The sequence below is a fragment of the Flagellimonas spongiicola genome (genome assembly GCF_023502425.1).
GTDB lineage: Bacteria > Bacteroidota > Bacteroidia > Flavobacteriales > Flavobacteriaceae > Flagellimonas > Flagellimonas spongiicola.
In genome coordinates this window covers 230,686-288,356 of the sequence record NZ_JAMFMA010000004.1, presented here as the reverse complement: position 1 = coordinate 288,356, position 57,671 = coordinate 230,686, and the positions used below count along the sequence as shown (strand labels likewise).

At 38.8% G+C, this 57,671-nt stretch carries 47 protein-coding genes (2 of these 47 only partly in view); 25 read left to right on the top strand and 22 right to left on the bottom strand.

All coding sequences use genetic code 11. From position 1 onward, the window contains the following. The 3 genes in view from wecB to M3P19_RS16095 are tightly spaced (at most 33 nt apart) and all read left to right on the top strand, a layout consistent with a single transcriptional unit that may run on beyond the window. Positions 1–680, top strand: partial view of a non-hydrolyzing UDP-N-acetylglucosamine 2-epimerase gene (gene wecB, locus M3P19_RS16105; protein ID WP_249658721.1) — the 3' portion only. It extends 457 nt beyond the left edge of the window; 680 of the gene's 1,137 nt are visible here — the last part of the coding sequence; the start codon falls outside the window, past its left edge; its stop codon occupies positions 678–680. Positions 681–689: 9 nt separating this feature from the next. Continuing rightward, entirely contained in the window at positions 690–1,901 is a 1,212-nt protein-coding gene (locus M3P19_RS16100; RefSeq protein WP_249658720.1) for a glycosyltransferase family 4 protein, read from the top strand. Positions 1,902–1,934: 33 nt separating this feature from the next. Continuing rightward, the gene (locus M3P19_RS16095; protein WP_249658719.1) at positions 1,935–3,140 is read left to right on the top strand and encodes a glycosyltransferase family 4 protein; all 1,206 of its coding nucleotides are present in this window, start codon (positions 1,935–1,937) and stop codon (positions 3,138–3,140) included. Between the two features lie 48 nt (positions 3,141–3,188). Here M3P19_RS16095 and M3P19_RS16090 read toward each other — a convergent pair whose 3' ends face one another. Further along, on the bottom strand, positions 3,189–3,797 hold the full coding sequence (locus M3P19_RS16090) for a sugar transferase (protein WP_249658718.1): 609 nt from the start codon (positions 3,795–3,797) through the stop codon (positions 3,189–3,191). 365 nt (positions 3,798–4,162) lie between these two features. On the opposite strand from M3P19_RS16090, the gene M3P19_RS16085 reads away from it, so the two are divergent. The 10 genes from M3P19_RS16085 to M3P19_RS16040 all read left to right on the top strand — a co-directional run bounded on the left by M3P19_RS16085 (position 4,163) and on the right by M3P19_RS16040 (position 15,479). Beyond that, positions 4,163–4,909, top strand: a complete 747-nt coding sequence (locus tag M3P19_RS16085) for an SDR family NAD(P)-dependent oxidoreductase (RefSeq protein ID WP_249658717.1) — start codon at positions 4,163–4,165, stop codon at positions 4,907–4,909. Positions 4,910–4,918: 9 nt separating this feature from the next. Then, complete coding sequence (locus M3P19_RS16080) at positions 4,919–5,749, top strand: SMP-30/gluconolactonase/LRE family protein (RefSeq protein ID WP_249658716.1); 831 nt, start codon at positions 4,919–4,921, stop codon at positions 5,747–5,749. Then, positions 5,742–6,983 (top strand): glycosyltransferase family 2 protein, encoded by a 1,242-nt coding sequence (locus M3P19_RS16075; protein ID WP_249658715.1) that lies wholly within the window; start codon positions 5,742–5,744, stop codon positions 6,981–6,983. The genes M3P19_RS16080 and M3P19_RS16075 overlap by 8 nt, the downstream gene beginning before the upstream one ends. A gap of 38 nt (positions 6,984–7,021) precedes the next feature. Continuing rightward, positions 7,022–8,293, top strand: coding sequence for an ATP-grasp domain-containing protein (locus tag M3P19_RS16070; protein WP_249658714.1), 1,272 nt, complete (start codon positions 7,022–7,024; stop codon positions 8,291–8,293). A 190-nt stretch (positions 8,294–8,483) separates the two neighbouring features. Further along, positions 8,484–9,506, top strand: a complete 1,023-nt coding sequence (locus tag M3P19_RS16065) for a glycosyltransferase (protein ID WP_249658713.1) — start codon at positions 8,484–8,486, stop codon at positions 9,504–9,506. Positions 9,507–9,768: 262 nt separating this feature from the next. Then, a complete protein-coding gene (locus M3P19_RS16060) occupies positions 9,769–10,812 on the top strand; it encodes a GNAT family N-acetyltransferase (RefSeq protein WP_249658712.1) in 1,044 nt (347 codons plus the stop codon). Between the two features lie 11 nt (positions 10,813–10,823). Next, positions 10,824–12,080: a GNAT family N-acetyltransferase gene (locus tag M3P19_RS16055; protein ID WP_249658711.1), complete on the top strand. Its 1,257-nt coding sequence runs from the start codon at positions 10,824–10,826 to the stop codon at positions 12,078–12,080. Between the two features lie 18 nt (positions 12,081–12,098). Next, positions 12,099–13,079, top strand: a complete 981-nt coding sequence (locus M3P19_RS16050) for a GNAT family N-acetyltransferase (protein ID WP_249658710.1) — start codon at positions 12,099–12,101, stop codon at positions 13,077–13,079. 5 nt (positions 13,080–13,084) lie between these two features. Beyond that, entirely contained in the window at positions 13,085–14,299 is a 1,215-nt protein-coding gene (locus M3P19_RS16045; RefSeq protein WP_249658709.1) for a GNAT family N-acetyltransferase, read from the top strand. A gap of 7 nt (positions 14,300–14,306) precedes the next feature. Continuing rightward, a complete protein-coding gene (locus M3P19_RS16040; RefSeq protein WP_249658708.1) occupies positions 14,307–15,479 on the top strand; it encodes a GNAT family N-acetyltransferase in 1,173 nt (390 codons plus the stop codon). 77 nt (positions 15,480–15,556) lie between these two features. Here the strand turns inward: M3P19_RS16040 and M3P19_RS16035 are convergent, their stop codons facing one another. The 9 genes from M3P19_RS16035 to M3P19_RS15995 all read right to left on the bottom strand — a co-directional run bounded on the left by M3P19_RS16035 (position 15,557) and on the right by M3P19_RS15995 (position 26,322). After that, a complete protein-coding gene (locus M3P19_RS16035; RefSeq protein ID WP_249658707.1) occupies positions 15,557–16,738 on the bottom strand; it encodes an OmpA family protein in 1,182 nt (393 codons plus the stop codon). Between the two features lie 119 nt (positions 16,739–16,857). Further along, positions 16,858–17,301: a hypothetical protein gene (locus M3P19_RS16030; protein WP_249658706.1), complete on the bottom strand. Its 444-nt coding sequence runs from the start codon at positions 17,299–17,301 to the stop codon at positions 16,858–16,860. A gap of 3 nt (positions 17,302–17,304) precedes the next feature. Further along, a complete protein-coding gene (gene bshA, locus M3P19_RS16025; RefSeq protein ID WP_249658705.1) occupies positions 17,305–18,447 on the bottom strand; it encodes an N-acetyl-alpha-D-glucosaminyl L-malate synthase BshA in 1,143 nt (380 codons plus the stop codon). Between the two features lie 29 nt (positions 18,448–18,476). Next, on the bottom strand, positions 18,477–21,392 hold the full coding sequence (locus M3P19_RS16020; RefSeq protein ID WP_249658704.1) for a glycoside hydrolase family 3 N-terminal domain-containing protein: 2,916 nt from the start codon (positions 21,390–21,392) through the stop codon (positions 18,477–18,479). Positions 21,393–21,484: 92 nt separating this feature from the next. Continuing rightward, the gene (locus tag M3P19_RS16015; RefSeq protein WP_249658703.1) at positions 21,485–21,967 is read right to left on the bottom strand and encodes an ABC transporter ATPase; all 483 of its coding nucleotides are present in this window, start codon (positions 21,965–21,967) and stop codon (positions 21,485–21,487) included. 1 nt (position 21,968) lies between these two features. Beyond that, entirely contained in the window at positions 21,969–22,754 is a 786-nt protein-coding gene (locus M3P19_RS16010; RefSeq protein ID WP_249658702.1) for a (Fe-S)-binding protein, read from the bottom strand. Positions 22,755–22,764: 10 nt separating this feature from the next. Continuing rightward, the gene (locus M3P19_RS16005; RefSeq protein WP_249658701.1) at positions 22,765–24,087 is read right to left on the bottom strand and encodes a 4Fe-4S dicluster domain-containing protein; all 1,323 of its coding nucleotides are present in this window, start codon (positions 24,085–24,087) and stop codon (positions 22,765–22,767) included. A 2-nt stretch (positions 24,088–24,089) separates the two neighbouring features. Then, entirely contained in the window at positions 24,090–25,055 is a 966-nt protein-coding gene (locus M3P19_RS16000) for an MlaD family protein (protein ID WP_249658700.1), read from the bottom strand. A 67-nt stretch (positions 25,056–25,122) separates the two neighbouring features. Further along, a complete protein-coding gene (locus M3P19_RS15995) occupies positions 25,123–26,322 on the bottom strand; it encodes an N-acetylmuramoyl-L-alanine amidase family protein (protein WP_249658699.1) in 1,200 nt (399 codons plus the stop codon). Between the two features lie 130 nt (positions 26,323–26,452). On the opposite strand from M3P19_RS15995, the gene M3P19_RS15990 reads away from it, so the two are divergent. Both M3P19_RS15990 and M3P19_RS15985 read left to right on the top strand, forming a co-directional pair. Beyond that, positions 26,453–29,134, top strand: a complete 2,682-nt coding sequence (locus tag M3P19_RS15990) for a putative LPS assembly protein LptD (protein WP_249658698.1) — start codon at positions 26,453–26,455, stop codon at positions 29,132–29,134. Between the two features lie 39 nt (positions 29,135–29,173). After that, positions 29,174–29,554, top strand: coding sequence for a RidA family protein (locus M3P19_RS15985; RefSeq protein ID WP_249658697.1), 381 nt, complete (start codon positions 29,174–29,176; stop codon positions 29,552–29,554). Here the strand turns inward: M3P19_RS15985 and M3P19_RS15980 are convergent. From M3P19_RS15980 to M3P19_RS15965, 4 genes are all read right to left on the bottom strand, one after another. Further along, the gene (locus M3P19_RS15980; protein ID WP_249658696.1) at positions 29,547–30,398 is read right to left on the bottom strand and encodes an N-acetylglucosamine kinase; all 852 of its coding nucleotides are present in this window, start codon (positions 30,396–30,398) and stop codon (positions 29,547–29,549) included. The two genes, M3P19_RS15985 and M3P19_RS15980, sit on opposite strands and share 8 nt — an antisense overlap. Before the next feature lie 71 nt (positions 30,399–30,469). Beyond that, positions 30,470–31,471, bottom strand: coding sequence for a type I glyceraldehyde-3-phosphate dehydrogenase (gene gap, locus M3P19_RS15975; protein ID WP_249658695.1), 1,002 nt, complete (start codon positions 31,469–31,471; stop codon positions 30,470–30,472). Between the two features lie 22 nt (positions 31,472–31,493). Next, on the bottom strand, positions 31,494–32,480 hold the full coding sequence (gene pfkA, locus M3P19_RS15970) for a 6-phosphofructokinase (RefSeq protein WP_249658694.1): 987 nt from the start codon (positions 32,478–32,480) through the stop codon (positions 31,494–31,496). A 129-nt stretch (positions 32,481–32,609) separates the two neighbouring features. Continuing rightward, positions 32,610–37,043 carry a translocation/assembly module TamB domain-containing protein gene (locus M3P19_RS15965; protein WP_249658749.1) on the bottom strand — a complete coding sequence of 1,478 codons (4,434 nt, stop codon included), beginning with the start codon at positions 37,041–37,043 and terminating at the stop codon, positions 32,610–32,612. Between the two features lie 62 nt (positions 37,044–37,105). Between M3P19_RS15965 and tsaD the strand changes: the two genes are divergently transcribed. From tsaD to M3P19_RS15950, 3 genes are all read left to right on the top strand, one after another. Beyond that, complete coding sequence (gene tsaD / locus M3P19_RS15960; protein WP_283777965.1) at positions 37,106–38,173, top strand: tRNA (adenosine(37)-N6)-threonylcarbamoyltransferase complex transferase subunit TsaD; 1,068 nt, start codon at positions 37,106–37,108, stop codon at positions 38,171–38,173. Positions 38,174–38,263: 90 nt separating this feature from the next. Further along, positions 38,264–38,593 carry a TfoX/Sxy family protein gene (locus M3P19_RS15955; RefSeq protein ID WP_249658692.1) on the top strand — a complete coding sequence of 110 codons (330 nt, stop codon included), beginning with the start codon at positions 38,264–38,266 and terminating at the stop codon, positions 38,591–38,593. Then, complete coding sequence (locus M3P19_RS15950) at positions 38,593–39,297, top strand: 16S rRNA (uracil(1498)-N(3))-methyltransferase (protein WP_249658691.1); 705 nt, start codon at positions 38,593–38,595, stop codon at positions 39,295–39,297. The genes M3P19_RS15955 and M3P19_RS15950 overlap by 1 nt, the downstream gene beginning before the upstream one ends. Here M3P19_RS15950 and M3P19_RS15945 read toward each other — a convergent pair. Beyond that, positions 39,294–40,076: a DUF1223 domain-containing protein gene (locus tag M3P19_RS15945; RefSeq protein ID WP_249658690.1), complete on the bottom strand. Its 783-nt coding sequence runs from the start codon at positions 40,074–40,076 to the stop codon at positions 39,294–39,296. The two genes, M3P19_RS15950 and M3P19_RS15945, sit on opposite strands and share 4 nt — an antisense overlap. A gap of 39 nt (positions 40,077–40,115) precedes the next feature. Between M3P19_RS15945 and M3P19_RS15940 the strand changes: the two genes are divergently transcribed. Genes M3P19_RS15940 through M3P19_RS15930 form a run of 3 tightly spaced genes read left to right on the top strand, consistent with a single transcriptional unit; the run spans position 40,116 to position 43,065 of the window. Beyond that, positions 40,116–40,766 carry a DUF4159 domain-containing protein gene (locus M3P19_RS15940; RefSeq protein WP_249658689.1) on the top strand — a complete coding sequence of 217 codons (651 nt, stop codon included), beginning with the start codon at positions 40,116–40,118 and terminating at the stop codon, positions 40,764–40,766. A gap of 3 nt (positions 40,767–40,769) precedes the next feature. After that, a complete protein-coding gene (locus M3P19_RS15935; protein WP_249658688.1) occupies positions 40,770–41,870 on the top strand; it encodes an AI-2E family transporter in 1,101 nt (366 codons plus the stop codon). A 7-nt stretch (positions 41,871–41,877) separates the two neighbouring features. Then, positions 41,878–43,065: a class I SAM-dependent methyltransferase gene (locus M3P19_RS15930; protein WP_249658687.1), complete on the top strand. Its 1,188-nt coding sequence runs from the start codon at positions 41,878–41,880 to the stop codon at positions 43,063–43,065. A 38-nt stretch (positions 43,066–43,103) separates the two neighbouring features. On the opposite strand, the gene M3P19_RS15925 is transcribed toward M3P19_RS15930, so the two are convergent. From M3P19_RS15925 to M3P19_RS15895, 7 genes are all read right to left on the bottom strand, one after another. Beyond that, entirely contained in the window at positions 43,104–43,988 is an 885-nt protein-coding gene (locus M3P19_RS15925) for a PorP/SprF family type IX secretion system membrane protein (protein ID WP_249658686.1), read from the bottom strand. 11 nt (positions 43,989–43,999) lie between these two features. Then, entirely contained in the window at positions 44,000–49,045 is a 5,046-nt protein-coding gene (locus M3P19_RS15920; protein ID WP_249658685.1) for a T9SS type B sorting domain-containing protein, read from the bottom strand. Positions 49,046–49,052: 7 nt separating this feature from the next. Continuing rightward, complete coding sequence (locus M3P19_RS15915) at positions 49,053–49,598, bottom strand: DUF4347 domain-containing protein (RefSeq protein ID WP_249658684.1); 546 nt, start codon at positions 49,596–49,598, stop codon at positions 49,053–49,055. A gap of 124 nt (positions 49,599–49,722) precedes the next feature. After that, positions 49,723–50,601 (bottom strand): alpha/beta hydrolase, encoded by an 879-nt coding sequence (locus tag M3P19_RS15910; protein WP_249658683.1) that lies wholly within the window; start codon positions 50,599–50,601, stop codon positions 49,723–49,725. Between the two features lie 25 nt (positions 50,602–50,626). Next, positions 50,627–51,370 (bottom strand): M15 family metallopeptidase, encoded by a 744-nt coding sequence (locus tag M3P19_RS15905; RefSeq protein WP_249658682.1) that lies wholly within the window; start codon positions 51,368–51,370, stop codon positions 50,627–50,629. Further along, positions 51,367–52,086 (bottom strand): carboxylesterase family protein, encoded by a 720-nt coding sequence (locus M3P19_RS15900; protein ID WP_249658681.1) that lies wholly within the window; start codon positions 52,084–52,086, stop codon positions 51,367–51,369. The genes M3P19_RS15905 and M3P19_RS15900 overlap by 4 nt, the downstream gene beginning before the upstream one ends. Positions 52,087–52,159: 73 nt before the next feature. Continuing rightward, a complete protein-coding gene (locus tag M3P19_RS15895; protein WP_249658680.1) occupies positions 52,160–53,698 on the bottom strand; it encodes a sulfatase family protein in 1,539 nt (512 codons plus the stop codon). Between the two features lie 279 nt (positions 53,699–53,977). On the opposite strand from M3P19_RS15895, the gene M3P19_RS15890 reads away from it, so the two are divergent. The 4 genes from M3P19_RS15890 to M3P19_RS15875 all read left to right on the top strand — a co-directional run. Continuing rightward, positions 53,978–55,000: an AraC family transcriptional regulator gene (locus M3P19_RS15890; protein WP_249658679.1), complete on the top strand. Its 1,023-nt coding sequence runs from the start codon at positions 53,978–53,980 to the stop codon at positions 54,998–55,000. Positions 55,001–55,105: 105 nt separating this feature from the next. Then, the gene (locus M3P19_RS15885) at positions 55,106–56,032 is read left to right on the top strand and encodes a Vgb family protein (protein WP_249658678.1); all 927 of its coding nucleotides are present in this window, start codon (positions 55,106–55,108) and stop codon (positions 56,030–56,032) included. A gap of 41 nt (positions 56,033–56,073) precedes the next feature. Next, positions 56,074–57,294: a hypothetical protein gene (locus tag M3P19_RS15880; protein ID WP_249658677.1), complete on the top strand. Its 1,221-nt coding sequence runs from the start codon at positions 56,074–56,076 to the stop codon at positions 57,292–57,294. Positions 57,295–57,403: 109 nt separating this feature from the next. Continuing rightward, a protein-coding gene (locus M3P19_RS15875; RefSeq protein WP_249658676.1) for a TRAP transporter substrate-binding protein crosses the window boundary here: on the top strand, positions 57,404–57,671 show its start. It continues 734 nt past the right edge of the window; 268 of the gene's 1,002 nt are visible here — the first part of the coding sequence; its start codon is at positions 57,404–57,406; its stop codon lies off the right edge, out of view.

The window sequence follows — 57,671 nt, the reverse complement described above, 5'->3', positions numbered from 1 at the left end:
CAAGAGAGTATTTGCTTCGAGAAGGACTTTCCCCAGATAGGGTCATTAAAACCGGAAGTCCAATGTTCGAAGTACTGGGACAATTCAAATCTAAAATTGAAGCGTCCAACGTTTTAGAAAAATTAAATCTGGAAAAAGAAAAATATTTCGTTGTCTCTTCACATAGGGAAGAAAATATCAATAATCCGAAGAATTTTGAAGGTCTGATTGATTCTTTGAATCAGATTGCGGAAAAATACGATTATCCAGTAATTGTTTCTACCCATCCGCGAACAAGAAACATGCTTGAAGCTAAGAAAGTTAAGGCCCACAAAAACATACAGTTCCTTAAGCCACTAGGGTTTTCAGATTACAATGCCCTACAATTACATTCGTTCGCGGTTCTTTCAGACAGTGGAACAATCTCTGAGGAATCATCTATTCTTAACTTTAGGGCATTAAATATTCGTGAAGCACATGAACGTCCTGAAGCCATGGAGGAAGCTTCTGTAATGATGGTAGGACTTAGACCCGAAAGAATCCTTCAGGCTTTGGAAGCGCTGGAAGTTCAACAAAGGAATCCTGAACGGAATTTCAGACAGGTTGGTGACTATTCAATGCCGAATGTCAGTGAAAAGGTGGTGCGCATCATCATCTCTTATGTAGATTATGTAAATCGCGTGGTTTGGTCTAAATATTAATTTATTTACATGAGAATTGCTTTTCTAGGACTTGGTATTCCCAATTTATACGAGAATAGCACCATGTATACTGAATTAATGTTGGAATTCCATAAAGATGGCCATGAAGTCACATTAGTTGGTCCTGCTTTTGAAGATGACGTTAAAGGGCTTCAAACTGAAAAAGGTGTTCAGGTACTTAGGGTCCCTACCTTGAATCTTTTTCAAGTAGGCAAATTTGAAAAAGGAATATCAAACCTCTTACTTCCTTATCAGTATAAAAAAGCGCTTAAAAACAGTAAGATTGACCTAAAGTTTGACCTCATTTTCATGCCTACGCCACCAATAACACTATTTGATCTAGCGGTTTGGTTCAAAAAAAAATATAAATCTAAAATCTACCTAATCTTAAGGGATATTTTCCCTCAAAACGCCGTGGATTTGAAAATGATTACCCAAGGTGGAATAATACATCGATATTTTCGTGAAAAAGAGCGTAAAATGTACCGCCTAAGCGACACTATTGGGTGTATGTCCCAAGGAAATATTGATTATGTGAGAGCACATAACCCATCAGTCAGCAAAAAAAAGTTTCATTTACTGCCAAATTGGGACACCCCCCTACCCCTATCCCAGGAGAACGAAATTGTTGAACGTAAAAACAAAATGGGATTAAATGGCAAGTTTTTAGTGGTGTTCGGCGGTAACATAGGGCTTCCACAGAAAATGGAAAACATAGCGGACCTGGCTAAATCTTGTCTAGAAATTGAGAATCTGCTTTTTTTGATTGTAGGCGATGGTTATGAAAGAGACCCCTTTGAAGATCTTGTAATTGCAAACAATCTAACTAATGTTAAGATTATGGATTATATGGAGCGGGAAGAATTTTTTAAGCTAATGGAAGTCGCGGATGTTGGACTTATTTCCCTGAGTGAAGATTTCACTATTCCCAATATCCCCAGCAAGGCAGTCATTTACCACAACGCAAAAAAACCAATTTTAGCCTCGGTAGATACCCAAACGGATTTACCACAAATACTTGAAAAATCTGGGTCTGGTGTTTTTGCGCGAGCAGGAAATACAGAGGAACTCAAATCCAAATTACTATACTTGTATAACAATCCTGAAGTTCGCAAAACAATGGGTAATAGCGGATATCGGTATATGTACGAATCGCTTACGGTTGATAAGGCCTACTCGCGTGCTCAAATTGCTTTAAAAAATCTTAACGAAAAAACCTAACAAACTAATTGTTTGGACTCTAGAAAAATACCGATGAAAAAAATTGTATTCTTAGCACTAAACTACTCAAGCGCCACTTCAGAACCCGGTATGTACCCAGATTTAATGAGTAAGTTCTTAGCTAAAGGGCATGAGGTTTTTGTTGTAGCTCCAGCTTTGAATGACACTGATAAAATTTCTCTGAACAAAGAAGCCGGAATTAATGTTTTGCGTGTACCAACCTTAAAGTTGTTTGGAGGAGGATTAATTCAGAAAGGCATATCAAATATATTATTGCCTATTCAGTTTAAAAGGGCAATTAAAAAATCAAACATCAAACTTGATTTTGATTTGATAATTATTCCTACTCCCCCAATTACAATGATTTCCGTAGCCGTTTGGTTAAAAAAACGTTCTAAGGGAAAATTGTATCTGATATTACGCGACATATTCCCACAAAACGGTGTGGATTTAAAATTAATGTCGAATAAAGGACCGGCATACAGGTATTTCCGAAACCTCGAAAAAAAGTTATATAAGCACTCGGATAGCATCGGTTGTATGTCACCGGCAAATGTGGACTACGTATTGGAACATAACAAAGAGGTAAATCCAGATAAATTACATCTACTTCCAAATTGGGAACCCTTAAAAGAAGCAAAGGAAATAGTTGAAGGTGAAGAAGAACTGCGTAAACGCTACGGTCTACAAAACAAATCTGTTGCTATTTATGGAGGTAATATTGGCTTACCACAGCAGTTGGAAAATATAATAGACTTGGCTGAGTCGGTGCAAGATATTGATGATTTGGTATTTCTTATTATCGGTTGGGGAACTGAAAAGGAAAAAATAATGGGATTGGCCAATGATAAAAAGCTTACGAATGTGATATTTATGGATAGCGTCAATAGGAATGAACTCGGGAAAATCCTGAAAATATCCGACATTGGTTTAATCTCTTTGAATAAGGACTTCACTATTCCAAATTATCCATCAAAAGTCAACTCCTATTATCGTTACAAAATTCCAGTGCTATCGTCTCTTGATGCCAACACAGATTTCGGAATTATTCAAGACGAAATAGGTTGTGGGTTCTGGTCGTTAGCAGGTGACACCAAAGCAATGAAAGATAATTTGCTTAAACTTTATAATAGTGAATCACTGCGAGAAGAAATGGGCTTAAAAGGTTATAACCATATGAAAGACAATCTAACCCCAAAACATGCCTATGAAACAATCACCAAACAATTTCCATCCTAAATTATTGAATCGCTAAATCCATAGCTTGCATAAGGGGAAAAAAACAAATCAATTTGAATTGCCCGTAAAAGCAGCCATTGTATCTGTTTCGCTATTATTGACACCCTCAGATTTAAATACTTTGGCAATGGTCATGAATATTATTTTAACATCCAGTACAAAGGAAATGTTATCCACATAATATACATCCAACTTAAACTTTTCTTGCCAACTGATACTATTTCTACCATTAACTTGTGCCCAACCGGTAACACCAGGTTTTACATCATGCCTCCTCGCCTGCTCTTTAGAATATAGAGGCAAATATCTTTCCAATAAAGGTCTTGGGCCAATAAGGCTCATATCTCCTATTAATACACTTATCAATTGCGGAATTTCATCCAATGAATATTTTCTTACAAAACTCCCAATACGGGTCATGCGTTCAAAATCAGGTAACAATTCACCTTTGGCATCTACTTCATCAGTCATGGTTTTGAACTTGATTATGGTAAAAATTTTACCATGTTTGCCAGGCCTTTTTTGAAAAAAGAAAGGAGCTCCCTTATTTACAACTGATAACGAAAGCATTAGTATCAGAAATAAAGGCAGAAATAGCATAAGACCCAGTAAGGATAAAATCAAATCCAATAATCGTTTGAAAAAAATGCGATACACTTAACTTAGTTTAGGTTATAAATAATTTCCAATGTATAACAATTTATTGTTGTCTTTGGTTTTGCGATAAGTTTCAAACACGAAGAAAGAGAATTTTTTCTTGATTAATACAAAACACTTTCAAGTAACTGTATTGATCGTTGAAAACACATTACAAACAATAGCGGTTTTCAAGAAATTAGCCGCAGTTTACATACAATTTTATGACATAAACAAGGTTATAAATGCTGTTAGTTCTTAGTAATGTGGGCACAATTGTCCATTAACCGAATTATGTTCCATTATACAGATGAAAATCCAATTACACCGAAATTATAACTAGATTTGACCAGCTTTAGTTGACAATTCCATCAGCAGAAAAACTTATGAAAACCGTAATGATTTTAGGCGGCGCGAAAGGCGTTGGCAAAGAAATATTAAAAGCATGTCTAGATAAGGACTACAATGTGGCTTTTAGTGGTAGAAACTTGGAACAAGGCAATCAACTAATTACAAGTTTAAATGCTGAAAAAAAGCTTTATTTCCATCAACTGGATTTAAACAATATTGAAGAAATTGAGAATTTTCACAATACCACAATAGCGAAATTCGGAAGAATTGATGCCCTAGTACTATACGCAGGTATTACCCCTGTATCTTCTATAATTGAAACTGATGAAAGTACCTATGATAGTGTTTTCAATGTGAATTTAAAAGCACCCTATTTTTTATTGAAACATGTTTTAAGGACAATGATGCAGCAACAATCTGGAAGTGTAATCTTCTTTGGTTCTGCACACATGGATTATGGCCAGGCTGATCGCACTGCATATGCACTTACTAAAAGTACATTATATACACTATCCACCCATATAGCGCACCACTATGCCAAGTATGGTATTAGGTCTAACTACCTTGTGATGGGCTGGACAAATACAGAAGGAGAATTGGCCTTACGTGCACAGGAAGGTATTAGTGAGAATGAGTTAAAGGATAAGGCGTCTAAAGTTCTGCCCATGGGTAGAATGCTGAATACCTCTGACCCGGTTCCCGCAGTTATGTACTTTATATCAGACGATTCCGCAATGGCTACTGGTTCAATTTTAAGAGTTACGGGTGGCGAATACATTTAATCCAATATTATGATTCCAAAATTGGTTTTTCATACCTGTACCGAATTGTTGGAAGGCCCGGTGTTTGATCATCAGAATAACTTATTATATTTTGTTTCCATCCTTGATCGCTTAGCGTATTGCTATAATCCCGAGACAAAGGAAATATTAAGTTTAAAGTTCAACTCTCCAACAAGTTGCATATATATAATTGGATTCAAAAAAGTATTGATTGCAAGTAAAGAAGGTTTTTATTCTGTGGATTTCAATACGCTGACGGCAACGTTTAAGTTTCAAATTGAAATCGAAGATGATATGCGATTCAACGATGGTATTCAAGATTCCAGCGGACGAATAATTATAGGTACCATGGGATATCCTAAGATTATAAATAATAAAGGCAAGGTTTTTTCGTATTATAAGGGTAAGTATAGCACCATTATCACGGAAACAACCATATCAAACGGATTAGCATTTACTTCGGATGAACGCGTTTTGTATTTTATAGACACCCCAACACGGAAAGTTGCCAAGTATAATTACAATACGGAAAATGGTACAGTGGAATTCGATTCGTATGCAATTACTTTTGCGGGCGATAGCAGTCCAGATGGTATGTGCATTGATGAAAAAGGGATGCTTTGGATTGCCGAATGGGGTGGTGGATGTGTTTCAAAATGGGATCCGAATAGCGGAATTCAACTTGATTTAATTGATCTACCTTGTTCCAACATTACCTCATGCTGTTTTGACAACCTTGGTAATTTATACGTCACTACGGCAAAATCTGAATCAGAAACTGACAATTTTGGCGGTGGGCTATTTTACATTGAATTAGATAAACTTAGAACCAATGAATGATGTAAAAATCAGTGTAATTGTACCAATCTATAAGATTGAGGACTATTTGGCCCAATGTATAGAAAGCATCATTAACCAGTCCTTCCAACACTTTGAACTAGTTTTGGTCAATGACGGTAGTCCGGATAGTTGCCCTCAGATTTGTGATACGTATGCCGCAAAAGATTCACGTATAAAGGTTGTCCATAAAGAAAATGGCGGTTTGCTGAGTGCAAGAAAAGCTGGATTACAAAATGCTACGGGAAAATACATAGCGTTTGTGGATGGAGATGATTGGGTGGACAAGTATTATTTGGATGTGCTCTATAAACTTGCCGTAGCCAATGAAGCAGATTTGGTTGTAACAGGTCATTTTCGGGAGTTTGATGGAAAAATAGAGACCTTTAAGCCAAGAAATACCGGTATCTACAATGCCCAAACAATTAAAGGGTCAATTTTACCCAATGCTATCTACAATGGGCGATTTTGTGAGCACGATATCTCTACATATGTTTGGAACAAACTTTTTAGAAAAGAACTGTTGGCTAACGTACTTTATGATGTACCCAACGACATAATAATGGGTGAAGATGCTGCTATTACCTATGCATATCTTGCTATTTCAAAAAAATTGATAATAAGTAGTATTCCTGTATACTATTATCGACAAAGACATGATTCTATCGTAAAATCCATAGAAAACCCTAAAATGGAGTATTACCGATTGGGTCTTTTAATGCATTTTTTAAAAACGAGATTAAGTGGTATCCTGGATGACAATAATCTAAAGAAGCAAATTACATATTACCTCTATTCACAGATTTTGGTACGATCTGGTGGACTCATATATGATGAAAATGATGAACTTTTGTTTAATCCATTTCTAAATGTTGGCCCCGAATCCAAAGTAATTGTATACAGTTCAGGGTCGTTTGGTCAACATATACTTTCTACCAATACCAAACATCATTTTTTCAATGTTAAGGAATGGATAGACATAGATTACCATGAACTCAGTATCGGTGGTAATCGAGTCAAACCAATTAGTTCTTTCAATAATGATGAGTTTGATGCCTTGATTATTGCAACAATAAATCCAACTAATTTCCATAACATATCCAAGGAATTGTTCCTTATGGGAATTGACAAGGAGAAAATTGTAAATATCAATACCGATTTCAATAAGGTAAGTAAGTTGCTGGAAAAGCTAGGATTCGACAAAGATTTTAAATACCTGGACAACGTTAAACAATAACACAAGCAGTAAAAACAAGAATTAACGAGGTTTTACTTATGAAAAAACTGATGATATTAGGGGGTAATCCCGAAACTGCGGTACTAGTTGAAACCGCAATATCCATGGGCGTTTACACAATAGTTGTGGATATGAGCCACGGCTCTCCTGCTAAAAAGAATGCCCACGAAAGTTACGATATCAATGTCTTTGAAGTAGACAGAATCGTTCAACTTGCCAAAGAACGGGAAGTGGATGCGGTTTTGGTAGGTGTTGCTGACATTTTGGTTAAACCCTACCGGGAAATCTGCGAAAAACTGAACATCCATTGTTACGCCACCAAGGAAGCCATTGAAGCATTCAGCAGTAAAGATGGTTTTAAACGATATTGCCATGAATACAATATCCAAGATATCCCTGGAATATATTTAGATGAAAATACCGGAATAGACAAACCTGAAAACATAGACTATCCGTTAATGATCAAACCCGTGGACAATGGTGGCGGCGTAGGAATGAAAATCTGCAGGGATGATGAGGATTATCAAGAATCTGTTAAAACTGCCCTTAAGTTTTCCAAAAAAGGTGTGGTTTTGGTTGAAAAATACATGGATTGTGATGATATGGCTGCCTATTACACCTTTAAGGATGGAGTAGCATATATTTCGGCAGTTTCAGACCGAATCACCACAAAAAAACAAGGTGATTCCAGTCCTGTCTGTATTGGCGCAGTCTACCCTTCCAAATACACCGATTTATTTGTTAGGGACGTACATCCCAAATTGGTTGAGCTGTTTAAAGGGCTAAAAATCCAAAATGGGATATTGAACATCCAGTTTTTTGTGGAAAACGGCATTGTATATGCTTATGATCCTGGATTTAGGTTGCAAGGAGAAGCTCCACATATACACGTTGCGCATTACAACGGCTTTGATCACCGAAATATGTTAGTTGACTACGCCTTTACCGGGGTATTAGGAGATGATGACTTCCATTTAAAAAATGATTATCTATTTAAAGGTAAGAACGCTTGTACCATATGGGTACTCCTAACAGGTGGAACTATTGGATCAATTGAAGGGATTGATATAATAAAAGAAAATGAAAATGTAGTATTTGCATTGGAGCGTTTCAATCTTGGTGATGAAGTTAAACAAGAATGGTTAGGCACGGAAAGACAGGTTTATTCCAGAATTTATGTAGTTGCGGATAACATTATCGATATAAACAAAAAAATAAAGGAATTTGAGGATATACTTAAAATAAAGGATACCAACGGGGACAATATGATTCTTGAATGGCTAAACCCCTTTAACGAAAATGACTATTAGCGCAGGACCAACCAGTAATTCTATGCAGAACAACAAATAATCCCGTAGTAAAACCATTAAATTTTAATCCATTTAAACGGATATTACTTTTGATTAGACTGTTTGACTCACAATGTTAGTCTTTAACAATAGAATAAACTAGTACGAACCAGTCCCGCAACACTAACCAATCAACCCAATACCAGTACTCATGAGATTTAGTATTTTGATTCCTCTATATAACAAAGAAAAATATATTGACCGGTGCTTAAAAAGTCTCCTTGATCAAAACCTTTCTGAGGATACCTACGAAATAGTTATTGTAGATGATGGCTCTAAGGATTCCGGACCTAAAATAGCTCAGGAGTTTGCTGAAAAACATACAAACATCCATCTTATAAGTCAAAAAAACCAAGGACCAAGTGCAGCTAGAAACAGAGCACTTGAAGCTGCTAAAGGCGAATACCTATACTTTTTGGATGCGGATGATTATTTGGCCAAGAACATATTGGAGCCTCTTTTGAACATAGCAACCGATAATAATCTTGATATTCTTGAATTCAATACCATTCAAATAGAAAATGGAAAAGTTCCGGAAATTCGATCCCAAAATATTGAAGCTTTGGAAATCAATATTAAAGATGGAATTACATATGTGGCCGATCACGGTTTTAGAAATGAAGCATGGCGCTATATCGTAAAGCGGGAATTCCTTGAAACTTCTGGAATTAAATTCATCGAAGGTACATTATACGAGGATGCCATATTTACGGCTAGTTTGTTTTTAAAGGCAGAGGCGGCAGCTAAAATAGATTTGGATGTACATAGATATGTCGTTGTTGAAAATTCCATAGTAACTAGCACGGACAAAGCCCATAATCTAAAATTTATCAAGGGAATGGTCTATGCCATAGAGATTTTCCGTGACTTGATGGGCAAAATGGATAGCGCACATCCTGGTTATGGCAAGGCAGTAAAAAGACTTAAGGCAAGACAGCAATCTTTTGTTTTTGCATTAATTATCAGGACCCTAAAATTCAGGTTGATGAGCTTCAAGGAACTAAAGGAAATCCTAACTAAATTAAATTCTTTGGAAGCCTATCCTATTGACCCTAAGGTTGGTGGTATTGGAAATAGTAAAAATCGAAAGTTGTACAATGCTACTGTAGTACCCATTTTCAATAACAAAACCTTGCTCTTTTTGGGTATTGGAATAATGCGACTAAAGCCTTAGAATTTATTGCTTTACAATAATCAACAGCTCGTTTGAGGCTAATTTCAAATTCAGAATTCCGGCTAACTAAGCTTGGAATACGGCTTTAATATTGAATTCAGATTGCCCCTTAAAATTCCTTTCTGATTCAGATGATTCAGTTATCGAGATTTTACGTCATTAATCCGTTAAATTAACGTTAGGTAGGGCTTGAATATATCTTTGTATTAGAATTCTTCAAACCAGTCTAATTGACAAATTTACCAACCACGCCTTACCAGGGATGATATCCGTTATAGAAAATAAAGAAGAGTGGAACGCTGTTCTACAAAAGGTGGATACATATGATATCTATCACACCTACGAATACCATCAGATTTCTAAAAAGAATGGGGAAAAACCTATTCTTATAACCTATGAAAAACAAGATTGCCTGGTGGCCATACCATTAATCGTAAAGGCAATAAGAGATACAGCCCATAACGATGCTACCTCGGCCTATGGCTACAGTGGTCCTATTTCCAAAAATATTTCTGAAGATTTTGATCATGATAAATTTTCATTAGAATTAAAGGAGTTCCTTAAACAAAGAGCAGTTGCCTCTGTATTCTCTAGATTAAACCCCTATATCCCGAATCAATCTACGGTTTTGCAAAATTCTGGTAATATCGAGAAATTGGGCAATCTAATCAACATTGATCTAACACTGGATTTGGAATCCCAGCGCCGTGCTTATAATCCGAGACTCCGCACCTATATCAATAAGTGTAGAAAAAAGTACATAATCAAGGAAGCAGAAAACGAGGAGCAAATCAAAAAATTGGTCTCTATTTATTATGAGAACATGCTCCGCGTAAATGCCAATGACCGTTATTTCTTTCCAGGCAGTTATTTTCTAAGTCTTTGGAAAAGTACTGACTTTAAAACAAAATTCTTGTTGGCCTATGACGCGGCAAGTCAAGAATTAGCAGGAGGTGCCATTTTCACTATTGTGAATGATATTATCCATTATCATCTATCTGGCGTTAAAAAAGAATATTTAAAACTAAACCCTATCAAACTATTAATAGATGACATGCGTGTTTCAGGAACCCATGGTGATTTTAAATATTTTAATCTAGGTGGGGGTGTTGGCAATAACTGTGACAGCCTATTTCGTTTTAAATCCGGTTTTTCAAAAAACTTCAAAAACTTCAAGGTTTGGAAATTCATTGTAGATCAAAATGTCTATGCAGATTTGGTTTCCAGTAGAAATATTCAGTGTGGCTTTGAAAGTATGAGTTGTCAAAAATTCTTTCCGTGCTATCGTTGCAACATTTTATCCTAATGTAGATAGAAATGAGCGACAACCCCTTCATATCAGATACTTTCATAAATGTTTGGACACGTCATTTTAATAATGGAAACGCTCCATTATCCTTTGATGGCCTAAAGGGAGTCAAACTTGTTAAAAATGTTGGTAAGCCAATAATGATAAATACCGGTAAAAATCTTACCAAAGGGTTAGGTTATACCGTCGATACAAAAAAACTTGCTGCATTGGGTTCCGGTGTTATCCTAATACAAGACGTAATGAGCAATAGTGGTGTTTATAAGACAGGTAACACCTCCAAGATTGGGTTGAAAAAAATCCCTCAATATCCAGGTTTTCTGATTAACATGGATAACGTTGAGTCCTTGGATTCATTCATGAAATCCAAATTCAAAAAAAGTAGTAGGTATAAATTCAAAAAGTACCGAAAGCGCTTGGAAAGCAGTTTCAACATAAGCTATGAGATTCTCAAAGGGTCAATTTCCAAGGAATATCATGATTTGGTTTTTGATGACTTCAAGACACTATTGGAACGTAGATTCCATCAAAAAAAAGAATACAACAATAACCTTGATCCAGAAGAATGGCGCTTTTATAAAGAAGTTGCTTATCCAATGATTCAAGAAGAAAAGGCCGCCTTGTTTATCATTCGAAATGATAACGAATTAGTAGCTGCTAACCTGCTCTTTTTAGATAATCAAAGAATTATTGATGCCATTAGGGTATTTGATATCGATTTTGCGAAGTTTCGGTTAGGTACGGTCAGTATTATGGCATTAATAGAATGGGCTTTGGAAAATGGATATACTTCTATTGATTTTTCAAAGGGACATTACGATTATAAGGAAAGGTGGAGTACACAAACATATACATTTGAGTATCATGTATTGTACAACCCTAAATCGATGGTTTCAAGAGCAATTGCATCCTATATTAGTTCAAAGCTCCATTTAAAAACATTTCTTCGCAAAAAAGGCTTGAATGTCTTATTCCATAAAATAAGGTATCGAATTAAGGAAAGAAATTCAGGGACTATAAAGGATAAGGGTTCTTATCAACTTGTGGATGAGTTGGTAAATCATCCGGAGTCCGAATGGCAGGAAGTCGCGCTTAACAACTTAAAGCCAAAAGTTAAATCCTTGGTATTTGATTTTCTCTATCTGACCATGGAAAAATCATCACTCACGAAATTGTACCAAGCATTAGGTCCCATGCCAGTGTTCAAAATAAATGGGGAAAAACATGTCAAATATATTGTGGTTTCCAATGAAAACTTGAATTAGTAAAGTAGATAATCTGTTATGGCCGATCAGTTTAATACGCAAAATCAATCTATTGTTAAGGGAATTCCTCTTCGCAGTAAATTTGTGTTTGAACTATTTAAGCATCAGCAGCTTCACCCCTTTTACCGGAACACTGTACAGAATTCCATTACTGGAAAACAATACTTGATTGCACATAATTTTGCGGATGACCCAAAAGCGCTTACCTACCTAGTATCAGATATTCCCAGTTACCTGATCCTTGCTAATTCCGATAGCCATAAACAATTTAAATCCAAAAAAGTAAAACAATATCCCGGCTTTTTAATAGATCTAAAAAACACCTCTTCGGCAGATACATACATCAATTCTAAATTAAGTCGTAGAAACATTAAACGAATACAGAAGAACCATGATGCATTAATATCGAATCATAACTGTTCATTCCGGGCAATTATCGGTCATATTTCTAAAGAGGAATGCAATTCCTTAATGGATACTTTAAGCGAATATTTAAAAAATCGTTTCAATGAAAAGAGAATTAGAAACAGGTATTTGGGCACATGGAATACTTATAGGGAGGAAATATTTGAAAAAATAAACAAAGGCAGTGCAAGTCTTTTTGTAATTACAGACCGCAAAAAACCCATATGTATAACTTTGAACTATCATTTGGAAGATGTACTATTTAGTGAATTGGAAGGACATCATCCAGCCTTTGGTAAATACAGTTTAGGAGATATCAGTATGAAATATCATTTGGATTGGTGTACCAGGAATAACGTCCAGTTAATGGATTTATCTATCGGGAAAACGGCCTTTAAACTCAAATGGTGCAATCATCAATATGATTTTTGTTCACATGTACATTACAGAAAAAATAACTTGTTTGCGCAAGCTAAATCGCAATGTTTGTCCTTGATATTGAATCTTAAGCAAAGATTAAGGAATAGCGGAGTTGCTGGAGGTATTATAAATCTAGATCGCATATTGTTTATACTTAAAGGACAAAATAAATAACACCAATGGCTGAACAAGAAAAAGAAGAGAACAAAAAACCCATTAGTTTTCTACAGACTTTTTTTGAAGATCGTAACACACCTCTAGTATATGATAAAGTACAAGAGACCGTAACAGGAAATGTCCTATTTGAAAGAGCTGATTCAGAAGTACCAAATGAACTGAAAAAAGTATATTCAATTACGGATATACCGGGTTTTTTGGAGCTCAAGGTTAATCATCACTTGGAAGTTTATAAATCAAAAAGTTGCGATCTATTTGATGGTTTTTTGGTCAATCTAAAAAAGTACAATGGTGTAGAAGATTATCTAAAAGATAATTTCGGCAAAAACGGAAGATCGAAAATAAGAAGATACATTAAGCGATTGGAGTTATGCATTGAACCAACATACAAAATGTATTATGGCGAGATTGAAGAAGCCGAATACAACAAGCTATTTGACCGTCTAAGGGAACTTATGATGCGCCGATTCTCCCAAAAGCAAGAGGAAAATATTGAGTTGCCCGTATTGGAAGAATATAGAGGGCTTATGCGTAAAATGATAATTAATAAACAAGCTAGCCTGTTTGTAATCTATCACGGGGAAAAACCAATCGATATTTGCATGAATATCATTTATGACAATATAGTAACCTCCTACAACAGTAGTTATGATATAGATTATGAAGTTTTCAGTCTTGGTACCATTGATGTAATGAAACATGTCGAATGGTGTTTTGATCAGGGCTTTGATATCTTTGATATGGGAAGGGGCGATTACCTTTACAAACGAAGATGGACCAACCATAAGTATCAATACCGACGAGAATTGGTTTATGACACTTCTTCCGTATACCATAGCACTTTATCTAACTTAAAAATGTCGTACAATCAGTATAAGTACGATTTTATCCAGTTCTTAAAGAAATTTGGAGTTCAGCATTTATATGGTAAATACTATCAGTTGCATTACCTCATATTCAAAAAAAATCTTCATGTAGAGCTACACGAAAAGTATGATGTCACTATGGAATTTGATATGCCAGAAGCGCAAAGTCTGTTATCCGTGGATATTACCCAAGAACAAAATACCTGGCTCATTAAACCTATAAATGACTTTATTTACCGAGCTCATGAAAAGTACCACCAAGTAAAGGTAGTTCAGGATAGAAAAAACAAACAATTGTATTATCTGTTAGGTGAAAAAAAGAACCTATTGGTCAAAGTTAAAAATCAGTAGTAAGTTAATGGGGTTTCCTAAAAAAACACATATAGAATTCTTTACAAGTCTGATGGAGGAGAATAGCGTTCCCTCACTTTTTGAGAGCACTTCATATTTTAACAATATATTACGCAATGATGCTTCCAATTACTCAGATGATTCTAGTTCATCCATCTATTCACTCCGGTTAGTCCCTGAGTATATTAACTTGAAGATGGGTAATCCCAATAATTGGAGTAGAAAGGTAATTAAGCATTTCAATTGGGGATATGCTATCCATTTAGATGGATTCGAATCCATTGATGCCTACCTACAAGCCCAGTTTAAATCCAAGTATAGAAGCATCATTAGAAGGTATGTGAATAGACTTGAACATTGCTTTCCCATTTCCTACAAGCTTTATTTTGGTGAGATGGAACGTAAGCAATATGAATTTATAATGTCTGCCTTACATGGAATGATCGTTGATCGATTTGGGCAGCGACAAGAAACCCATAAGGATTTTTATCGATGGGAAGACTTGAGTACAGAAATGTACCAGCGGATACTACATAAAAAAGCTTCACTGTTTGTGATATATGATGGAGACAAACCCATACAGATTTCCTTAAATTATCATTTCGATAAAATTCTTTTCAGTGCCATATCCTCTTACGATATAGACTATGCAAAGTTTGGACTGGGCCACGTGGAAATCTACAAACAATTGGAATGGTGTATCTCCAATAAGTTCTGTATTTACGAAATGGGTGTTGGAGGTATGGACTACAAGAGAAGATGGAGTAACAACATTTATCAATACGAACACCATATTGTATTTAAAAATGAATCCATATTCAACCAACTAGTTGCAAGGGTTGAATTAAGTCGTGTTAAGCTAAAGGAATACCTAAAAAGAAAAAAAATCAATGAATTGATTTATGGACTAAAATCCAAAGCCTCACGTAATCGTATATCTGATAATTCTATTGAGAAAGATGTGCAACTAACCAGTGTAGAAAATCATTTGGAAGCTAGCGAATACAAATTATACGATATAGCAAGTTCCGAATGCAAGAATCTACGGAAATATATCTATGATTTTGCATATACCAACGTGGATAAAGTTTCTGAAATCCAACTGTGGCAAAGTAATTCCTCCACTAACGAATATTTGATTAAGGGAAGTTCCAAACAAACCCTATTGGTGTTTAAATAAAAATGGCGGTAATCAGCTTAAAAGCTTCATACCACCATTTTAACCATACTTAATTTATATTCCTAGAATTCTGTAATTTAATACTGTACGATTTCAAAGGCAGATCTACGGTTCTTTGCGTGCTTGGCTTCTGAACACGACACACCATCTGCACATTCATTGGTTAGTTGTGTTTCACCAAATCCTTCCACACTAATACGATCCTCTGGAATACCTTTGGCTAGCACATAATCCAATGTGCGCTTTGCTCGTCGCTCCGACAGCCATTGATTGTATTTGCTACTTCCTCTTGAGTCCGTATGCCCTCCAATTTTAATAATCAAGGTTGGATTGGAGTTAAGTATATCTACCAATTTGTCTAAATTTTGTTTATCCGCAACAGATAGATAAGAAGAGTTAAGTCTAAAATATACTTTGCCTAATCCATCAATTTCACTTGAGATTTTTGCTCTACGAGCTTCTTCTGCATCACGCCTAGCCTTTTCTGCCGCGGCTAATTCAGCTGCTTCCTTTTCCCGTTGCAAACGTTCTGCTAGCAATCTTGCTTCCTCGTCAGCTTTCTCCTTTGCAGCTATCGAATCTTGAATACGTTGCTGTTCTTTGGCAAGCTCATCCAATAAGGCCTTTTTCTCTTCTCCTTTCTTAGATAGTCCTTTTTCAATTCCAAAACGGTAAGCCAATCCCAATCCATGTTGAATGTGGTTAGAAGAGTTATCTGTATTCATGGTCCATTTACCGGTCGAATTGAAATCCAACCCCCAACGGTCAGAGAACCAAGTTCTAAAACCAACTACAGCATTGTATGTTCCTCTGCCTTGATTGTTAGCATCAGTGTAACCAACCCCTATTCCAACATATGGGTCAAAAAATCCCGTTTCACCAAGAATCATGTTTAAATCATAGCTGACCCTAAAGTCAAGTCCCATATATGAAACATCTTCAGTAATTGGAACATTATCAATAATATTCCCTTCCTTGTATCTGTTATAACTTGCAATTGCTTCAAGTCCTAGGCCACTTTCAAAATAATGGCCTATACTCAATCTTGAAGGGTAAGGAACTGCATTCCAGCCATCTTGTATATCAAAAAGGTTACCAAATTCATCACCAGAATCATCAACGAAATTGGTTCCTAAAGTGACAATCCATGATTTTTTTACAATACTGTCTTTTGCAGTAAGCTCTGGTGTTTCCTGTCCATATGCCCAACTAAGCAAAAGGCAGAATACAAGCGGTAGGATAGGTCTTGAAGTATTCATTATTCAGAATTTGAGGTTTCAATGGACAAAGTTAAGTCAACTTATAACAAATACCTTCTTTGTACTGTAAAGAGTCTTAATTTTCGATAATAAGATGAAGTGTAGAAATCTCCGACAACCTACCAGCCTTCCTTGTTAACGCTAACCTTCTTTGCGGTCAACGCAGTTTTATAAAGATAAAATGGACTGGTTATAACCGTAGTCGTGACATCACTTTTTGGAAAAGGTTCCAACTGCAACGCCACATTCATTTCGCTATCTGATTCTTCAGTGATGGCTAGTTTTGGATCACCAAACCTCCCGCCCATACATACAACAATTAGCATTTCTTTTGAAAAATCAACGATAGGTACCGGTAGACCTGGTTTTCGTGTTTTATTTACACGGGAATAGAATTTATTGAGTGATTTTTGATCCCTGATGATCCCAATTTCATATTCCTGTATTCCGCTATAGTCATCTTTGGCCAATAACACAAAATCTGATGATTCCTGTGCCTTGTTTTCCTTCTGGGCCTTACAAGAAACCATTGTTACGATAACCAAAAGGAAAATATATTTCATGAATCAATAGGTGTTTTTAAATCGGTATTTAAAAGCCTTTTCATAAATTTCCTCATACATGGGTAAAATATTTAAAATATCATATTTTGAAGCCATTTTGAAGGCATTTTCCTTGAATTTCTCTAAAATTTCATCCTTTTTAAGGATTTCCAAGGCCTTTTCCGCCATTTCATCAACATCACCTACATCTGCTAGGTAACCTGAAACACCTTGCTTATTTACCTCAGGTATACCGCCCGTATTACTGGATATAACTGCTACTTTATTAATCATAGCTTCCAAAGCGGCTAAACCAAAGCTTTCAGATTCTGATGGTAAAAGGAATAAATCTGAAAAACATAAAATGCGGTCAATTTCGGTACTATTTCCTAAAAATACCACCTTTTCCTTTATGCCTAAATCATCACACTGTTGTTCTGCAAATTCCTTTTCCGGCCCCTCGCCTACCATTATCAGCTTTGCTGGAATTTCTTTCTGAATTTTATGAAAAACACTGATTACATCCGGTATACGTTTAACTTTTCTAAAATTACTGATGTGGGTAATTATCCGTTCATCATCGTTGGCCATTAACGAACGTTGACAATCGGTATAATCCTGCTTGTATTTTGAAGTATCGATAAAGTTAGGAATCACTTCAATTTCCTTTTCAATGGCAAAGGTTTCCAAGGTGCTCTTTTTCAACGCATCGGATACCGAGGTCACCACATCGGATTTATTGATACTGAAGGTAACTGCCGGTTTATAAAATGGATGCTTTCCTACCAAGGTAATGTCCGTTCCATGTAATGTGGTTATCATTGGAATGAAAATCCCTTCTTCCTGTAGCATTTTCTTGGCCATATAACCTGCATATGCATGAGGAATTGCATAATGAACATGCAGCAATTCTATGCCATAAAACTTGACGGTATCCACTAGTTTACTGGATAAGGCCAATTCGTAAGGCTGATAGTGAAAAAGCGCATATTCTGGCACATGCACCTCGTGAAAATGGATATTGTTGCCCAAAAGTTCTAAACGAACGGGCTGTTTATAAGTGATAAAATGGATTTCGTGTCCACGCTCGGCCAATGCTATGCCCAACTCCGTAGCCACTACGCCACTTCCACCAAATGTGGGGTAACATACAATTGCAATCTTCATAGTAACAAAACTAAGGCAATATTTACATTCTAATTTATAATGGAATCATAAATAGCTTGCTGGATTCGTGTCCGTAAACCAGATTTCACCAACAAAGTATTGGAGGCACTTGGATACGTACGGTTGGATAAAAAGACATATACCAACTCTTCATCAGGGTCCGCCCATGTATAAGTCCCTGTAAAGCCGCTATGTCCAAAACTTTTTCTAGATACACACCCACAAGTTGGGCCCTTTTCCTTTAATTGGGGCTTATCGAAGCCCACACCCCTACGCACATCTTTGTGGCAGAAATAGCAGGTGTTGAATTTTCTTATGGTTCGCTCATTCAAGAACCGAACACCGCCATACACACCGCCTTGTAAATACATTTGCATAATCTTGGCAACGTCATTGGCGTTACTAAACAAACCCGCATGACCGCCTACACCACCTTGCATTGCCGCTCCCATGTCGTGAACATACCCTTGTATTGTTTGATATCTGTAATAATTGTCTTCCTCAGTTGGTACAATTTCTTCTTTTTCAAATTTTTCCAAGGGATTAAAAGAGGTGTGTTGCAACCCCATTGGGGCATACATAAATTGATTCGCAAGTTTATCAAGCGATTCACCATACGTTTCCTCAATATATTTTTTGAAGACATAATAGGCCACATCACTATACCTATATCGATTGGATTTCAATTCCTGTCTACCAATTCGATTGTAAATGGAATCCTTATAAGCATCCGTTAAGTATAGGTTCTCAGCAACCTTATAGGAATAGCCCTCCATTGGGCTACTGCGATAAAAATCCGGGGAAGGTTTACGGTTTTTGGTCAAAGTATCGATGTAAAAGGCTATCCAAGCAGGCAGTCTGCCGTAATGGGACAAAGCTTTTAATACGGTTACATCTTTTAACTCCGTTTCTTCGTATTCAGGAACTAATTCCATGAAGGTATTGTTCAAGGCGATTTTACCCTCTTCTTCCATTTTCATTATCAACGGCAAGGTTGATAGTATCTTGGTCAAAGAAGCCAAATCATAGATATTGTTTTCATCTATATTGTTGCTGGATTGATATGTAGGCCTTCCAAAATTCTTATTGTAAATGACTTTCCCCTTTTTAGCGATCAGCACTTGAGCCCCAGGATACATCAACGAATCCAGTCCAGCTTTAACCAAACTATCAACTGCAGCAAGTTTACCTGAACTAATTCCAACACGTTCTGGGATGGAATAACCCAAACGCATCAATGGTTTTAACTGGAGACCCGAATTCACAGGAAATTCAGGATGTGCTGAAACGGGTAGTTTTCCATTGGCACCAATGGCCCCAAAAATGGCCTCAGCCACGTTCTCTTGGGCGATTTGACTATTTTGATAGCCAACTACCAACCCATCGATGGTTTTAAAATCAGGCATATCCAATAGCGCATAGGGTTTTGCGAACAAAGCAAGAATGGTATTACTGGTTCGCATTCTTGAAATTTCCTGGATCCAAAAGCGTTCATTTTTAGTGAACTTATATGATTTCCAAGGTGTGGCATTATTTTTATGGAAACCAATGATCACAAGGTTGTATTTGGATAAACCCGTTCGATAACCAGCCATATCATTGGCTTTGATTTCCGTTACATCCACAAAATTATTCAGTGTCTTTAAAAAGGCATCACCCGAGTCGTCTCCAAAATGCACGTATGCTATTCGCTTATTTTCCAACTTTTTAATTGGCATTAAGGAAAAGTTATTTTTCACAACCGTAATGGCGTTTTCCATGGCCTCTTCATACAAAACATCATTTTGAACTGCATTTAGATCCTCATACAACTGTTCCAATTGTACAGGTTTATAGTTATGCAGTCCAACTTTGTATTTGGCTTGAAGTATTTTTTTTACCGAACTTGACAATCTGTTCTCTGTAATTATTCCAGAGTTATAAGCCGCTATAAATTTCTCCTTTGCTTTCAATACATTTTCTGGCATCAGGAGCAAATCATTTCCCGCTAAAAAAGCATTCAATTCTACTTCCCCCTGCGGAGCAAATTCAGATACCGCACGCATATTAAGTGCATCGGTTATTACCAAACCGTTGAATCCCAAATCGTCTTTTAGCAAGCCTGTCACCACTTGATCTGATAGTGTTGATGGAAGGCCTTTTCGAAGGAATTCCACATTGGGAACATCTAAATGGGCCACCATTACAGAACTAAGACCTTTATTGATCAATGTTTTAAAAGGTACTAGCTCAATGGAATCCAATCGTTCCCTAGTGGATGTTATCACTGGAAGCGCATGGTGTGAATCTGTGGCTGTATCTCCATGACCTGGGAAATGCTTACCACAGGAAAGAACACCGGCGCGTTCCATTCCCGTCATGAAGGCAATTCCTTTTTGGGCTACATTAACTGGGTCTTCTCCAAAGGAGCGATTGCCTATTATCGGGTTCTGTGGATTATTGTTGACATCCAAATCCGGTGCAAAATTGATATGAACCCCTAGGCGTTTTGCGTGTTTTCCAACCTGGAAACCAATTTTCTCAACTATGCTACTATCCTGAATTGCACCAAGTGTCATATTCCAAGGAAAGGCGTAGGTAGAATCCAAACGCATGGCCAAGCCCCATTCAGCGTCCATCCCCACCATCAAAGGGGTTTTGGAAACAGCTTGATACGCATTGGTCAACTTTGCTTGCCGCAGCGGTCCACCGGTTGAAAAAATAACACCACCTATTTGATGTTTTTCAATTAGTGCCTTAATCCCATCTGTTGCAGATTTACTTTGATTTGAAGCCACATTGACCATGAACAATTGACCTATACGCTCCTCAATGCTCATTTTTTCATATTGCGTATCCACCCAATTTTGTTGGGCCAAGGTATCATTAACAATTAGAGGATTATGCTGTCCAATTGCATTTACGAAAACCAAAAAGAAGAAGGAAAAGTAAAAGTCTATCCGCATAAGTAACTGTCTAGGGCATGAACTTAATGCTGATAAAAATATTGCATTTCATCGAAGAATGCACTGAAATTGGGATAATTTACGGATTTCTTCTATAAAAAACGTGCGTGCCAACTCTCACTAGCTGGTACTTCCCAATGTTCATCGTACTCTAATTTGTTGGCAACTAAATTGTTGAAAACAATGGTATTCTTGGATACCGATTTGGCTTTTGCCATTTTCTTGAAGTCCTTTAATGGCTTATACGCAATGAATTCCCCTTGCTTAAATGAAACGTTCATACGATCCATTAATTCGACTTCGTATTTTTGCTCCAAGGTTTGGATGAAATGAACTGATGCATCAATAGAACAACCGGAAGCGCTTGCTTGGGATTGATCCAATCCAATGACAATAAATCGCTTGTATTTAATTTCAAATCCTGCCTTTAAATCGCTGCCATGGGCAGTCCAATCATTTAAAAACTGAGCAGTAGCTTGCTCTATTTCTTGTAGCTCACTTTCAGAAAAACTTCTATTGCACTGATAGATCCAGATTCTTGCGGCATCTGGCAGTGAATTAAATTCAGCTAGCATGTTATAATGAATTTGCAATTAACTCGGCAACGTCCAATACGCTCACCGATTCTTCTTTTTCATGTGCCTTTATACCATCTGTCATCATTGTGTTGCAATACGGACAACCGGTAGCTATTATATTCGGATTGGTTTCCAAGGCATCTTTGGTACGCATAACATTAATATCCATATCACCTTTTTCCGGTTCCTTGAACATCTGCGCCCCACCTGCACCACAGCATAAGGCAGATTTTCTGCTTCGTTTCATTTCCACTAATGAAGCATTGGTTTTCTTCAACACCTCTCTTGGCGCGTCAAATTCAGAATTTGCCCTGCCCAAATAACAGGGGTCATGGAAGGTAATGCGTTTATCCTTGTACATCCCGCCTTCAAAAGATAGCCTTCCTTGCTCTATCAGTTCTTTGATGAACTGCGTATGATGCAATACTTGGTACGAACCTCCTAAACTTGGATATTCGTTCTTAAGTGTATTAAAAGAATGTGGGTCACAAGTGACGATACGCTTAATTTCATATCCATTTAAGATTTCTATGTTCATCATGGCCTGCATCTGGAACAGAAATTCATTTCCAGCCCTTTTTGCCACATCACCTGTACAACTTTCCTCAGATCCTAAAACGGCAAAATCAACATTGGCCCGATTAAGGATTTTTACGAAGGCTCTGGAAATCTTCTTTGCACGATCATCATAACTTCCTGCAGAACCTACCCAAAACAGAATCTCTGGCTGTTTTCCCTCAGCCATAAATTCTTCCATGGTTTTTACCTTAAGTGCTTCACTCATAATTTACAAATTACTCGTTTACCCAATTTAACCTGTCCATTTGATTGTAGGGCCAAGGAGCACCGTTGTTTTCAATATTGGACATCATATTATTCAATTCTGTTGGCGCAGCGGACTGTTCCATCACCAAAAATCTTCGCATCTCAACAATAATGGACAACGGATCAATACTAACAGGACAAGCTTCTACACATGCGTTACAGGTAGTGCAGGCCCATATTTCCTCTCGGCTTATATAATCATCCAGCAATTGCTTCCCATCCGGTACAAATTCACCTTTATTAGCGTCCATGTTCTTGCCCACTTCTTCCAATCGATCACGAGTATCCATCATGATTTTTCGCGGGGATAATTTTTTACCTGTTTGGTTGGCAGGACATTCCGAAGTACATCGGCCACATTCGGTACAGGTATAAGCATTCATTAACTGAACCCAACTTAAATCCATTACGTCAGATGCTCCAAATTTTTCGGGCTCTGCTGTATCTTCAGCGGGTGCTGCAAATGGATCGGCATTTGGATCCATCATCAATTTAACCTCATTGGTCACCGAGGCCAAGTTATTGAACTCCCCTTGGGGTTTTACCTTACCGTAAAATGTATTTGGAAAGGCCAAAATGATATGCAAATGTTTAGAGTAGTATAGATAGTTTAGGAACGCAAGAATTCCCAAGATATGTATCCACCATGCCACACGTTCAATAATTATAAGACTTTCGATGGAAAGGCCTTGAAACCAAGCTGCAATAAACTGACTTATCGGGAAGGCGCCTGCTTTGGTGTAATGCGGGGCATCCAACTGTTGCAGTTGAAAATCAGCGGCGTTCATGGTTAAAAACAGGCACATCAAGACCAATTCTATATACAAAATCATGTTGCCATCCTTCTTGGGCCAACCTTCCATTTCGGGTTTTATGAAACGTTGCAGTTTTATGGCATTCCTCCGCAACCAAAACAATACCACCGAAACGATTACCAAAAGGGCCAAAATCTCAAAAGAACCAATTAAGAAGTTATAAACAGGACCCAAGGGTGCAAATACTCGATGTGTTCCCAAAACACCATCCACAATGATTTCCAGCACCTCTATGTTTATGATAATAAATCCTAAATACACGATTACGTGCAACAGGCCTGCAATTGGTCGAACCACCATTTTACTCTGCCCAAGTGCAATCCTAATCATATTCCTCCAACGTGTCGAAGAGTTATCACTCAAATCAACATCTTTCCCCAATTTGATGTTACGTGTAAGCTTCTTTACATTTCTCGTAAAAAACCCTATCCCGAATACTAAGGCCAGGACAAATAGGATATTAGGTATGTATTGCATTTTTATTCTTGTTTTTCAGCTGCCGGATCATTTTCGGGAAGCTCGTAATCCTTTTGTTTTTTTCCAAACACGGATACATTCACATAGCGTTTAGGATTCAATCGGAAATCTTGCAGCAACAGATCCAGTTCTCTTGTGGCCGATGCCAAATTATCGTAGAGCTTTTCATCATGGGCAAGTTTTCCCAAAGATCCTTCGCCATTTTCAATTTTTGCCAAAACTGAATTCAACTTTTCCACTGTGGTTTTAAAATTGGCTACTGTGGAAGCCAAACCAGCATTAGCCAAAGAATCGGAAAGTTTAGAAAAATTGGAGGTTATCTTATCTACATTTTTAAGTGAATTGTCCATTTGCTCTTTGTTGTTTTCCAAAAGAACATTCAATTTATCGGCACTGACCTTAAACGAACCAATTAGCTCGTTCAGACCTGCTATACTCTGTCTCAATTCCATTCTGGTTCGGTCATCCAAAACCTTGTTTACGTTCATCAAGAGCGTATCTGCATGGCTTACTGCACCTTCTACCTTCATCTGAAGTGGTGTTAGCTTTTGCTGTACCAATTCCGTTAATCCAGGTTTTGTATTGGTAATCAAGGTGTCTCCGGATTTGGCACTTGGTGCACCATCGAAAACTGGGTTAATCTGTATCCCCTTACCACCTATAATTCCAGTATCATATAACTCTGCCTTACTGTTTTTAGAAAATTCAAAATCGTTATTAATGGAAAAAGTCACCAATAATTTACCAGAGCCATCTTTAAATCGAATGCTATTAACATTTCCGACAGTGAGTCCGTTAATGGTTACTTGGGTACCAGGTTGAAGCCCGCCAACATGGTCATAGACAGCGTAAAAGGTTTTACTGTCTTCAAATAGGGAGGATGATTTTAGATAACTGAGTCCAAAAATGACTGCTAGGATCCCCGTAAGTACGATAATCCCAGTCTTAATTTCCCTTGATAGTTTCAAAAGATTCGGTTTACGGTTCTAAACAAAATTAGGAATAATTTTCACAAAGCGGACAGCTTTCGGCTGATCATAGCACAGACTTAATAGGAACACGTTTTCCATTTTTATATGCCACAATATATGAAGTGGTGTACCCTTTGGAATCGGCTGTGGATTTCAGCCTTTTGGCTTGGTCATAAGACGTAGCATTCCCGTACATATACCGATAAAGATTTTTTATTGGTTCTCTGGACATTTGATCCAAGCCTCTAAAATTTTCCCTTTTCAACGGAATGTCCTTCGCTGTTGCCATCAATTGAACCTTAAAAACAACATCACTTTTTGGCGCTTGTTTCACTTCTTCCTTGACCACAGTCTTCACAGTCTCCTTTTCAGGACCAGTGGTACTGGCGACTTCAACCGTTTTTGATTCCTCATTCTTGGTGGTCATATGTACCGCTCCGGATGAATCCTCAATTACAACAGGAGTTGAATCAATTTCCAGTCCAGAGCTAATGTCATTTTTATAACCTATTACCGCTTCGGCAATGGCTTTGCCCATTTCAACCTGACCTTTATTGGAATTCAAATAACTTCCTTCATTCTTATTGGTCAAAAAGCCTGCTTCAACCAAAACACTTGGCATAAAGGTTTGATGCAACACAATAAACCCTGCCTGTTTTACTTTTCGATCTTTACGATTTAGTTTTTTTGCGAAATTATCTTGCAGCATTTTACCCAGTAAAATACTTTGCTCCAAGAATTCTTCTTGCATGATGGTTAATCCAATTACCGATTCAGGAGAATTGATATCGTATTCGGCATAACGCTGTTCATAATTATCCTCCAAGTATATAACTGAGTTTTCCTTTTTCGCAACTTCAAAGTTTTGACGGTTTGCGTGCAACCCTAAAACAAATGTTCCAGCACCATGAGCGTCGGAACCATGAGAGTCGCAATGGACGGAAACAAAAAGATCGGCATTTGCTTGATTTGCAATTTCGCCACGTACGAACAAATCCACAAAACTGTCATCCTTACGGGTGTAGATCACTTTTACGTCGGGATTCTTTTCTAATTCCGCACCAGCTTTTAAGACAATGGCAAGTGCAATGTTCTTTTCTAAATAACCATTTCCAAGGTTTCCGGGATCATGTCCGCCATGCCCCGCATCAAGTACGACAACAAACTTATCTTTGGGAGGTATTTCGGTATCATTTTTGGTGAATGAAATCAGGACAGGCAAGCAGCACAGAAAAATTAAAAAAGATAACCGACTTTTATTCATAAGAACTGTTCAATAATGGCGTTTCACCATGGTTAAAAATATTGTAATGCCCAATCAACAGAACAAAAAATATATGTAAGTTTGAGCCCAAAAACTGAGCCAAACTAGCACAAAAATAGGATTTATCGCATTGCAATCAAACAAACATTTTCTAGTTTTCCTATTTGTTCTTCTTGGTAACACCCTAATTCTAAGAGCTCAGGAAGACCCGATCATCCCCTTGCCTATCGTTCCAATGCAGGATAGTATCACTGCACCCCTGATTCCGGCAAACATCCTCAATGATTCAATTTCGGTGGATTCCGTAGCGGTTGACACGGTATCTTCTAAACAACCTTTGCTTTTGGATAAAATCCAATATAAAGCGAAGGATTATGTGAAGTTGAGCCAGAAAGATAATAAAATCTATTTGTACAACGAAGCCGAAGTCTATTATCAGGATACCGAGTTGAAAGCAGGTATTATTGTAATGGATTATGTCAAGAATGAAGTTTATGCGGGTCGATTAAAGGACTCGACAGGTGTATATTCCCAATTACCCTATTTTAAGCAAGGTACCAATGAAGTACGCCCCGACTCCATTCGTTTTAATTTTGATACCCAGAAAGCACTGATTTGGAATTCTAGAAGTGAACAGCAGGCTGGACTTGGAGCCCTGGGTTCGGATGCCATGAAGGTATATGCGGAAATCACCAAAAAAGAAAATGATTCCGTATACTTTTTGAGCGAAGGAAAACTTACTACTTCGAAAGATACGGTAGACCCTGATTACTACATACGAATAAGAAAGGCCAAATTTGTTCCCAAAAAGAAGATAATTGCTGGATTCAGTAATATTTATATCGTTGATGTCCCAACCCCAGTGGCATTGCCATTTGCTTATTTCCCCTTATCACAAGGGCGGGAAGGCGGATTGATTTTCCCCACATTTGGTAATGATCCACAACGCGGGTATTTCATCCAAAATGGGGGTTACTATATTCCTATTGGGGATTATGCGGACATTGAGTTGTTAGGAGATTATTATACCAATGGCAGCTATGGTTTTAGAGCAAATTCACGCTATGCTAAACGATATAAATTCAAAGGCAACATTAATTTAAGCTTCGAAAACCTGATCCAAAGTCAAAAAGGTTTTGATGATTTCAGCCGGAGTAGCAATTACAATATTCGAATTCAACATTCTCAGGACCCAAAGGCAAGTCCATATTCCAGATTTTCAGCTTCGGTGAATTTAGGTAGCAGTCAGTTTTTTACAAATTCCCTGAATCAAATTAACCGTTCCAATACCCAGACCAACACCTTTGCTTCTTCTATTAGTTATTCAAAAACGTTTCCGGCGTATCCCTCAGTGAATACCAGCTTGACCTTAACGCATTCTCAAAACTCCCGTACAGAGCAAATTAGCATGTCCCTACCTACTTTTCAAGCTAGCATGGAGCGGATTTTCCCGTTTGCAAAAAGAGATGGTATCAAGAAAGGAGTCATACAGAACATCAATTTTCAATACGATGTTAATGCCCAAAACAGCATAACCACTACAGAGGATGAGTTTTTCACTAGTGAAATGTTTGAAGATGCTCGGATTGGTGCTAGGCATAGAATTCCGATTGGCACCAATTTTAAAGTAGCAAAATACCTAAGTGTTAGTTTAAATGGTAGCTACGAGGATGTGTGGGCTTTGGAGACCATAAGCCGACGTTTTGACGAAGAACAGCAGGAAGTGGTAACGGATACCATAGCTGGGTTTGACCGTTTTAATCGTTATAGCATGGGAGCGAGCTTGGGAACAGTCATGTACGGTACCTTTAACTTTGGTGAGGATAAGAAAATCCAAGCCATCCGACATACTATTAGGCCATCCATAAGCTACAATTACGCCCCTTCTTTTGAGCAGTTTTATGAAACATATACCGATGCAGAAGGTGAGGATGTTCAATACACCCCCTTTGAAACCAGCCTTTATGGTAGACCTTCACTGAGTCGTGGTAATTCTATAGGTTTCTCTATCCAAAACACCCTGGAAGCCAAGGTAAGGGACAAGGATTCAACCGTTTTGGAACCGCGAAAAGTGAAACTATTGAGCAACCTTACATTTTCTACGAATTACAATTTTGAAGCGGATTCCTTGAAACTTAGTCCGATCAACATGAATGGGGGAACCGAAATCATAAAAAATGTGCCCATTAACTTTTCGGCAACTTTTGATCCTTACGCCATAGACAATAACGGCAGAAGAATCAATACCCTTAACATTAAGAATGGAGGTGGGCTTTTTAGATTGACATCTGCCAGATTGAATACAGGGTTTTCACTGGATAGTGAAATGTTTAAAAAAGGAGGCAAGAAGAAAACAGAGGATGAGAATCAAGATCCAAACTATGGCGCCAACCCGTTTGAATTAGAAGGTGCAAGGGATGGTACCTCAAGCTTTAAAAAGGATAAAGAGGATACCGGTGACGTGGAAAATCCGGCCTATGCCAATACAATTCCCTGGAACGCTCGGGTTACTTATGTGGCATCCTACAACAATAACAATAGACAAAATGAGATTACCAATCATTCCATAATGTTCAATGGAAATGTAAAACTTACCCCAAAATGGGAAGTTGGGGTCTCTTCAGGTTATGACCTCAAAAACAAAGGTTTTGCAGATACTAGATTTGCATTTAAACGCGATTTGAACAGTTTTAGGTTAAGTTTTGATTGGACTCCATTTGGTCGCTTTGAACGTTGGTATTTCTTTATCGGAATCAAGGCATCTATTCTAAGTGACTTGAAATGGGAGAACAGAAGTCAACCTTTTCGTTAAATTGGTAACTTACAATCGCACTTATTTAGACAATATCCTATGAAAAAAATCATCAATACCCCTAATGCACCTGCACCAATTGGTCCATACAACCAAGCTGTACTAATCAAAGATACCTTGTACATTTCTGGTCAAATTCCAATTGATCCTAAAACCGGTGAATTGGTTTCTGGCGATATTCAAAATGAAACTCGCCAATCCATGGAAAATCTCAAGGCAATCTTAACTGAAGCGGAAATGACCTTTGAGCATGTGGTCAAGACCTCAATTTTTATTAATGATATGCACCAGTTTGCGCAGATCAATGAAGTCTATGCTACATATTTTGATGCAGATACAGCTCCCGCCAGAGAAACCGTTGAAGTGGCCAATCTACCAAAGTTTGTTAATGTGGAAATATCGATGATTGCGGTTAAATAGTTTCCCTGTGAAACTCCATTAACCCTTCAATTGGCCTTCTGCGAATAACACCTAATATCAAGTCGTTACGTTCAAGAACAGTGGCCAACTCATCTTTTAGAAAATGTGCAATACTACCAACAAAGTTGATTGGTACCTTGGTCGCCAATTCAAACTGCATGATGTAATTATTGACAAACTGCTGTAATCCCTTATCAATCACCCCTCTACAGTACGGATGATCTTTGTTTTCGATGATAAAACGAGCAAAAGTCGCTAAATAAGTATTTGGATTTGGCTGTTTGTACAGGTTTTCCTTGATCACATCTGCATCGAGATTGTACTCTTTGGCAAATTTGATTCCTAAATCCTGTGGCATTTTATGGAAGTAGTAATCCCGTAACAACTTTCTTCCAAAAAAGTTACCACTGCCATCATCCATCAAAATGTATCCTAGTGACGTGACTTTTTGAAACAACTGATGACCATCGTAATAACTGCAGTTGGAACCGGTACCCAATATGCATACAATACCTTGATGGCCAATTTTTGTGGTGGAATAAATTGCTGCGTAGGTATCTTCCCTTACTTCCGCTTTCGCGTTTGGAAAGTAATCTTTGAAAATATCCTTTAGAAAATTCTTCATTCTATCTGTGCCGCAGCCTGCACCATAGAAATAAAGTTGACTTACAATATCCTTGTTTTGGGATAATTCAAAATTATTGGCCAGTCGGTCTTCTATTACCTCACGGGTCAATACCTCTGGACTTAATCCCAACGTTTGTGTCATAAACAACTGCTTGCCTTTTTCATCCAAAGCAATCCAGTCCGATTTGGTAGCACCACTATCAACAATCAATATCATAAGGTTGGTTTTTTGGTTAGGAGCCGAGAGGGACAAATGTCCCTCTCAAAATCCTTATATAAGATACTAAATTATAGGCTTGCTACGTGTTCAGCAAGGTCAACTAATTTGTTTGAATACCCTGTTTCATTATCGTACCAGGATACGATTTTGAAAAATGTGGAATTCAATTCCATTCCGGCACCTGCATCAAAAATACTGGTACGTACATCGCTTACGAAATCTTGGGATACTACTGGTTCGTCTGTATAACCAAGAATACCTGCCAATTCACCTTCAGAAGCATCTTTAAAAGCTTGTTTAATCTCTTCGTAGGAAGTTTCCTTTTCCAACTTAACGGTCAAATCCACAACGGAAACATCAGCTGTTGGAACCCTAAATGCCATACCTGTAAGTTTTCCTAAAAGTTCAGGAATTACTTTAGTTACCGCCTTAGCTGCTCCAGTAGAAGCAGGAATAATATTCAACAAAGCACTTCTACCACCTCTATAATCCTTTCTAGAAGGTCCATCTACCGTCATTTGAGTAGCTGTAGTGGCGTGTACCGTTGTCATAAGGCCCTCGGCAATACCAAACTTATCATTCAAGACTTTCGCAACAGGTGCCAAACAGTTGGTAGTACATGAAGCATTGGAAACAATAGTGTCAGATGCTTTTACATCTGTATGGTTAACTCCCATTACAAACATGGGTGCATCTTTGGATGGTGCGGAAATCACAACTTTTTTGGCACCACCGTCAATGTGGTATTGCGCTGTTTCCAAAGTCGTGAAAATACCGGTACATTCTGCAACGATATCAGCACCTACTTCATCCCATTTTAATTTTTTAGGGTCGCGTTCAGCAGTAATTCTGACTGTTTTTCCATTTACAACCAGATTACCGTCTTTAACTTCCACTGTTCCATCAAATCTGCCATGTACTGAGTCGTACTCCAACAAATATGCAAGGTGTTCTACATCCAGCAAATCGTTAATTGCCACAACATCAACGTTGTCTCTTTTTACGGTTGCCCTAAACACCAATCTCCCAATTCTACCGAATCCGTTGATTCCAATTTTCAAATTTGACATTTTTCCTTTTTTTGGTTTTAATTTATGTTGTCATGATATCGGATACGCGAATCAATTCTTCATCAATATCCGTATGTGCCTTAATTGCTTCACTAATCGGTGTCAAGATCAGATTGTTATCCCTGATTCCCACCATATAGTTTGATTTTCCTTCCAGCAGACTTTCTACGGCTTTTACCCCCATTCTACTGGCCAAAACCCTATCGAAACAGGTTGGATTTCCGCCACGTTGCATATGGCCAAGTACAGATACCCGTACATCATAAATTGGCAAATGCTCCTCTACATATTCCTTTAACTCAAATACGTTTTTACCAATTCTATCGCCTTCTGCAACAATTACTATACTAGACGATTTGCCAGATTTTTTACTACGTTTCAAGGAATCCACCAAACGCTCCAATCCTAAATTCTGTTCAGGAATCAATATTTCCTCTGCCCCTGCACCTACACCTGCATTCAAGGCGATATGACCTACATCGCGCCCCATAACCTCAACAAAAAACAATCGGTTATGTGAACTAGCGGTATCTCGAATTTTATCTATTGCATCCACAACCGTATTGATAGCGGTGTCAAATCCGATTGTATAGGTTGACCCAAGAATATCGTTATCAATTGTTCCAGGAATTCCCATTATTGGGAAATTGAATTCTTCGTTAAAAAGCAGGGCTCCAGTAAAGCTTCCATTTCCACCAATTACCACAAAGGCATCTATACCTTCTTTTAGTAATTGCTCATGTGCTTTTTGTCGGCCTTCTTTTGTCCTGAATTCCTCGCAACGGGCAGATTTAAGGATTGTTCCTCCTTTATTGATGATATTGTTGACGCTACGGGCATCCAAGGTCTTAAAATCTCCTTCAATCATTCCTTGGTACCCTCGGTAAATGCCCACACATTCTATCTTCAGGTATGCACAAGTACGCACAACTGATCTAATGGCGGCATTCATACCCGGAGAGTCTCCCCCAGACGTGAACACGCCTATTTTCTTTACTTCCAAAGCCATTAAATGATTTAAGAAGCCAAAACTAGGAAACTTTATTCAAATTACGAATGACATTTGAACTAAAATGAATTCGATAAAAATCTCAAACGTTTTCGTTAAAATTTTATTGAAAAATCAAGAAATAAACGCCTAATTAAATGACTTTTTGGTAATGCGATTTTTGGGAGAAAATCGAATCAGACTATCCTTGCCCATGATATCAGTTGCACGCTCCTTTGGATCTGGAGTTTCTTTTACCTTGTCTTTTTTGGTGAAAATGCGTTGCATCAACTCCTTAAAACTATCAAAATCAACTTGATACGAAAGACCTACGCCTTGTGTATACCCCTGTCTTTCTGCCAGGAATTGTTGTATTTCGTTTTCGCGATTGAATATTTTCGCACTCAGGGTTCCTTCATCATTTAACAGTACTTGCACCTCAACATCTCCGGCTACTACCGATTCTGAAACGCCAGCGCCTCCTACAGGTACCCCAACCCGTCCATTTACAAGTATACGGTCAGATATTTGCGTGGACACGGTTACTCCAATTCTATCTTCCGTGCGAATATCAGCCTGTCTGTTTATAAGTCCCTGTTCATAAGAAACTCCCAAATTGAATTTATCATTTTCTCCACCCAATAATTGATTCAACAAGCCGGATGCCGTTTGTATTAGGTTTCCAGTAACTGCTTGCTGTCCAAAATTAGAGCCTTCAGCAGAAAAGGTTCCCTGCGCAAGTAAGAAGAAAGCGTTGCGCTCTTTAACCGTTGGATCCTGCAATCGATATTCCAATTCAGCTTGACGAACGGAGTTTGCCCCTGGGAAATCAATGTCAAAAGCAATATTGGGACTTTCCAAACCGCCATCCAAGCGAACCACAACCTCTGTGGGTATGGATCTGGACTGGTATCCTTGATCATCCAATAAGGGCGCTGGGTTGGCATTTAAACGATAAACCGCCTCCAGGTCCAGCTGCGCTTGCAAGGGATCTCTTTCCCAAAGTATGGTTCCTCCTGGACGCACTTGAAATTTTTTGTCAATTACACCTCCGTATTTAAAATTGTATTCACCTGTTACCGCCACGAACTCTCCGTACATATTAAATTTTCCGTTGGTATTGATTTCTATTAGGAGAATACCTTCGCCTGTTCCTTTTAATGAACTACCCGTGTTTTGGTCAACCACAATCTCAACCTCTGCTTCAGGGGTAACAGCTAAATCAAATGCCATTTCCACACCTTGGTAATCTTCGAGAACCCTTTCTTCTCGAAATGATTCCGATGCGCTTTTCTCCACAAAATTGATAAACGAATAGTCCCCCACCGTAGTCACATCGCTTAGGGGTATCTTCAAAGAAGTTCCTTCGGCAGTAGAAGCATCCACAGCAATGGTCAAAGCATCTGTCGGTCCATAAATACTTCCCGTACCGTTTATAAAACCGGTACCATAATACAGCGCTTCTTCTTCGTATTCGGTATTCAGAATCATAAACCGATTGTTGTTCGTATCTACATCCAAATCCAAAGACCAATCCCCAAATGCAGTATGGTTAATAGTACCGTCCAAAGTAGCCTTGGTATTTTCTACAACATCGGTGACTCCAACTTGTTCAAAATAAAACGTTTGATCAAAGAGACGCACCCGCGAATAGGGCGCAAAATCGTAATCCACATTCAAATAGGGCACCCCTAATCCTGCATCATTTAAACTCAGTATTCCGTTGATCGATGGGTTCTCTAAATTTCCAACAATTCGCGTATTACCTTCTAACCGACCCCTAATATTGGATATTACTCCATCTCCTAACGGACTAAAAGGTTCCAATCGGAAATCCGTAAAATTCGCAAATAAATTGAGCTCTTGTTGATTGTTGCGATTGAAAACCTTTCCATTTACACTCATTACCTCCTTTCCATTATCTATCAACCAGCTACTAACTCCAAATTGGGTTAAATCATTATTGCCGAATATTCCAATTTCCAAATCTCCCATTCGCATATCATTGACTTTAAAGTCCCTGACGTTAAGACTTGACGTGGGCAGGTAATTCCCGTCCTTTTGAAGAATATTCAAAAACCCGTCAACAGAACCATCCAACTTTAGGCTGTCTATATCTGGGGTTATTTTATTCAGGGAAACAATTTTAAACTGCAAGTCCAAATCCTTGTAGGTAGAGTCTGCCAATTCTCCACGCAATCGAATTTGCTCCCTATTGTTATTGTCCATTACCACATCTTCAATCCGAATGCTGTCTAAGGTTTTATTCAGGATTACCTTGTTTTTATTGTTACCTTCCTTGTTAAGCACCCAAGTATTCCCCTTAAAATTGATATCTGAGGTCTTTAACCCAATAACAGATTTATTCTGCGCGTTGAAGGTGTGATAAAAATTGAGATTGTAACTGTCGTCATAACCTCTTCCGCCCCGAAACTCAGTTCTAAAGAACAAGGTATCCTTCAATGTGGTATTGATCAAGTTGAAATCCTTAACATCATAATAAATGGTGGACATATCAGCTACGGAAAGGAACGTATTGAAAAGTGCATTCTTATTATCGATTTTCAATTCGATATCTTCAAGGGAATTTCCATAGGCCTGTATACTGGGTGATTTAAAGGTGAGTTTAAAATCTCCTTCATCCGAGAGGATATTTCCTCGGATAAATGTATTGGCATCGAAAGCAACTTCAGGAAAAAACACGTCCACAATTTTATTGTAGATCTTAAAATTGAAATTCAATTCCTGTCCATCTGAAATTTCGAAGGGTTTGTAATTGGTATAAATACTACCTATAGAATTCTGTACCAAACGGCCCAGTTCATTTACCTTGAACTTACCGCTTACATAACCCGTAATAATATCCGGTGAGTTGATATCAATGGTCCGAACCGTATCTTGATTAAAAGATGATGAAACAGCAAAATCATCAAAATAATAGGTGTCGTTCTTATTTTGATAAATGGTATTGGAAAATCGAACCTGTCCAACAATATTATCTAACGTACTCCCTGAAACATCCATATTGATATCCCCTTTGAACACCGAGACGCTATCATTGATAAAATTCATCAGTTTCAAATCCGCCCTATCTACTGAAGCTATGAAATTGAACTTATTTTCTTCCTCGGCAAAGTCGGCCAAACCGGTAAATGTGAATTTTATGTTTTCATCATTACTCACCAAAGAACCATCAAAAAGCTGTTCTTTCAATATTCCTGATACCCGAAGATTGTTATACATATAGCCGTTGTAATCAAGTTTATAAACTTGTCCAATGACCTCAGTATTCAAATATTCGGATATAAAGCCTTTACCTTCCACATTTACATCCATGGAAGTTAGTCCTAGCTGATCCTCCTCAACAAAATTTCCCAAATCAAAATCAATCAAAGAAATAAATCCGATATAGGACGCGTCATCTATCGTTTGGATGTTGGTCATCTGCAAATCTGCATAACTACTACCAATTGCCGTATTCAGATTGATTTGAACATCTAAAGCTGTTTCCGTTACCTCTGCATCCCCACGTATGGTGAACTGACCCAGCTTTTGGAATGACGAGGGTATAGTATTGCCCAAAATGTTTGGCAATAATCCGCGTAACTGGTAATAGCTGGAGGTCAAGTTCTTCATTTTGGAACGCATAACAAAAGGTGCCTGACTACTGAACATATTATCAAACTGGAAGTCTCCTCTAATTCCTGTCCTACCAGATTGGGCAATAAAATCCTCAACCACCAAAGCATTAAGCACGCCACTGAACTCGCCGGAAAAATTCACAACCTTGTCCAAACCAAATTCATCATAAAAGCTGTTGACGTCATTCAAAGCCACAGTGGACTCAGTGAAACTGGCTTTAACATTGACCTTGTCCAAAAATTCTTTGAAATCCTCGCGATTGTACTCAAAAACCAAGGCGCCCTTTAAATTGGATTCTTCGGTTTGGATATTTAGGTTTTCGAAACGCATATCCTGCTTGGTATAGGCAAACTGGGTACTTAAATTTTCTAGACGTACACCTTTTTTACTAAGCAATGAAAGGGCTTCTATATTCAAATTTACATCTGGACCCAGTATTTGAAAATCAGTGGCCATAACCGACAGGTCAACAAAATCCAGCACTACTTGCCTTTCAATATTTTCATCGGACAGTCTAAATCTCCCTTCTGCTATTTCAATTTCATCAGAGGCCATAAAGAAAGGGGGAGTTCCTGGCGCACGCGGTTGCCCATCATCCAACTTGGCAACAAAGATGTCTAAGTTGGTATCGCGTTCGCCCTCATAGGTTTTAAGGTTAAAGAACAGGCCATCAATAGCGATATCCCCAAATTCCATCCTACCATCGGCCATGTTTTTAAGATTAAGGATAGAAGTAGTCAATTTTTCTATATAAACCAGGGTATCTTTTTTATAATCTTCCACATAAATACCCTTAATCCCTGTGTTTAGGCTAAACAGGGATAAACTTACCCTATCGATATTGATATTGGTGCCGAATTCTTTGTTCAAGGAATCTGTGGCGTAGGTGGCCAATCGTGTTTGTACAGCAGGAATTGATAAAATCAAAGAGCCCAAGACCATTATTAGCAGAATTGCCAATAGTACGCGCAACAGTATTTTCCTTAATTTTTTGATAGGGCTTTATGTTTTACCTTTGTCGACCAATTTTTGTTCCAAAATCCGTGTCAGCAGAAAAAATTTATATCCTAGCAATAGAATCTTCCTGTGACGACACTTCGGCCGCTGTATTATCTAACACCGAAGTATTGAGTAATGTTGTGGCAACTCAGGAAATCCATAGGCAATATGGAGGTGTGGTGCCAGAATTGGCATCCAGGGCACATCAGCAAAATATTGTTCCAGTGGTTCACCAGGCCTTGGCCAAAGCAAATATCGATAAAAAACAACTATCCGCCATAGCTTTTACTCGAGGGCCAGGACTTATGGGTTCTCTATTGGTCGGCACCTCATTTGCAAAATCTTTGGCATTGGGGTTGGGAATTCCATTGATTGAAGTCAATCATATGGAAGCCCACATATTAGCCCATTTTATTTCAGATGAGGATACAAAACGGCCGCCGTTTCCCTTTTTGGGGATGACCATAAGCGGGGGACATACACAAATTGTTAGAGTAAACAGTTATTTTGAAATGGAAGTCCTTGGTGAAACCTTGGATGATGCTGTGGGGGAAGCGTTTGATAAAAGTGCAAAACTAATGGGGCTACCATACCCAGGAGGACCCTTAGTGGATAAACACGCTAGAGAAGGTAATCCAGCGGCATACCCTTTTCCAAAACCCAAGGTGGAAGGCCTCAATTTCAGTTTTAGCGGCCTAAAGACCAGTATTCTGTATTTCTTGCAACGCGAAACCAGGAAGAATCCTGATTTTGTAAAAGAGCACATTGATGATATCTGTGCCTCTGTTCAGCACACCATCCTTGAAATATTGATGGATAAATTGAAATTAGCTGTAGAACAAACGGGAATAAAACATGTTGCTATTGGTGGTGGGGTAGCTGCGAACTCTGGCATCCGTGCACGTTTGAAAGAAGCAGAGGCAAGTATGGGATGGTCCACTTATATCCCCAAATTTGCATATTGCACGGATAACGCAGCCATGATTGGCATAGTTGGTTATTTGAAATACTTGGAAAACGACTTTTCTGACCAAAGCGTTGCGGCAAAAGCAAGATTCGCCATTGGGAGTTAATGCCGATAAACCTGACTCCAGGGTTCCTTGTTAGCCGTTTTGACAATTTAATTTCATACCTTTTCGATTCTAATCATCAATTCAGAAAAGATGGCGTACAATCTAGAATTAGCCAGTCGAATCCGCAATGCCACAGCTCTATTTCCAGAAACATTCACCGAAAAGAAAATGTTTGGCGGTGTTGCCTTCTTATATGGTGGAAAAATGACTGTGGGACCCGTGAAAGATGATCTTATGGTTCGTGTTATTGCCTCCAAAATGGACAAAGTCCTTTCCATGGAAAATGTACGCCCCATGGATTTTACTGGAAAACCAATGAAAGAGTTCATTTTTGTTTCGGCTGAAGGGTATAAAACAGAAGCACAATTAAACGATTGGATAGCACTTGGACTTGAACACGCTAAAAGCAAACTCGTATAATGCAACTATTTTACAATCCATCCCTAGACAATAGCTTCAAACAGTTTTTCTTTTCAACTGAGGAAAGCAAGCATATTGTTAAAGTTTTACGTAAAAAAGAGGGTGACCTTTTGCATATCACCGATGGTAGAGGTATACTTTTTGAAGCTGAAATTCTGGTTGCGGACCTGCGGAAATGTAAAGCCCAAATTGTTTCAGAAAAGAAAAGTGTCCCAAAAAGATATTGCTTGCATATGGTTGTGGCACCAACCAAAATGAACGAGCGCTTTGAATGGTTTTTGGAAAAGGCTACGGAAATTGGGGTTGATGAGATTACACCGGTCATTTGTCATCGTTCAGAACGAAAGGTCTTGAAAATGGAACGCATGGAACGTGTACTGCAGTCTGCAATGAAACAATCGCTCCAAACAAATCTCCCTAGGTTAAATCAACCAATCACTTTTACCAAATTCATACAAGAACACATTCAAGGATTGAAATTTATCGCTCATTGTGATGAAGGCGAAAAAATGGAATTGAAAAGAAGGGTGGCCGCCGATAAGGATGTAACTATTCTCATTGGACCCGAAGGCGATTTCTCTAAAGAGGAAATCCATATGGCTATGGACAACGGCTTTGTGCCTGTGTCCATGGGTAATAATCGACTTAGAACTGAGACTGCTGCCATAGTCGCGTGTACCACGGTGGCAATAATCAATAACTAGCTAATCCTATATTTTGCTGCTGCTGTGATATCTTGATTATCGGATTCTATCAAGACCATAAGTGTCATTTTATCTGAAGTCCTAACCAAGGAGGGCACTTTAACGCTTCCAATTCCAGCATTGGCCCCTAAATTGATATAATTTTCCGCCACAACAATATTGCTGTTCTTTAGCGTTCTATTCCTGTTTTCTCCTCTTTTCACTTCTGTTGTGCGTTCATCCAGCACCAACACCGCTCTTAACTGCCTTCCTTCAACTGTCCCATCAACATTAAAATTGAAATTTATCCTATCATTTTCCAAAGACACCTTGTCTAATGACACTTGATTTTCTTGGGCTTTGGCACTGTAATCCTGAATTTTGGAATACATTTTAGTCGCATTTGATCCCACGAAATGCTCCATCCCGTTTACGACTATTTGTGGGGTATAATTGGACCTGTAGTTGAACTTTCGAGTATAATTTCTCTGTTTTACGGAATAGGCCGGATTGCTGAATGGGTCTTCCCAGCCGATGTAATTCCAATAATCGACATGGTACGATAGCGCGAATACATTTTCAGGGTATTCTTGCTTTACTTGCTGAAGTAATCTATCGGCAGGAGGGCAACTGGAACAACCCTGGGAAGTAAATAATTCCAGGACCACTATGGAGTTGTTCCCGGTGATTTCCTCTAAAACTTTTTCCGTCGTAGCGGTTTCAACATTGTGCGCATGGTAAAGTGCCACCAAGGACATCACAAAAAACGCAACAGAGGAAATTATGATTTTTTTAATCATGAATACTGTACTTTTGAGTATTAAGTCAATCGGAACTAAATGGGAATACTTACGTTGCGCATCTTCATTTTAACTTTTTTTATGACCAGTTTATGTGCTGCCCAAGATATCGCTATATTAAAATATGGTGGTGGCGGTGATTGGTATTCCAACCCTACAGCATTGCCCAATCTTATTGAATTTTGCAATTCCCAAATTGGAACAAAAATCAGTCCCAAGCCAAAGACGGTTGAGGCAAATAGTGTTTCTATATTTCAATATCCCTATCTGCATATGACTGGCCACGGTAATGTATTCTTCACGGATGAAGAAGCACTAAATCTGAGAACTTATTTGTTGGCAGGCGGATTTATTCACGTAGACGATAATTATGGAATGGAACCCTATTTGGTTCGGGAACTAAAAAAGGTTTTCCCAAATAAGCAATTGGAAGAATTAGGGAACGACCACCCCATATTTGAACAACGCTATAACTTTAAAGATGGATTACCCAAAATTCATGAACACGATGGTAATAGGCCACAGGCATTAGGTATTGTTCATGAAGGTAGATTACTACTATTATTTACTTATGAAAGTGATTTAGGGGATGGTTGGGAAGACCCTTCTGTGCACAACGATCCAGAAGAAGTGAGACTACAGGCCTTACAAATGGGTGCTAACATACTACAATACGCATTTAAAAGCTAACCAATGACATCAAAAACCATTGCTAACGGAATATTAAGGGCGGTCGCCATTATTACGGGTATCGTTCTTTTGGGATATCTACTACTAAAAATTCAATCTGTATTGGCCTATTTGGCAATAGCTGCCGTAATTGCCTTATTGGGGAGACCAGTAGTTCTCTTCTTAAGACGGAAACTTAAGTTTCCAAATACGCTGGCAGTTATCGCAACTATGGTTTTTATGTTAGCTATTTTCATTGGCATCTTGGCTTTGTTTATTCCATTGATCAATGAGCAAAGTAAAAATCTGTCCCTTCTTGATATAGATTCCTTAAAGGCCGATGTAAACACCCTTTACCTACAAATATTGGAATATTTTGGCGCCACTACTGACAGCGTCTCGCATCTAATAGAAGACTCAGATTTGGAAAAGAATGTGTTGGAAGGAATGGATCTTGGGTTCATACCAAATTTCCTTAATTCTTTTTTGAATGTTTTGAGCAATTTCAGTATTGGATTATTCTCAGTACTATTTATTTCCTTTTTCTTTCTAAAAGACAGTAAGCTGTTCCAAAATGGTATGCTCACTTTTGTTCCGGATGATAAGGAAGGTAATCTGGTAAAATCCGTTGATAAAATCAACAACTTATTGTCCAGATACTTTGCCGGTATATTATTGCAGTTGTTTATTCTATTCGTGATTTATACCATTGCCTTATTGATTGTCGGGGTGGAAAATGCCATTGTAATTGCCTTCTTATGCGCTCTGTTCAACATCATTCCATATGTGGGTCCAATCATCGGTGGAGCCATTATGGTTACGCTTACAATGACAAGTTTTTTGGGTGCCGATTTCAGCACGGTAATCTTACCAAAAGCATTATATGTTTTAATTGGTTTGGTAATAGGACAATTGATCGACAATTTCTTTTCCCAACCCTTTATTTTCTCTACAAGTGTTAAATCACATCCCTTGGAAATCTTTCTTATCATCATAATTGCGGGTTTACTTTTTGGTGTTGTCGGAATGGTCGTGGCCGTACCCGGATACACCGCTATAAAGGTGATATTAAAGGAGTTTTTAGCAGAAAACGAAGTAGTAAAAAAACTAACAAAAAACTTATAGTATCAGTTTGAATAAATTGATATTAAATACTGGTGTTCAGGATTATATAGAAAATAATTTAAATACTGACATCGTGTCAGTTTTATTGCAAAAGCAAGTTTTTGAAGGGGTGTCCCAAAAAGAACTTGCCACACAACTGGAAGCCAAGAAAAAAAGCAGGTCAAAACTACCTACTTGGTTTGCTACTCCAAAGGTGTACTACCCAAATAAACTCAACATAGAACAAACCAGTTCCGAAGGTGCCGCTGAATACAAATCAAGATTGGTAAGTGGAAAAAACCTGTTGGATTTAACTGGTGGATTTGGTGTAGACAGTTTCTATTTTTCTAAAAAAATGGAATGCGTTTTTCATTGTGAGAAGAATGCCAAATTAAGTGAAATCGCGGCTTATAATTTCGTTGTTTTGGGGGCACAAAATATAAAAGCGCATCCGGGTGATGGATTGCAATTTTTGACAGCATCCAATCGACACTATGATTGGATTTACGTAGATCCCTCCCGTCGGCATGATGTAAAAGGAAAAGTCTTCTTAATGAAAGATTGTGAACCCAATCTTCCGGAAAAGCTATCGTTGTTATTTTCCAAATCCAAGAACGTACTCATTAAAACCTCTCCCCTCTTGGATATCAAACAAGGAATATCTGAATTGGAATACATTAGGGAGATCCATGTGGTGGCCATCCAAAATGAAGTTAAGGAACTTCTTTTTGTTTTGGAACATAACTGTTCCAATGACATTGTCGTCAAAACAATCAATTTGAATAAGAACATTGTACAAGAATTCAGTTTTGAACTTGAAAAAGAAAGTGTAGCAGAAGTCACCTATCAATTACCACAAGCCTTCCTTTATGAACCGAATTCTGCCATCCTAAAATCCGGCGGGTTTAAATCCATTGGGGTTGAATTTGAACTTCATAAGCTGCACCAGCATTCTCATTTATATACTTCGGACAAATTGTTGGATTTTCCTGGGCGATGCTTCAAGATTGAGAAAGTCTTACCCTACACCAAAAAGAATCTTCAATCTTATCGAAATAAAAAAGTAAATATCACCACACGTAATTTTCCAGTGCGCGTAGCAGATTTGAGAAAAAAGTTCAAGTTAAAAGATGGTGGGGAGGATTATCTTTTCTTCTCAAAAAACCATTTGGACGATTTGATCATCATTAAAACAAAAAAGTGCGAGCCATCCTAAACTTGATAAACCCGCACTATTTATTTTCTTTTTCAACTTTACATGGTCAATCGCATAAACAATTCATGCGAACTATTATCGATATTGTTCACGGAGCTTTCCAAAGCCGCCTCATAGGCATAGCCTATATTCAAGCCAGAACTTACATCAAATAGAAACATTCCACTTATTGCTTCATCCAAACGGTAAGATGCACCAAACTTAAAGCGCTCACCAAAATCGAGTATCGACGTTAAATCAAGGGACATTGGTGACGCCTCCACATAACGAAGCATGCTACTTGCTTGGAGACTTAGATTTTTACCTAGCTCAAAATCATACCCACCGGCCAAATACACATGCCTTTTGTCTGTACTTAAATACGCATTGCCATTGGTTTCTTCCAACCGGTCCGGGGTCATAACCTTGGGTGCTGACAGCGATACAAAAAACTTCTCATGTTTTAGATATGCTCCTACCCCAACATTTGGAGTAAAACTACTTTCAAAATCCATTAAGGTACCGTCCTGACCCATACCATATGTTACCAATCCTTGTGTATTTGCGCTATAGGAATTGCCACTGGCTTTTAGTCCAAGGTAGAGTACATAGTCTTGATTCAGCTGTAATTGATAGGAAAAATCAATCGCGACCCAAGTTTGATTTTCAATAAAGGTTTGGTCGTTAAGAATAGATACTCCGAGTCCAACCTTTTGCCCTACAGGCATTGAAAACAAAGCACTCTGACTCTCGGGCGCTCCTTCTACCCCTGCCCATTGACTACGCAATCCTAATGTTAGTTCTGCGCTTTCCGAAGTACCAGCATAGGCCGGATTTATCAAGTTCATATTATACCGGTAGAATGTATAATGTGGGTCTTGTTGGGCGTGAGCATTGTGCCATGTGAAAGCCAGCAATCCAATTAATATTATAAAATATCTCATGTTTTCGTTTTTTAGTAATTGATATAAATCCATCCTTGAATTGGACTGGAACCGTCTCCTAGTTCTATGACATACATATAAGAACCAGATGGTAATTTCTCTCTGTTGTTCCTATAAAATCCTTCCCAGTCATTGTTATAACTTCTAGTTCCAAAAACTTCATGCCCCCATCTATTGTAAACCCGTACCACATTGTTCGGATAGTTATCAATTCCAGGTATCACCCATGCTTCATTCATTCCGTCACCGTTTGGCGTAAACGCCTGTGCTGGTTGGATTTTGGGTTCTGAGTTGGTTGGAAAATCATCTGCTGCGTCAAACACACCATCATTATCGTCATCCGGGTCAGCGTTGTCTCCAATTCCATCATTGTCGTTATCGGATTGTTCTGTTGGGTCAAATGGGAAAGCGTCCTCTGCATCATTGACACCATCATCATCGTCATCATTATCCGCATTATCACCAATTCCATCCCAATCCGTATCCGTATCTTCATTAGGATTTAGTGGGAAGACATCATCCGCGTCGTCGGTACCATCATTGTCGTCATCATTGTCTTCGGAATCCGGTATGCCGTCATTGTCGGTATCCGTTCCATTCAATGGCTCTGAATCTTCAGTATCAGGAACACCGTCGTTGTCATCATCCGAATCCTGATTATTTCCTATCCCATCGCCATCCGTATCCGTATCCTCATTCGGGTCGGTAGGAAAGGCATCATCACTATCTTGGGTACCGTCATTATCATCATCATTATCCGCATTATCCCCTGTTCCATCACCATCTGTATCTGTATCTTCAGCTGGGTCAAACGGGAAGGCATCATTGGTATCTGCTGTGCCATCATTATCATCATCCGTATCAGCATTATCACCCACTCCATCACCGTCGTTATCAGCGTCTTCGGCGGGGTCAAATGGGAATGTATCTTGATTGTCCAATGTTCCGTCATTGTCATCGTCCGTATCTGCATTATCACCTAATCCGTCACCATCATTATCGGAATCTTCCGCAGGGTCATTTGGGAATGCATCTTCTCCATCCAAGATTCCATCATTGTCATCATCCGTATCAGCATTATCACCTGTTCCATCCCCATCATTATCGGAATCTTCTGTTGGGTCTAATGGGAATACGTCATCACCATCCAAGGTGCCATCGTTATCATCATCTGTATCTGTATTATCTCCAGTACCATCTCCATCGGTATCGGTATCTTCCGCAGGATTTAATGGAAAGGCATCTTCAACGTCAAGGGTACCGTCATTGTCGTCATCCGTATCCGCATTGTCTCCTGTTCCATCCCCATCCGTATCGGTGTCTTCCGTAGGGTCTAATGGAAAATCATCTTCACCATCAAGGGTACCGTCATTATCGTCATCCGTATCCGCATTATCTCCTGTTCCATCACCATCGGTATCTGTATCTTCTGCAGGATCCAATGGAAAGGCATCATCCCCATCCAAGGTTCCATCATTATCATCATCCGTGTCCGCATTGTCACCGGTTCCGTCACCATCAGAATCTGTATCCTCAGCGGAATCCAATGGAAAGGCATCCTCTCCATCCAATGTGCCATCGTTGTCATCATCGGTATCGGCATTATTTCCTGTTCCATCGCCATCGGTATCGGTATCTTCGGTTGGATCTAATGGAAAGGCATCCTCGGTATCATTGGTGCCGTCGTTGTCATCATCCAAATCTGCGTTGTCCCCTGTTCCATCTCCATCGGCATCAGCATCTTCGGTGGGATCTAGCGGGAAGGCATCGTCTCCATCCAATGTTCCATCATTATCATCGTCTGTATCCGTTGTATTGGGGTCTCCATCGCCATCAGTATCTTGCAAAGCAGTTACGGCCACGCTGTAGGTTGCAACACTGACAGCATCAGCTTGGTCCTTCACCTTAAATCCGAATGAAGCATAATTAGCACCGAAACCATCGAGATCCGTGATGAACACCAATTGGGTCACATCGTCAATCATATCATCTTGATTGACAGGGTTTCCATTGTAGGTAAGACTCCCGTTTAAAGGCAAACTCGTAATTTGAATACCATTAAAAGTATCACCAACGTCCCCGTCGCTAAACGTGAAGTCGGAAACAGCAAAATTGAATGCACGATCTTCCAATACTTCAATTGCTTCATTACTTCCTACCGGTAAATCATTGGTTAAGGTTATATTCAAGTCAACGGTTACCGTTTCAGTGATTGCATGGGCATCTTCAAAATTGTAAGTGAAACTATCGGAGGTATGTTCACTTCCATCATGTTGGTAACTGAATGTGCCATCACTGTTTAAGGTAAATGAACTTGCACGGGTTGGGCTATCAATCAGATAATAAATTCGTACATCTTCATCTACTTCAATGTCGTTGGTCGAGACATCATCATTCAAAGTCGTTGCCTCGTTCAAGTTGAATACATCAGCTACAGCCGTTGGAGGGTCATCCGATGGTGTAATGGACAAGGTGATGTTAGCTGTCACCTTGGAACCGGCATCATCAAGTTCATAAGTAACTGTGTCACTACCAAAAGCGTCCGGATTTGGTGTATAAATTACCTGGTTGCTTCCGTTAATGGTCGCAGTTCCTTTTGTCCCCTGCACCGTTATGGTCAGTACGGGTGTATTATTTAAATCATAGACATCATTATATAGGACATCAATGGGGTTGGAAGGTGAATCTTCGTCCAAAATGGCCAAATCGTCACCTGCACCTACAACCAATGTAATATTGAATGGTCCGAAACTAGCTGTGCCAACGTTGCCGGCGTTATCTTTTGCTTCGGCATGGATATACCAACCTGTTCCGCCGGTTTGGAAGGACACGTTTTTGGACTGACTATTACTCCAAGACGACCAACTTGCATCATCTGTTGCAGGCGGACTAGAATTTTGACGAAGGACATAACGCTGTACGTCAAAACCGCTACCATTGGTTTCATCCTGAAATGTCAATAGCACATCCACTCCGGTATCCATACTCCCGTTTTCTGGAGAAGCTTCCAATGTTGGATCAATCGTATCATGGGTTACCGTCAATGTTCGATAAAATGGCTGTGACCACACACCGGTATCTGTTTGAACCCTTAAACTAATGATGTACTCAGCAGTTAGATTGTTGTAGGCCGAGAAATCGGTCATTTCTGTCGTGGAATTGTGTATTTCCGTATCCGTTGGGTTTCCTTCATTATCGTAGACACGTTGTATCACAATCCATTCTTCAGTTGCTAGGGTTCTTCCATAAGGATCTATAGAATTGTTTTCAATCCCAATGGTCATGTTTCCTGAATAGGTAAATAACTGGTCCGGTTGTATATTGAATTGTGAAACCGGTAAATCTTCACTGGTTGAGCCACTACTGCTGTCCACTAAAATGTATGCACTTGTTGGACTACTCCAAACACCTTGGTGATCCTGTACGGTAAGTATTACCAAATATTCACCATCCGGCACTGAATTTTTATCAAAAACTCCGAGCGTCCAATCATTGGTTGATGCGGCATCTACGGATTTCCATTTCCATTCTGTTTGGGCGATCCCATTGTTGGAACCTCCATCCAAATCAAATGAAGTATCGTTGAATACCCCAGTTCCGGAACTATAGGTAAAGCTCGCCACTGGTCGCCTGTGAAAGAACAGGGTTGTTGGGGATGTTGGTAAATCCTCGAAGGTGAAATCGTATTTCCCCGGTTTCTCATAAAACTCTGGGACATCCTCCAAATACAATCCACTCCATGACGCTTTTCCCTCGTTGTTTGGGAAAAAGGTTTCGTCGTGGGTGATTTTCCAACGTCCGCTCGGAAAACTGGCGTTTGCTGTATTGGTTTTCATTTCCGTTGGGTCTACGGCAATTTCAACAGAGGTTCCTGCAATAAAATAATCACCGGTTGTAACGGTTTCAAAAACATATTGATTATAGATATATTGGGCCATTACATCCATCCAAACCGACCAACTGCCCTGATCTCTGTTTATAAAGGTTCCTTGGTTGTTGTTTTGTTGCACAAAACGTTCGAACTGCGCTTTGTTTCCATCCAATCCCCATCCTAAATAGTGGATATCTTCATTGATGGTTCGCATCAGGATTTCTGCTAAATCATCATCATTCTCAAAATCATCAACTTCTTGATCGTCCAGATTCACATTGAAACGCATTGCGCTGTTTCGCCATTGCGGCTCGCGTAACACATCCTTGAATTTTTTTAGGGTAAGACTCGTTACCTCAATATTTTTGAAGGTCGCATACGGCTGACTGTTGGAAAAGAATCCATAACTGCCGCCAATATCGGAGGCTGCCGTGTAGTCAATGACCAAAACATCATCTACCCAAATCTTTACATTTTTGCCACTAACAGTAACCTTAACATGATACCAAGTAGTATTGGATGCAGGGTTGAAAATTGTATTCACTGAACCTTCCAACCCTCTCAGATAATGTCTTGGATTTGCATTTCCATCATCACGGGTAATTTCATAGAGACCGGAAGCAAATCCGTGGCTTGGAATAAATTCTGTTGTCGTGAGTGTACGCACAGCACCGGATAAATTGAATAGGTAAGAGCCAATAGGACCATTCTCCATGCCAAAGGTGATTCCCATATCGTCATTGTCACCTCCTTGGGTGGTCATATCCACCTCCAAAGTATAATTGGACGAGTCGAAGACCGGATCATAAAATCCTGCCAAATAATCGTTGTTGATTCTGCGAATCACTTTGTCAGCGTCTACAAATTCCCAGGTCTCTGGGTTATATCCCCAGCGAATCCAGTTATTGAAAATATCCGCCGCATCCTCTGCATTTGAGGAAATGGTTGTTCGTTCAAATCCCTGAACGTAAAGTTTTTCTGCCGGGATGCCTTTGGTCTCAAGGGCTGCCCCTAAATCTGCCTCAAAGTCATCAATGTTTTGACTTGTGATTCCAACCGTAAGGACTACATCAATGTTGGGGCCCTGTTGCACTTCCATATTTACGGTTTGGGCATGCAAAGACTGCCAGGCCAATCCACAAAACAACAATGCGAGATTGACCAAAAGAAATTTGGTTTGGTTCATTTTGGTCTTATTTGAATAAGGATGAAGAAATCAAGATTGGGGAGGTTGTAAAATCAAATTCGAGTTCTTCGTCAATGCTTTCACAACTAAAACAAGATGCCACAACCATGTTGGTCTGGTCCGCGATTGTTTCCATCAAGGAAATGCCTTCTTGGTTTTTGGCCAAGGAACAAGAATAAATCAGTAAACATTTTTCTGAAACTGCAGCAAAAGTGTTTTGATTTAGACTGGACGAAATGTTTTCCGCCGAATACGATTGATTGCCAAGGGCAATGGATGAATCATCAGATGTACAAAACAAATGGATATTTGCTTTGGTGGCTGGATTGGTAATTGCCGACTCCAAGGCCTGTTGTAAGGTCACTTGCGAATTTGTGGTAATTACTGGAGTACCAACTGGTAGCGAAGCCAATAGGCCGGCTTTGTTGGGGAAATTTTCGTCTACAATGACTACATCAGCGTCTTGTGCAGTAAGGTTCAATGTTAAAAATACGATGCAAATAAGGAGAATTACCTTGGGCATCTTCAGTTGGGGAGGTTCTTTTTTTGTCACGGTTTTGATATAAGTATTTTCTTACATCAAATGAATTATCTTTATCGTTCCTAATGAAATTTATGTTGACAAGCAGTGTGTTATAGTTGTGAAACTTACATTTATTGTAAGAATATACTTTCTTTTAAAAAGTGTTTAGCCAATCCAAATACATAACTACCCAGTTTTTTAGCAAGGGATGATCCAAAGCCAAGGCAAAGCCATGTCCTCCAGTTGGATAAATGTGAGAAGTGGTAGGTATCTTGTTTTTTCGAAGCGCCTCAAAAAAGAGCGTTGAATTTTCAACCGGTACAGCTTCATTATCCATGGCATGTAATAAAAAGGTAGGTGGCGTACTCATATTTACCTGCTTTTCGGAAGAAAATCTAGAAATGAGTTCCTCTGAAGGATTTTTACCCAATAGACTTTCACGAGATCCTCCGTGAGTGGTGGCTGATTGCATTGAGATCACTGGATAGATCAAAGCCATGGAATTTGGTCTAGCTGAAAATTTATCCGCCTCGTCTTGATATGGGTAAACCTCAACATCGTAATGCACCCCAAGGGAAGAGGCAAGGTGTCCCCCCGCTGAAAAACCCATTATTCCAATTTTTTCGGGATCAATTTCCCATTCTTTTGCCTTTGATCTTACAATTCTAATTGCTCTTTGGGCGTCTTGGAGCGGCACTTCATATTGCTTTTCGCTTATACTTTTTGAAATTGGTAATCGGTACTTAACTACAATTCCCGCAACTCCCTTGGCATTAAAAGTTTTTGCAAAATCCACACCTTCCCAATTATAAGCCAGACCTTGATAGCCTCCGCCCGGAAAAAGAAGTACAGCCCTTTTTGTGTTTATAGCTTTGCTAGGCAAATAGACTTCAATAACGGGGTTTTGCACATTCCGTACCCAACGAATGTTCTCCATACGGTCAATTTCCTGCTCATCACTAACTTTTTGATTGGGTACCGAATTGGGCCATAATGGAATTACAGCATCTTGTGCAACAGCGTTAAAATTCATGAATAGAATGCATATTAAAAGTGCGCTAATTGGTCTCATTGTTTTCTTGGGGACATGCCCATTTAAAGTTTGCGATTTTATCATTGGATCCTGCAGATAGATTGTAATGCCACCATTCCGTTCTTATGGACCAAAATCCATAAGATTCCATGGTTTCCTTTAATAATTTTCGGTTATCCAAAATATTCTGGGGAAGTTCCATATTGTCATGATAGGCCCGTTTACCAAAAAAATCGAAATCTGTTCCCATATCCAATTCCTTGCCATCAAAATTGACCAAGGTAATATCTACTGCACCGCCTTTATTATGAATGGAACCTTTGACTGGGTTTGCAACATACTGTGGGTTGGGTACGATTTTCCACATTAAAAACTGGACACTATTAGGTCGATAACAATCGTAGAATTTAATTTTTAGCCCTTGCGTCATAAATTCCTTGTTAGCTTCCACAAGGGCTTTGGCAGTTTTTACCCTGGTGTAACATTCAGCACAATCGTAAACTTTAGCTTTTAAAAAATTATTTTCCGTTGCATACCGCATATCATACACAAAGTCATCACTAAAATCCGCAAGTCGGACAAATGAGGTATCTGCCAAGCCGTTGAAAGACCTTAATTGCTTCTCTTTTTTTTGTGTTTCAACAATATCCACTAGATGAACCAGGGTATCTTCTTCCTGCTTTTTCAATGCAGGTTCCGCATTGGTCTTATTGTTTTTACAGGACGTAATCGAAACCACGAAAACTAATAGCACTATTATTATCTTCATCGTTTTTGTTTTGCAAACCAAGTATATAGAGAATCAGTCGTATATGCACGTTCCCAGGCATTATGACCCACATTCTCGTAGCGCGTATAGTCCACTTTATAATTCATTTTTCTGAGTTTGGCTACCATTTTATCCGATTCTTCTACACTGATGACTTTGTCATTTGCCCCGTGAAAAACCCAAATCGGCATCTTTTTATTTATCCAATGCGCATAAGGCAAAGGTGCCATTCCGCAAACTACTGCCATAGCGGCAAATTTGTCTGGGTACTGGGTAGCCATTTCCCATGAAGCGCTTCCTCCCCTACTTAATCCTGTTAAATAAATTCTTTTAGGGTCCACGCGATTACTATCTACCACCGAATCCAGTAGTTGCATGACTGCTGTAGTATTCCACCACTTTTTCTTATGCGGGTTTTGAGGGGCTAAGACAAGGAAAGGAAATTGTTTTCCTTCCACCAGCATCTTAGGCGGGCCATTTTCCTTTAGCTCCTCCAACTCGCCGCCTGATTCACCGCCGCCGTGAAGAAACAACAGTAGACCAAAGTCCTTTTTGGTATTCTCATAGTCTTCTGGATAATAGAGGTAATAACGCAGCTGTTCTGTGGATACGGTTTTTAGCTTATCCTCAATCAAATGCGACTGGGCCGCGCAGGACTGAATCAATAGTAGCATCCCAAACGCACTCAAAACGCATAAAATTCGATTTTTTTGCATAACCCAATGTACAAAACAATGACCAGTCAATTTCAGTATTGGAAATGAATTAACTCAATATTTAATTTAAAAATCAATTTAGATTTTCAGCTCTTATGGCTTCATAGGTTTTTATCATCTCCTGGAGTTTCTCTGGGTTCACTTCGGACAAATCAGTAGTTTCACCCAAATCAGTTTTTAAATTGAAAAGTTGATGCGTATCATGATTTCCTAATTCGATATTAACGGGTTGGTGAACTGCCGGTCCTTCATAGGGAGGAATAAACACCCAATTTCCTTTACGTAATGCAGTTCTTGTTGAAGCTTCAATGATCAGTGCTTCACGGCCTTCATCCGATTCACCCAAAAATACCTTCAAAAGGGCTTCACTATCTGCGGTACGTTCCTTACTTCCCGCTAATTGCGCTAAAGAGGAGAACAGGTCCAATTGACTTACCAAAGTTGAACTTCTACCTGGTTGAATCTTGTCTTTCCAAAACGTAACAAAAGGAACCCGCGTTCCCGCCTGAAACAAGCTGTATTTACCACCACGTAATGGACCTGCAGGATTATGGTCACCTAACTTTTCAACGGCATCATCGTAATACCCATCGTTAACTACTGGACCATTATCACTAGTTAAAATCACCAAGGTGTTTTCAAGGATGTTTTCCTGAGCCAAGGTTTTCATCAACTCACCTATACACCAATCCGCCTCATAAATTACATCGCCTCGAGGCCCTAGCCCTGTTTTTCCAACAAAACGCTCATGCGGAGTTCGCGGTACATGTGGTTGTTGCAGTGCGTAATACAGAAAAAAAGGTGCATCTTTTTTGGATTTGATGTAGGCTTGTGCCTGCTGAAGAAATACATCTGCCATATCCTCATCCCGCCATTGGGCGTTTTTTCCACCCTTCATGAATCCTATTCGAGGAATACCGTTTACGATACTGTTATTATGACCGTGATGCCATTTCATTTTAAGCAGTTCTGGATTTTCCAAACCAGTGGGTTCTCCTTCAAAATTCTCTTGGTAATCAATTGCTATCGGATCATCGACTTCCAAACCTTCTACATAACCATTTTCTATATATACTGTTGGGACACGATCTTGCGTGGCCGCCATAATGTAACTAAAATCAAATCCCACCTCGTTTGGGCCTGGACCAACTTTTTGATTCCAATCCACATTTCCATTGCCCAATCCCAAATGCCATTTACCAACAATTCCTGTGTTGTATCCTTCACCCTTAAGTAATTTTGGCAAGGTCATTTGCATGGTATCAATAATTAAAGGTGCCGTTCCAGGTAATATTCTAACATCCTTTTTTCGCCAAGGATAAGTTCCTGTTAACAATGCATATCTACTGGGTGTACAAGTTGCGGAGGAAGCATAACCATCCGTAAACACCAATCCGTTTTCTGCGAATTTATCCATGTTTGGAGTTTGCAATTCGGTAGCTCCATTGAATCCAACATCTCCATAACCTAAATCATCTAAATAGATGATTACAATATTTGGTTTGTTTAGGTCCGTTTTATCACTAGTTGAATTTGGCTCTTTACAACCTACTAGTACTATTGTTGATGCAAACAGTAATTTTATACAGCATCTTAATGTGATTGAAAACATGGTGTGCTACTTTACAGGGTTTATCGCTCGATATCAAGGTAAGTAAAATTCACATTGCTGTTTTGGTTCTTCGACAGACGCCATCATTCCAGTCCTGTACAACTTAAAATTTCGCTGAAATACTTGATTTTTGGTAGTGATTACGTAATCCGTACCTAAATCCTCAGGTACATTTGTAATATGATGCCCATATTTTCTACCGACAATTGAATGAGCAACAAGAACTGGGTACAATCAAAACCTTGATTCGTCCTAACATTTAGACTACCTTATCCAACCATGCAAATAATCACCCCCCTTGTCGGAGTTTTTACTTTGGCCATTGTTTTGGTCTTATTGCTAATTTTGATTTCAATTCCGGCCAAAAAGAATCAAAGAAATGCGTACATTTTTGTGCTTCTAATTGCCTTAGTGATACAATTAGTCGCCGAATTTTTATTGCATTTAGGGAGTATTGACATTAGGGGTTTTTCTATTATAGTAGTTAGTATGGTCTGCTTATATGGGCCAACCCTATTTTTCTATGTGCGTACCTTCTATGGATTAAACACCTCCTCTTATGTTCCCCATGTACTTTTGACACAAGCCCTATTGGCGAGTATGTGGTTGGCTCATATTTTCACTGATTGGATTCTACCCCAATGGCTTTTAAGTAGCTATTATTCGGTCTTATTACTAGTTTATTTTGTAGTTACCTTAAAAATTCGGGTCAAGGCCCCGTTAAAAAAACATGAAGCATGGATGTCTACAATTGCCATTGGTTTTGGAGTATTGGTCATAATGCATCTTATCGAGGTGGTTTTAATAAATTTAAACCGCAAAATAGCCATAGAAATTGCGGTCATTTGTACATCCTCCCAAAACATGTTCACGGCCCTATTCCTAATGGTTGTGATCCGTCAGATTGTGGTAAAGCCCGATACATTTTCCGAGGTGAAGATGCACATACCTTATAAACACGAAAACATTGAATTTGATAAATCCCAGTTAACTGCCATTGTCAATTATGTGGCCAATTCGCAAGCTTATAAAAATTCATACTTGAATCGTGAAACGGTTTCTACCTTCACTGGAATTCGCGAGGAAAAAGTATCAGAAATCGTCAATGGTGTATTCAAAAAAAATTTCAATGATTGGATCAACGATTACCGAATTGAGGAAGCCCAAGATTTACTGCTCCATTCCGATTTAAGTATCAAAGAAATCTGTTTTGAAGTGGGCTTCAATTCCAAATCCGCATTCAACACAGCATTTAAAAAACGTCTTAGACTTACACCATCCGAGTTTCGAAATCAGTCCTAGTTTTAACCGGATAGCCACGTTAAAAGTGGTATGGATTACTTTATCCGTACGCTTGCTACATTTTAATCAGTTTTTTTTGATTTAAATCTTTAATTCAAGACTTAAATGAAAGAACTAAAACTAGTGTCATTTCTTATCTTATCTGCGTTTTTGGTCAATTGTTCTTCCGGGGATTCAGAGCCAGAACCAAATTCCAATCCTACACCTGAAGTTCCTGATCCACCTGCGGTAGACCCATCTCCTGTACAAGTGAGCACTTTTTTTAATATAAATGCCGCTGACGCCCTTACACTGGATGATAATGGTAACCTATTTGCTACTAATTACGGAACTGATATTGTATACAGAATTACTCCAGACCGAAACATTTCAACTTTTGCCAGCAATCAACTTGGTGCAGCAGGAATGGATTTTGATTCAGAAGGATTTCTCTATTTAGCCAGATATGATGTCGCTGACATCGCTAAAATTTCACCAGACGGCTCTGAAATTAGTCAATTTGCTGCTGCCGTCCCGGGTCCAATTGCGGTTGAATTCGATTCCCAAGGGAATCTTTTCGTAAACAATAACGTAAACAGTGCATATACCAAAATAGACCCCGACGGCAACAAAACCCGAGTTACTATAAGTTCGGTAAACAATAGTAGTCTTACTGTAGATGATGACGACAACATTTACATTTCGGATTATACAACAGGTATCATTCATAAGGTGGATGCAGAAACTGGAGATCAGACTGTTTTTGCAAATCTACCTGTGACAGGTGGCGTTGGTTACATTACCTATTCCAATGACTACTTTTTCGCCACCTCCCTTACGGACCATCAAATATTCATGATCGATATGAACGGAAGTGTTGAAGTGATTGCAGGTCAAAGAGGTGTGACCGGAACGCGCAATGGCAGTGGTGATGTAGCCACATTCCACAACCCAATTGGTATCGTTGCCTCCAGTGATGGAAACACGCTTTTTGTTGCACAAAATGGCGGAAGTGGTGCAATACGGATGCTAACAGGGTTCAGAAATGATTGAGTAAATCAGTACCTTTCCCTAATGACATATCAAACAAACCCATGAATAGCCTCATTCGATTTTTTAGTTTCAATTTCACGTTCAACATTATTGTTAACATCCTATTCCTGGGCTCAACTTCAATTGGGGCCCAGGATATCAATTACAGGTCGCTATCTACTACGCACACCCCTTTACATAGTTTCGAAGGAGCGGTTTTACACAACGATGCATTGGATTCTGTTGCTTTATATCGATTTACTTATGACGCAAATCAACTTAAGAGCATTGTTTACGAATTAAATGGCAGCCCCAAACCCATCTATGAGAATTATACCTGCAGTTCTTATGTCTGGTCTGCTATAAATTTGTTCGAATATCCCAAAGGAAAAATGCTGGTTAAGCATTTGGATTACCAATCCAAAATCATACCTGATAAACCTTCATATTCAGAATATACACTGGACAAAAAGAACCGTCCGGTTTCCCTTCGTTATTTAGATAAAAATCATAATCCAGCTGAATTAAACGGGATTTATCGCTATGAATGGAAATACAAGGGCGACAGTGTCTTGGAAGTTCGATTCAATATAGAAGATAACATAAAGCCCATTAACGGCTGGTTCCCTTATGAATATGTTAAATGGAAATTTGATAAACAGGGTAATCCTAATCAACTTGCAACAACCAAGGAAAATTGGATAAGTGACCCCAATGGAATTACCATCAATTTCAAATCAAAAGGCAGGGAAATTATTCAATGGACAGCAATGGCAACTAATAACGGTGAACGAAGCATTAAAACTGGACCCAAAGTTTCAGAAGTTAAACATGATTTCAATGAAAATGGATACTTGGTCAGAACCCGTTTTTTCGACAAAGTTGGAAATCCAACAGAATCGGCTTTTGGTCATGCTGGATTTGAACGGGTATACAATAGTCAAGGCAATCGATTAAGCTATAATTTTATTGATGTGAATGGTGAAAAGACAATTCCGGTCAATCGTGGGTACGGGGGACAATGCTTCAGATGGGATGCTGATGGTCGGCTAAGGTTATTGACCTACTATCAAGACATTAACGGAAAGCCCGTTTTCCGAAAAGGCGCTGGCTATTCACAAATACAGTTTCTTTATGATGAAACCAATATGCCAATTGGACGATTGTATCTGAATGAGCAAGGAAAATTGCGTTGCGATGTGAATTTAGAATCCTATATTTTAATAAAAGATCTTAATGGTGGATACACAAAGCGTATTTTATGTCCTTACAAATCAAGCTAGTAGGTTACGGGATTAAAGCCTTATTTCTGTAAAATCGTATTATCTAACAAAAACACCAATCTATTTTCGGCGGTATTTCTTTATCTTGAGCCATTCATCTTAGATTTAAATGCTCAGCCTACATCGAACCAAATTTTCCGTCTTTTCAAAAGCCTTAGTTGTCCTTTTTTTAGCCCTTTTTGGTGGATGTGCGGGTAAAGAGGATATCAATACCATAAAATTGGCACATGGATTGGATGTGAACCACTCCGTTCATTTGGCCATGGTGCAAATGGGTGTATATCTAGACAGTCTCTCCAATGGTAAAATGCAAATAGAGATCTATCCGAATCAGCAGTTAGGTACGCAGCGTCAAAGTTTGGAACTACTACAATTGG

Coding starts and splice junctions, on each gene's coding strand:
- M3P19_RS15955 (WP_249658692.1), top strand. CDS start 38,264: ATGGCGTACAATCTAGAATTAGCCAGTCGAATCCGCAATGCCACAGCT.
- M3P19_RS15935 (WP_249658688.1), top strand. CDS start 40,770: ATGACATCAAAAACCATTGCTAACGGAATATTAAGGGCGGTCGCCATT.
- bshA (WP_249658705.1), bottom strand. CDS start 18,447: ATGAAGATTGCAATTGTATGTTACCCCACATTTGGTGGAAGTGGCGTA.
- M3P19_RS15905 (WP_249658682.1), bottom strand. CDS start 51,370: ATGAAGATAATAATAGTGCTATTAGTTTTCGTGGTTTCGATTACGTCC.
- M3P19_RS15895 (WP_249658680.1), bottom strand. CDS start 53,698: ATGTTTTCAATCACATTAAGATGCTGTATAAAATTACTGTTTGCATCA.
- M3P19_RS16070 (WP_249658714.1), top strand. CDS start 7,022: ATGAAAAAACTGATGATATTAGGGGGTAATCCCGAAACTGCGGTACTA.
- M3P19_RS15950 (WP_249658691.1), top strand. CDS start 38,593: ATGCAACTATTTTACAATCCATCCCTAGACAATAGCTTCAAACAGTTT.
- M3P19_RS16085 (WP_249658717.1), top strand. CDS start 4,163: ATGAAAACCGTAATGATTTTAGGCGGCGCGAAAGGCGTTGGCAAAGAA.
- M3P19_RS15880 (WP_249658677.1), top strand. CDS start 56,074: ATGAATAGCCTCATTCGATTTTTTAGTTTCAATTTCACGTTCAACATT.
- M3P19_RS15980 (WP_249658696.1), bottom strand. CDS start 30,398: ATGATATTGATTGTTGATAGTGGTGCTACCAAATCGGACTGGATTGCT.
- M3P19_RS15985 (WP_249658697.1), top strand. CDS start 29,174: ATGAAAAAAATCATCAATACCCCTAATGCACCTGCACCAATTGGTCCA.
- M3P19_RS16020 (WP_249658704.1), bottom strand. CDS start 21,392: ATGCGGATAGACTTTTACTTTTCCTTCTTCTTTTTGGTTTTCGTAAAT.
- M3P19_RS16075 (WP_249658715.1), top strand. CDS start 5,742: ATGAATGATGTAAAAATCAGTGTAATTGTACCAATCTATAAGATTGAG.
- M3P19_RS16005 (WP_249658701.1), bottom strand. CDS start 24,087: ATGCAATACATACCTAATATCCTATTTGTCCTGGCCTTAGTATTCGGG.
- M3P19_RS15940 (WP_249658689.1), top strand. CDS start 40,116: ATGGGAATACTTACGTTGCGCATCTTCATTTTAACTTTTTTTATGACC.
- M3P19_RS15890 (WP_249658679.1), top strand. CDS start 53,978: ATGCAAATAATCACCCCCCTTGTCGGAGTTTTTACTTTGGCCATTGTT.
- M3P19_RS16095 (WP_249658719.1), top strand. CDS start 1,935: ATGAAAAAAATTGTATTCTTAGCACTAAACTACTCAAGCGCCACTTCA.
- tsaD (WP_283777965.1), top strand. CDS start 37,106: ATGTTTTACCTTTGTCGACCAATTTTTGTTCCAAAATCCGTGTCAGCA.
- M3P19_RS15900 (WP_249658681.1), bottom strand. CDS start 52,086: ATGCAAAAAAATCGAATTTTATGCGTTTTGAGTGCGTTTGGGATGCTA.
- M3P19_RS16080 (WP_249658716.1), top strand. CDS start 4,919: ATGATTCCAAAATTGGTTTTTCATACCTGTACCGAATTGTTGGAAGGC.
- M3P19_RS16100 (WP_249658720.1), top strand. CDS start 690: ATGAGAATTGCTTTTCTAGGACTTGGTATTCCCAATTTATACGAGAAT.
- M3P19_RS16055 (WP_249658711.1), top strand. CDS start 10,824: ATGAGCGACAACCCCTTCATATCAGATACTTTCATAAATGTTTGGACA.
- M3P19_RS15945 (WP_249658690.1), bottom strand. CDS start 40,076: ATGATTAAAAAAATCATAATTTCCTCTGTTGCGTTTTTTGTGATGTCC.
- M3P19_RS16040 (WP_249658708.1), top strand. CDS start 14,307: ATGGGGTTTCCTAAAAAAACACATATAGAATTCTTTACAAGTCTGATG.
- M3P19_RS16050 (WP_249658710.1), top strand. CDS start 12,099: ATGGCCGATCAGTTTAATACGCAAAATCAATCTATTGTTAAGGGAATT.
- M3P19_RS15995 (WP_249658699.1), bottom strand. CDS start 26,322: ATGAATAAAAGTCGGTTATCTTTTTTAATTTTTCTGTGCTGCTTGCCT.
- M3P19_RS16065 (WP_249658713.1), top strand. CDS start 8,484: ATGAGATTTAGTATTTTGATTCCTCTATATAACAAAGAAAAATATATT.
- gap (WP_249658695.1), bottom strand. CDS start 31,471: ATGTCAAATTTGAAAATTGGAATCAACGGATTCGGTAGAATTGGGAGA.
- M3P19_RS16015 (WP_249658703.1), bottom strand. CDS start 21,967: ATGCTAGCTGAATTTAATTCACTGCCAGATGCCGCAAGAATCTGGATC.
- M3P19_RS15965 (WP_249658749.1), bottom strand. CDS start 37,043: ATGGTCTTGGGCTCTTTGATTTTATCAATTCCTGCTGTACAAACACGA.
- M3P19_RS16060 (WP_249658712.1), top strand. CDS start 9,769: ATGATATCCGTTATAGAAAATAAAGAAGAGTGGAACGCTGTTCTACAA.
- M3P19_RS16030 (WP_249658706.1), bottom strand. CDS start 17,301: ATGAAATATATTTTCCTTTTGGTTATCGTAACAATGGTTTCTTGTAAG.
- pfkA (WP_249658694.1), bottom strand. CDS start 32,480: ATGGCTTTGGAAGTAAAGAAAATAGGCGTGTTCACGTCTGGGGGAGAC.
- M3P19_RS15910 (WP_249658683.1), bottom strand. CDS start 50,601: ATGAATTTTAACGCTGTTGCACAAGATGCTGTAATTCCATTATGGCCC.
- M3P19_RS16045 (WP_249658709.1), top strand. CDS start 13,085: ATGGCTGAACAAGAAAAAGAAGAGAACAAAAAACCCATTAGTTTTCTA.
- M3P19_RS16010 (WP_249658702.1), bottom strand. CDS start 22,754: ATGAGTGAAGCACTTAAGGTAAAAACCATGGAAGAATTTATGGCTGAG.
- M3P19_RS15925 (WP_249658686.1), bottom strand. CDS start 43,988: ATGAGATATTTTATAATATTAATTGGATTGCTGGCTTTCACATGGCAC.
- M3P19_RS15920 (WP_249658685.1), bottom strand. CDS start 49,045: ATGAACCAAACCAAATTTCTTTTGGTCAATCTCGCATTGTTGTTTTGT.
- M3P19_RS15885 (WP_249658678.1), top strand. CDS start 55,106: ATGAAAGAACTAAAACTAGTGTCATTTCTTATCTTATCTGCGTTTTTG.
- M3P19_RS16035 (WP_249658707.1), bottom strand. CDS start 16,738: ATGAATACTTCAAGACCTATCCTACCGCTTGTATTCTGCCTTTTGCTT.